Here is a 54,510-nt window from a genome sequence, read left to right as displayed (position 1 = left end):
GCCGATCGTGATGCTGACCGGTCAGGATACCGACGCCGATCAGATCCTCGGCCTGGAGTCGGGCGCCAATGACTATGTTACCAAGCCGTTCAAATTCTCGGTCCTGCTGGCCCGGGTGCGGGCGCATCTGCGCAGTCATGAACAAAGCGAAGACGCGGTCTTCCAGGTCGGACCTTATGAATTCCGACCGGCCATGAAACTCTTGCTGACCTCGGACGAGAAGAAGATCCGCCTCACCGAGAAAGAGACCAATATTCTCAAATACCTCTATCGTGCCGGCGGCAAGCCGGTACCGCGCGACGAGCTGCTGCACGAGGTCTGGGGCTATAATCCGGCGGTCACCACACACACACTCGAGACCCATATTTACCGGCTGCGCCAGAAAATCGAGCCGGACCCTGCCCATGCGCGGTTGCTGGTCACCGAAAGTGGTGGCTATCGCTTGCAGAATTGAGGCGTGAGATCAATCGCCGAGCGTAAGCACCACCGGCGCGTGGTCGCTCGGCTTCTCGCGGCTGCGTTCGTCTTCCCAGACGCGGAAAGCCTCTCGCCCGCCCGCGAGGGCGCGGTCGCGCGCCGCTGGTGACGCCCAGATGTGGTCCAGCCGCCGACCGCGATTGGCAGCACGCCAGTCCTTCGCCCGATAGCTCCACCAAGTGTAGACCTTCTCGTCCATGGGGATGAGTTCGCGGGCTATGTCGGAAAACTGACCGGCCTGGCGGATGCGTTCCAGTGCTTCGGTTTCGACGGGCGTGTGGGAGACCACTTTGAGCAATTGCTTGTGTGACCAGACATCGTGCTCATAGGGCGCGATGTTGAAATCACCGACGAGGATCATCGGCGTGTTCTCGGACGCCCGCGCCGCGAAATAGTGTTCGATCCGGTCGAGGAATTCCAGCTTGTGGGCGAAACGCGGATTGATGGCCGGGTCGGGCTCGTCGCCGCCGGCGGGAATGTAGAAATTGTGTAACTCCAGACCTTCGACGCCGACGCGTTGATGGCGTGCCTCGCTGCGCGGGCAAAGATCGGCATCGCCAAGATCTTCAAGCGGATATTTCGACGCGATCGCCACGCCGTGCATGCCCTTCTGGCCACGCACATGGAAGTGTTTGAACCCCATTTCGCGGAAGGCCTCTTCCGGGAATTGTTCGGCCAGGCATTTGATTTCCTGAAGGCAAAGCACATCCGGGTCGGCCTCGCGAACCCAGTCGGCGACAAGCGGGACGGCGCGCAGGCGCACGGAATTGATGTTCCAGCTGGCAATAGTGAGCGGCATGACGGGCTTTCGGCTGAAGGATTGGCTGTCAGAGAATATTATAGGTCGAGCCGGCCAGGCCGACCGGCCAGCGGCCGCGCGCAAACAAACGCCAGCGGGCGAGGAAAGGGTGTGGCGGATCATCGGCTTCGGCCTCGGCGAGAATCACAAGGGCGGCGCCATTGGCGGCTTGGGCGAGGGCGCCGGCGGCTGCGTTGACCAGGGCCATGTCCTCGACATCATCCATTGCAGCCGCGTCCTCGACAATGTCGCGGGCGCTATCACCGGTTTTCTGGGCGACCATGGAGAGGGCCGCATGCACGGCCTCTTCGTCGAGACGTTCCAGAACCCGCGAGACCAGGCCCGTTCGCAGCATCTCCTCGGCCTCCCAGCTCACCGGGTCACGATCAAGGGTTTCTGCGGCGCCGGCGGCTTCATCCCAATCGGCCAGTGATGCCGGTTCGGCGTCAGGAAAGCCCAAGCCGTCGAGATAGGCGCGCGCCAGGAAGAGCTCTCGCTCATCCAGCGGTTCGCCGAGCCGGACGAACCAGGAATTGGAGTTCAGGCTCTCGGCGAAGGCCTTGGCCTTGTAGAGAAGCGGAATTTCTTCGAGCAAGCGCGGAATGTCCGCGTCATCGGGATCATCTTGGAACTGCATGACGCGTATTTAACCCTCAATCCGTCGGCGCAACAGGGGTGTAGGTGCGAGACAGCGATCTTTGGCGGACAGGAGGCGGAGCCGGAATGAATTGCGCCCGGTCTCGAGGGGGAGGAGACCGGGCGCAAAGCCATGCGCTTGTCTGTTCGAGCGCAGCGCCGGGAGGGGATCAATCCGGCGCGACTGAGATGAGGATCCGCAAGCGGGGGGACGACGCCGATCCATTGCCTCTCAGTCAGCGTAACAATAACGCCACAGCGATCAGACTTTTACAAATAAAAAATGAGAAAGAAATTGCGTGTGTCCAAAAAGCCTCAACCTTTTAGCGGCCACGCCTCGAATCGCGCCGGTCATCCGGCTCCGGAATCACGAACAGGCGCGGGTTCAGGCGGATGCCTGGCTGAATATCGGTGAGGCTCACGCGCGTGACCTCGTTCAGGGCATCGGTGACAAACCATTCCCGCAATTCGTAATTCGGCTCGGCGAAGACAAACATCACCTGGCCTTCCATCTCACCGCTTGAATCCCGCACAGTGAGATAGAGAAAACCGTACTCGCGCTCGATCGACACCACATCGGCATCGGTTGAAATGTCGATTTCCGGCTTCAGCAGCCACCAGAGCGGGGTTGAACGGAGCGGGATCCGGTCGACGGTTTCCAAGGCCTGGTCCTCGACGGCGACGGTAGTTCCGTCGGCGATGATCCGCAGCGGGCTCGGGTCGTCATAGTCCAGCCGCAGCCGGCCCGGCCGTGACAGTGCCAGGTCTCCCTCCGCGAATGACCCGTCCGGGGCAATCTGGATGAAGCGCGACTGCAAGGTCTCGATCGAGTTGAGATAGGTATTGATCCCGGCCAGCACCTGGTCGCGATCGACGGTAGCGGTATCCGTCAATTCGCTCTCGACCGGTTGAGCGGCAGCGGAGTCTGTCGGTGCCGACGACGGGTCTGTCGTCTGCAGCAAGGCGAGGGAGGCAAGCAAGATGATCATGTCGCCAAGCTGGCCCGGGATTGCGGCGTGAGCAAGGCCTGGATGTTCATGCCCCGCTCACGCCGCCGCCGAATTCGCTCAGTCGTCAATTCGTCTCGTCGGGATAGGTCAGCGCGTAGGCGGACAGCTGCGAGCTGGCCCAGTGCGGCGCTAAGATGAAGCGACCGTCAGCCGTGCCGCCGATGGAGTTGAGCATGACCTCCTCGCCTGCAAACTCGTCCAGCACGGTGATCCCGCCCGCTTCGGACCAGTGCAGCAGCCGGCCCCGCAAGTCGCTGAGCACCAGGCCACCGCGGCCATCCGTGACCACCCCGTCCAGCGAGCCTTCGCCGCTCACAAGGAGCGTGTGTTCGAGCGTGTCCGGCTGAATGCGGATGAGATTGCCGACGCCGCTCGAGCAGACGACATAGATCCAGCCATCGACGAACTCGACGCCATTGGCGCCGGTAAAGGGGTCACCGGAAAAAAGCTGCCGCCAGCGGCCGTCAACCAGCTCATAAAGCGCGCCGCCGCGGGTATCGGTCACCCAGATGCGGCCGTCCGGATCAATTGCGACGTCGTTGAGAAAAATACCGTCCCGCTCCAGCGTCCAGCGATCGAGCTCCGCGCCGGTTTCCTGGTCAAGCCTGATGACGTGCTGTCCGGCGTCGACCATGTAGAGGTGGCCGTCCTGCGAGACGATGCCGAGCGGGTCATCAAATCCGTCCGCCCAGCGCGCTTGCCATTCGCCGCTCACAAGATTGAGCCGGGATATGTAACCAAGTCCCGGCGGGTCAGTCTCCTCGCCTTCACCGGACTGGTTGCCGATATAGGCCCAGTCACTGCCGAGCGGCACGTGAACCGCCTCCGGGCGGTCAACGGAGTGGCTACGCCAGAGCGCTGTGGCCTCTGGCGCGGATTGAGCCAACGCCGATTGACCCGCAAGGGCGAGACCGGCAGCCAGCCAGAGTGATTTCATGATGAGTCCCGGCACTGTGATCGCCCCCCCGGCGCCGCATTCATGCAAGCTGTGGCGCGGCAGGCCAGTCACGATGGAGTGAGCAGGCTCGTGGCCTTCGTGGCGTGGCCTATCCGCCATCCCCCTCGGGCAGATAGATCTCGCGGCGGCCGGCATGATCGGCAGGCCCGATCATGCCTTCTTCCTCCAGCCGCTCGATCAGGGTGGCGGCGCGATTATAACCGATCTGGAGGCGACGCTGGATATAGGAGGTCGAGGCCTTGCGGTCACGGGCGACAAGGGCGACAGCCTGGTCGAACAGCGCATCACCACTGCCCTCGCCGTCATCCATGCCGGGAAGTCCGCCTTCATCGTCATCGCCGCCGGCGGTGACAGCTTCCAGGTATTCCGGCGCGCCCTGTCGTTTCAGGAAGGCCGCGACGTCCTCGACTTCCTTGTCCGACACAAAGGGGCCGTGCAGGCGCCGCACGCGACCGCCCGAGGCCATGTAGAGCAGGTCGCCCATGCCCAGAAGCTGTTCAGCACCCTGCTCGCCGAGAATGGTCCGGCTGTCGATCTTCGAGGTCACGGAATAGGAAATGCGGGTCGGGAAATTGGCCTTGATCGTGCCGGTGATGACATCAACCGACGGGCGCTGGGTGGCGGTCACGAGGTGGATGCCGGCGGCGCGGGCCATTTGCGCCAGACGCTGCACCGCGCCCTCGATCTCCTTGCCGGCGACCATCATCAGATCGGCCATCTCGTCAATCACGACGACGATGTAGGGCATTTTCTCGGCGGCGATTTCCTCGGTCTCGAAGACCGGTTCGCCGCTTTCCTTGTCATAGCCGGTTTGCACCGTGCGCGAGAGTGGCTCGCCGGTCTCCAGGGATTCTGCGACCTTCTCGTTGAAGCCGGCGACATTGCGCACGCCGACTTTCGACATGCGCAGATAGCGACTTTCCATTTCCCGAACCGCCCATTTCAGTGCGACCACAGCCTTCTTGGGGTCGGTCACGACCGGGCTGAGCAAGTGGGGAATGCCGTCATAGACCGAAAGTTCGAGCATTTTCGGGTCGATCATGATCATCCGGCAGTCTTCCGGCGGCAGCCGGTAGAGCAGGGACAGGATCATGGCGTTGATGCCGACCGACTTGCCCGAGCCGGTGGTGCCCGCGATCAGCAGGTGGGGCATGCGGGCGAGGTCGGCCACAAAGGGCTCCCCGCCAATGGTCTCGCCAAGCGCGAAGGGCAGTTCGGCCTTGGCGTCCTCGAAGGCCTTCGAGTTGAACAGGGCCCGCAGGAAGACGGTCTCGCGCTTGGGATTGGGCAGTTCGATGCCGATGGCATTGCGTCCCGGTACCACGGCGACGCGGGCGGCCATTGTGCTCATCGAGCGGGCAATATCGTCGGCGAGATTGATCACGCGCGAAGACTTCACACCCGGCGCGGGTTCGAATTCATAGAGGGTGACGACCGGGCCGGGCCGCACCTGGACGATCTCGCCCTTGACCCCGAAATCAGACAGAACCCCTTGCAGCAGCTCGGCATTCTGGCGCAGCGCCATTTCATCAATGGCGTCGTTGCGGACCGCCGGCTTGGACAGAAGGTCGAGGCGGGGGAGTTTGAACCCGGCACTGCGGACGAAAGGCAGGACGCCCTGGGCCTCGCGGACATCGCGATCGGAGGCCTTGGATTTGCGCGAGGGTGCGACCTTGACCGATGGATTGTAGTTCGGCGCATCGTTACTGCCTCCAGCGGCAGGCGCCATGGCCGGGTCATTGTCGGCGGCGCGCATGGCCCGTTTCAGGACGGGTTCATTGCGGGTGATGGTGGGGTCATCGTCGGCGTCGTCCCGGTGATCATCGTCGGCATGGCCCCAATCGCCGATGCGACCACGCAGCTGATCGATCCAGACCCGCACGGTCGCCCAGGCCAGGCCGCCGGCATCGACCGCCGCGCTGAGGTCGCGGGCGCGCAGGCCGAAGGTGAAGAATATGCCGGCGATCGACAGCAGCAGCGCGAAACCGGCGGCAATCGCTGTCGGGGCGGGCAGGTCGAGGCGGGCCGGCAGTGAGGCGAGCGCGCCCAGCGCCGCGTCGCCGATCACGCCGCCAAGACCCGGTGCCAGCGGCCAGGCTTGCGGGACCGGCAGCGATGCAACCGCGGCAGCAAATCCGGTGGTGCCGAGCGCGGCAAAGATCCAGCGGAAAAAAGCAACCGACCGTCCGCGTGCCTCCGGGCTGCGCCAGACCAGGATCCCGCCCCAGATGACCAGGGCGATGGCCGGTCCGCCGGCGGCCCAACCGAGTGCTTGCAGGAGGGCGTCGCTGATTGCGGCGCCTGGGCGGCCCATCAAATTCCCGATCTCGCCGTCCGAGGCCACGTTCCAGCTCGGATCGAGCACATTGTGGGTCAACAGCGACAGCATGAGAAAGACGCCGGCAATCAGCATCACGCTGCCGAAGACAAGATCGGCCAGGCGCAGTCGCCAGCGCGGCGCCGGTTTGGGCGCGGCTTTGGGCTCACGGGCTTTGCGGGTCGAGGGTTTGCGGCTCATACTGACTTCCTAACGCTGCAAGTCTTCCCGGGCGGTAAACAAAGGTTAACGGCACTGCGACGCTCTGGCCGCTTTTCTCGCCTGTCAAAGCGCCTATTCTGCGGCCATGGACAAGACAGCATTTTTTGATGGCGATATCGTGATCACCGGCGGTGGTCTGGCGGGAATGACGTTGGCCCTGGCGATGGATCAGGCGGGCCTGCATGTCGCGCTCGTCGATGCATTGGAGATCGATGATCAGCTGGCGCCGACCTTCGACGGGCGCGCCTCGGCGCTGGCCTATACATCCTGGCGCATGTTTGAGGCGCTGGGCGTGGCCGAGCATCTCAAACCCTTCACGCAGCGCATCGAGCATATCCTGGTCTGCGACGGTCGCCCCTATGGTGGCGACAAACCCGGTGGCCCGGGGCCGCACAGCCTGCATTTCGACCGTCGCGAAATTTCTGAAGGTGATGATGGCGAGCCGCTGGGCTGGATGGCTGAGAACCGTCATGCCCGTTTTGCCCTGATCCAGGCGATCAAGGCTCGACCTGACATCACGGTGATCGCCCCGGCCCGCGCCGAGCGTTATGAGACGCGCGGCGACGGGGTGGACCTGTATCTCGACGATGGCCGCATCCTGTCTGGCCAGCTCCTTGTCGCCTGCGACGGCAAGTTTTCACGCCTGCGTCGCCAGGCTGCGGTCCGGACAGCCGGATGGCAGTACGGCCAGAAAGGCCTGGTCGCCACGGTGCGGCATGCTGAGCCACACAATGGTGTTGCCTATGAATACTTCCTGCCATCAGGGCCGTTCGCCATCCTGCCACTTCCTGACAATCGCGCCTCGCTTGTCTGGACCGAGCCGGATGCGATTGCCGATGCCCTGAAAGACGCACCGGACGCGGTCTTCCAGGAAGAGCTGGAAAATCGTTTCGGGGATTTTCTCGGCGATGTGCGGGTTGAAGGTTCGCGTTTCGCCTACCCGTTGGGGCTGCGCTATGCCGAGCGTTTCTGCGATGAGCGGATCGCTTTCGTCGGCGATGCGGCGCGCGGCATCCACCCGCTGGCGGGCCAGGGCTTCAACCTTGGCATTCGTGATGCGGCGGCGCTGGCCGAAGTGGCCGGCGAGGCCAAACGCGTCGGACTTGATATCGGCGCCTTGATCACGCTGCGTCGCTATGAAGATTGGCGCAAATTCGACAGCGCCACGCTGGCCGCCGGGACCGACCTGTTCAATCGCCTGTTCTCCAACGATATCGAGCCGGTCCGGCAATTGCGCGGTCTCGGCCTGTCACTGGTCAACAAGATCGGCCCCGCCCGCCGCTTCTTCATGCGTCAGGCCGGTGGCGAGACCGGCGATCCGCCGCGTCTCTTGCGGGGAAAACGCCTCGATGCGGCCTGAACGGGCGTCCAGTCAGAACGGGTTGAGTGTGTAGCCGTCCTGTTGCAGCAGGGCGTGTGCCGTCATCGCTGACAGGGCCATTTCAACACCGGAAAGCAGATCGTCGCGACCGACATCCTGATAGGCCGCGCTCTGGCCGCAGACGATGAGGCGGACACCGTGCGCCTGCAGGGTCGCGATGAGGTCGGCATTGGCGCCGGCAGCGTCGATTGTGACATCGTGCACGGCGCCGCCATGGATCACGACCGCCAGCCGAAGGTTCTCGGCCGCGACACCGTTGGCAACATGCATGTTGAGGAAGCGCGCGGCGCTGGTCAGCGTGCGATTGAGGCCATCGGCCTCGGACCGGGCGGCGCTGTCGAAGGTGACCTGGAAGATGGCGCCTTCGGGCAGGGGTGTCGTCATGTTCACGGTGGCGATCTGGCCATAATCCGGGATCAGCGTACCGGGACCGAAATCATCGGGACCGGCGAAGGCGGGCGCGCTGACGGCCAGGCAGACGGCCGCGATCGGGGCGTATCGGGCGAGACGAAGGAACATGATGACGGACTCCGGAGTGGCTTGATCCAAGCCTAACCGCGCCTGGCGGTCTTGTCCTGCCCGGTGGTCGCCCGTCAGCCGTTGCCGGGCACACCGCGAATGGCATCGACAGCGCGGACGGTGCGCAGGGCATTGGCGGCAAGGGACGGGTGGGCCGGGCCGCCATTGAGATGCGTGATCATCGCCTCGACGTGCGGCAATTGCACCGGATCGGGATTGTCGACCAGCTGGGAGAGGGTTTCGTCCTCCGTCTGGAGGATGACGGGCTCGTCTTCAAACACGGAAAAGCGGATCTCGCCGTGGGAGCCGAGAATCCGGACCTGGTCCTCTCGACCCGCCGCGGCGAAATTCCAGACGCCGGTGCCGGTGGCGCCATTTGCGTGCTGCCAGTTGGCGGAAAAAGCGCTGGGGGCCTTGTAGAGTTGATGTTGGTGCAGGGCTTGTCCGTGCACATTACTCAAGGGGCCGATGAGGTGATCGAACAGGTCGAGGCCGTGACAGGCGAGATCGTCGAAATAGCCGCCGGGTGCGACATCGGGATCAGTGCGCCAATTGTCTGCACCGGACAGGTCGGCGGCATTCGGAGCGCGTGTCAGCGACCAGTGAACATGGCGGACGGCGCCGATCCGGCCCGTCTCGATCCAGCCGGCAACCTGGCGGAAGCGCGGCAGGCTGCGGCGATAGAAGGCGACAAACAGCGGCAGGCCGCGGCTGGAAAACGCGTCGGCGATGGCCTCGGCCTCTTCCAGCGAGTTGGCCAGCGGTTTTTCGATGCAGCACGGCTTGCCCGCGGCGGCGACCTGTCGGGCGATGTCGGGATGTGCGGCGGGCGGGGTGGCGATGTAGACCGCATCAACCGCGTCATTGGCAAGCAGCGCGTCGAGGTCGTCATGCCAGTGATCGACACCGTGGCGGCGGGCATAGTCGGCGGCCTTGTCGGCGCGGCGAGAATACACGGCGACCAGTTCGCTGCCGGCTGCGATCCGGTAGGCCGGACCACTCTTGCGTTCGGTGACATCGCCGCAGCCGACCATGCCCCAGCGCCAGTTCTTGTGGGTCATGTCCGATCCTCCTGCCCCAAGGCGGATGCCCTAATTCATTGTCTTGTCGCATTTTCGAACCGCGACCCCGGTTCCCACGTTCGCTGAAAACGCTTTAGCGGGTCGCTTCGCCGAGCGCGTAGAGATAGTCCCAGGTGAAAATTCCGCTGTCATGACCATCATCAAAGGTGAGCCGGACAGCATAACGACCGACCGGCTCGGCCTTGGTGATACCGACATCCTGTTTGCCGGTGATCAGTTTCTTCTGGCCCGGGCCGTGCCCCTGGACCTCGGCGCTGGGGCTTTCCACGCGCAGGGTTTCATAGGGAATGGAGAAGGCGTTGCCATCGTCAAAGCGCGCATGCAGTGTCTTGTCAGTACTGGAAAAATCCAGCTTTTCGGGCCAGGGACGGGACATGCTCAATCCTCGATCTGACGGGCTTCTTCCGGCAACATGATCGGAATGCCGTCGCGCACCGGATAGGCCAGGCCGGCCCCCTTGGAGATCAGTTCGTGCGCATCGCGATCATAATGCAGGGTTTCGCGCGTGACCGGGCAAACCAGGATTTCCAGGAGTTTTGGATCGACGTCTCGGGTTTCGGTATCGCTCACGATTCAGCTCCTCAGGAAAACAGGATGGCAGAGAGGCGGCGACGCCCGTCGCGGGCCACGTCCGAAGCCGGGCCGGCGGCATCGAAGACTTTCAGCAACAAGGTGCGCGCTGCCTGGTCATTCCATTCACGATCAAGCGCGGTGATGGCGATCAGCTGGTCGACGGCCCCCTTGTGGTCGCCGGCAGCCACCAAGGCTTCGGCGAGGTCAAAACGGGCCTGAAGATTGCTGGCGTCCGCGGCGACGGCCTGTCGGAGTGCTGCGGTTTCCGCGTCGTCAACCGGTGCGCCGGTCGCCAGTTCAAGGGCGGCGCGAACGCCATCAATGGCTGGGTCATCGGCCCGGTTCTCTGGCACCTGGGCCAGGATCTGGGCGGCTTTTTCGGTGTCACCGGCTTTCAGCCAGACCCGGCACAGTCCGGCAATGGCACCGGGGTGTCCGTCATCGGCCTGCAGAACGGCGGCGAAATCCTGCGAAGCGCCGTTGAGATCACCGGCCTCGATTGCAGCAAGCCCGCGTTCCACAAGGGCGCGCAGATCGGCTTCGCTGGGACCCTTTCCGGAAATCCGCGCAATGAAGTCCTTGATCTGGCTTTCCGGCAGCGCGCCGGTGAAACCATCGACCGGCTGGCCGTTTTTGAATGCGAACACGGCCGGGATCGATTGTACCCGCAATTGCTGGGCGATGCCGGGGTTTTCGTCGATATTGATCTTGACCAGACGGACCGCGCCGCCGGCGTCGAGAACGCATTTCTCGATCATCGGACCAAGCTGGCGGCAGGGGCCGCACCAGGGCGCCCAGAAATCGACCAGGACCGGGACTTCGCGTGACGGCTCGATCACATCCTGCATGAAGGTCTGGTCGGAGCTTTCGCGAACCAGATCGTCTGTCGGAGTGTCCTGTCCGTTGGCGCCGCTGATCAGGGTCATGCCAGTTTCCTTGTCGTTTCCGGATATGTCATTTGTGAGTGTCTAAGTGGCCCCTGGCGCGGTTCGATGCAAGCGGTCACTGCGCCGCATCGGCTGCTGCAGCAAGCGCGCCGAGGTCAAGAATGAGCGGCTCGTGGCCCGTGTCGCAGGCAAAACGCACAAGGTCATCGGCGGAAACGGCGGTGGTAGCGTTATTGTCCAGCGGGTGAAAATTGACGATCTCGTGCGCCAGGAGCGCTGTATCGAGGACAAAGCGGACCTTGCCGCGGGTATCATTCATCAAGGCAAAGGCGGTCACCGAACCGGGTCGCACGCCCAGGGCTTCATGCAGCAAATCCGGACTGCCGAAGGACAGCCGACCGCAGCCGATTGCGCTGTGCAGGCGATTGATCCGGATCCGGGTATTCGCCTGCGCTGAGACCAGCACCAGTTGGCCCTTCTTGTCTGTCAGGAAGAGATTCTTGCTGTGACCGCCGGGCATGTCGTCTTTCATGCCCTCGCCCTCAGCGACGGTGAAGATCGGCGCGTGGTCATGGGTCGTGTGGGCGATGCCCAGCGCATCGAGGCGCGCAAACAGATCGGTCCGGCTGGCTGTCATGCCCCTGTTGAAGCCCGGCTGCAGCGCATGTGCAAGAGGACGGAAACAGACGCTTGCAATCTTCCAAGCTTTGCGCGATATACCCCGCTCCCCGGCGCGGCCTAGCCTCGCCAATCGTGAGCGGGCGTAGCTCAGGGGTAGAGCGTCACCTTGCCAAGGTGAATGTCGTGAGTTCGAATCTCATCGCCCGCTCCATTCTCTCCCCGTAATCAATCCGGCAGGCGTCGATACAGGTATCGTCATGTCGCGCGCGTTGCGACTTGTCGATCAGGACAGGCGGAGTTCGCGCAGGCGGACATACATTGCGTGCCGGGCATCTGTGGCCGGCAGCGGTTTGCCGCGGTTGAACAGGAGATGGGGCAGGCCGATCCGCAGCGCGGCCGGGGCCTGGATCAACGGGCGGGTTGGTTTTTGCGGGCGGATCGTCATGTCGGCCTCCTCGTCGCTGAGGGACCATGGTCGCGCCTGAGCAGGGCAAACACAGGGCATCGACAAGGCCATTTTCCGGCCATTGCGTTCATCGCACGATCAGGAAGCGCGGGCCTGGCGGTATCGGCAGGCGGGGCGGATCAGCGCCCGGCGCGGAAGGCCGGGCGCTGGACCATCAGTCTGCGAGAGAGCGCAGCAGGTCGATCACGCGGCGACGGACTGTCTGGTCCTTGATGCCGGCGAAAGCCGAGGCCAAGGCCAGGCCGTCCGGGCTGGCGATGAAATCATAAAGCGTGTCGGGGTCGCCGCCCTTGAGTTCGGATGAACCGTCTTCTTCGAGGCCTTCAAAGAAGTAAGCCACGGGAACTTCCATGACTTTGGCGACATGAAACAGTCGGCTGGCGCCGATCCGGTTGGTGCCGCGCTCATACTTCTGGACCTGTTGGAAAGTCACACCGAGCTTTTCGCCCAGCTCCGATTGGCTCATTTCCAGAAGGCTGCGCCGCAGGCGCAGCCTGGCCCCGACATGTTGATCAATACTGGTTGGGCCTCGTGCACTCATTGCGTCCTCACGTCTGTGGTTTGATGACTTCCACGTCGCTAAACTCGCTCGGATGACAGAACTCTTCGCGGAACCAAGGATGGAGTCTACGGTTGAACAGTTCGGCAATCCAGTCAGCAACGCACTTTATTCTGGTTATTCCAAGGCTGCCGGGCGAATTCTTGAGCCAGAACCGGACGTCTTGATGGAAGTCGTAGTCAAGAACAACCAGTTCGTCCGGGTACAAGGACGCCAGGTAGGTCGGTGCCATCGCGATACCACCGCCATGACGTATGGTTTCAAATAGCACCGAACTAATGTCCGCAGTGAAGGAATATCTTACAACCTCATCAGTTGCCGTGGCTTTTCGCTGCCACAGGTGGAGCGAAGGGTCATATTGTTCGAGCCGCAAAAAGCGCAGTGTCAGGACATCTTCCAGCGAGCGCGGCGCGCCATAGGTTGCGATAAACTCGCGCGAGGCCATCGGCATATAGTGCACACTGCCAAGGGCGCGCGCTTCGGTATCCATCGATTTGTCCGGTGTGAAGGTCAGGCTGAGTGCGGCCGCCGTGTCGCTGGCCGGGGCCGAGCGGTCATTGATCAGCTTGAGGACAATTTCTGGGTTAACCCGTTGGAATTCCGGGATGTGTCGCGCCAGCCAATAGGTCGCGAGCCCGTCCGGCACGCGCAATGACACCTGGCCGGCCAGGCTGCGGTCCATGCCGGCAAGTTCGGTTTCCAGGCGTTGGGCCGAGCGCTGCATGGTGACGGCATAGTCGAGCGCAGCCGAGCCGGCCCGGGTCAGGACAACGCCGTCGGCGCGTCGTTCGATCAGCTGTGCAGACAGGCGACTTTCCAACTGACGCATGCGTTTGGAAACGGTGGATTGCTGGCAGCCGAGCACGGTCGCGGCCGCGCTCATCGAGCCAGTCGTGGCAACGGCGTGGAAGATCTGCAGGTCGTCCCAGTCGAAGACATTACGGCGAAGGTCGTTGTCCAAGTCCCGACTACCCCCCATTCCAACTTTGCTGAAGAAGAGCTAGCCCGGCGGTGTTAACGAAGAATTAACGACTTGGCGGAGTGTGCGTAATGGTGGGTGATGAGCTGCAGTTCAGCTCGACAGAGACAGGCTTCGAGTTTCCACTCGACCGCCTCGACCAGGCCTTTGGTTCCTTGGACTTCAAGCCGGTGCAGCTGTCAGAAATCGATGAATTTCACGCCCTCGCCGACGAGTTGATCGATGGTGAGATTGCGAGTGCGGAAGATATTGGACGGGTGCAGGAATGGACCCGGAGATCCTTGCACATGCGCCGTTGGAATGGGCGACCTGACGGTTTCGTTGCGTCAATCCCGCTTAGCGATTCCGGCGTTGCGGCGCTCCTGAGGGGCGAATTTGGTTTTGCCAATGCCCGTCGCGAGTGGGTCTGCGACACCACCGAGAAGGCCTCCGCCCTCCTGTCTTGGGGGCTGGCAGGCCGAACCCCGCACGCGCAAGCCGCCGCGCTGCGCGCGCTCTTGGTTGGTTGGCGTGGCTTCTACGCTGATGTCCGGGTCTATGCGCGGGCCCGCACCACGGAAGGTAAGGCTTTGATGCGACGCCTCAATTTTGAAATCTGTGCCTATCCGGATGGCGCAAGCCCGCTCTATGGCAGCACCGGCTTTCCGCAAAAGCTGGGCGACATGTTGTTGAAGCGCACCGTCCTTGGCGAATGGGAGTCCCGCTCGTGAAAAATGCGATACCCGATAGTCTCAAAGTGACCATCGCACGCACGCTCGACCAGGTCGTGATGGCGATGACGCTGCGCGGCGTTATCTATCTGGGCGAACAATTTGCTCCCTATGCCGAGGAATATGACGGAAACGACTTCGTGGGCGCCTCCCACCTGATCGCCTGGCGTGGCGCTGAACCCGTCGGCGTGCTGCGACTGCGCTTCTTCGCCGACTTCGCCAAGGTCGAGCGGGCGGCCGTGCTGCGTCAGTACCGTCGTTTCGGTGTCATGCGGGTCCTGATGCAGGAGGCGCAACGCTATTCGGCCCGGCGTGGCTACCGGAAAATGCTGGGACACGCCCAGCTCAACCGCGTCAAATACTGGCGCACGCATGGTTTTCGGGTCCGGGCAGATCGGCCGGAATTCGGTTTCTCCGACTATAAATATGTCGAGATCGAACGTGACCTGGTGCCGCCTGCCAATGCGATCACGATGAATGCCGATCCGATGGTGGTGATCCGGCCGGATGGCGAATGGGATCGGCCCGGCCCGTTTGACCTTTCGCTGGCGCGCATGCAAGAGGATGAGGGTGTCCGCAAGCCTGAGGAGGCCGCATGAGCTTCTCTGATCCCTGCCTGATCCTGCTGGATTGCCAGCGCGACCAGGTGACCGGCGCCAACGGCAAGATTGATCCGGACAACCGCCTGGTGCTGGACCGCATCCGCGACCTTCTGCGCCATGCCCGCCAGTCAGGATGGCGCGTTTGCCACTGCCAATTCCAGGGTGACGGGCCGGCTTCCGGCCGGGCGCCGGTTGATGGACTTCGCCCGACGGCCCAGGAAGCGGTGTTTCAGCGCCGTGGTCTGTCGGCGTTTTCGGATCCCTATTTCCACCAGGTCCTGGCGCGCAGTGCCGGATCGACGGCCTTGCTGGTCGGTTTCTCGGCGCCCTTCTCGATCCTGGCGACCGTGTTCGACGACGCCAACCGCGACAAGGCGATCACGGTGGTGCCGGATGCAGTCGGCGCCCTGGCGGTCGAGCCGCGGGATGTCGCGGAAACCCGGGCCATGGCGTTTGACCTCGTCGGGCGCATGGCGCCACTGATGGATTGGGGCAGCCTGACCCGTGACTGGCCGGTCGAGGCGCCGACGGTCTGATCCCGCGATGACGCCCAGCCGGTCGATCACAACTGGGTGATAATGCCGCACTCTGTGCGAATTCACGTGAAATCCACCCGCTCCGGGCTTTAAATCCGGGGCGGGCTTTCTACATGGAAGTCGTAGCGGCAATCCGGTCGGCGCGGTGTCCCCCCATAACCGCCCGTCCGGCTCCGCTTCGTGAAGATCAGACCTCAATGTGCGTCCCCCCAGCCTGCCTATGAGGTCTGCCAGGCGCCGCCGGGTTCCCCTGTCCCTACCCGGCGGCGCCGTTATCGCTACCTTTTCCAGCCCTGAGAAAAAGAATGGCACGTTTGCGTTTTCAACGGCGTAGGCGGGTTGCGCGCATCTCAAACAGGACTAGGGTCGGTGCATAAACATAACAGTCCAGGGAGCGCCACCATGGGGGCGGTCGTCGGAGTCGCGCACGCTTACAGCCGCGCAGATTTCATGGAGGCGGCGCGACAGCGTTGGCTCGAGGTTTTCGGCACCGAATGCGGTGAACCGGGAAACTCATTCTTCTCACAAATCTATGATGACGCGCTCGCCGAAGACCTCGAACGGGTCGGTCCGTGTGACCTGGCGGCGCTCAGCGTTGATTTCTGGCAGCACGGGCACACCCGGCCGGGCGAGGATATTCTCGTGCGGATGCGGACTGTGACCCGAGCTGATGGCGCTGATCTGCCGCGTGACGTGCTCGAGATCATCGGTCGGGACCGACCCTTCATTGTTGATTCGGTGATGGGCGAGATCGGGGCGCAAGGCCACGACATCATTGCCATGTTCCACCCGATCGTGCAGGTCCGTCGCGACAATGACGGGTCACGGGTTGAGGAAGGCGGGCGGTGTCTCGCCGAGTCGATGATCCAGGTCCACCTCCCGCCGCTCGACGAATTGTCGCGCCGGACTCTCATCGAAGGTGTCACCGCGACACTGGACGATGTCCGCGTCGCGGTCGAAGACTGGACCGATATGCGGGCCCAGATGGATGAGGCGATCGCGCATTTGTCGGCCGCCCGCACCCACGCCGCGCCGGACGAGCTGGTTGAGGCGATGGAATTCCTGCGCTGGCTGCGCGATGACCATTTCGCCTTCCTGGGCTGCCGTGTCTATGACTTCGAAGTCGATGATGGCGGCTCGATGGCCCAGCGCCATCCGCGCGTCCGCCCGGAGACTGGTCGCGGCGTGTTGCGCGATCCCGATCGTCATGTCCTTCGCAAAGGGTCCGAGCCAGCAGTCCTGACACCGGCGATCGAGACTTTCCTACGTGAACCGAGCCCGATCATTGTCGCCAAGGCCAATATGAAGTCGCGCGTGCATCGCCGCGTCTACATGGATTATATCGGCGTCAAACGGTATCGCGAGGACGGTGCGGTGATTGGCGAGGCGCGCTTTGTCGGGCTGTTCACGGCAGAAGCCTATGACCAGTCGGCCAGTGCCGTACCCCTGATCCGGCGCAAGGTGCGTCGTGTTCTCGAGCGGGCCGGCAAGACGCCGGGCACTCATTCGGCCAAGAAGCTGCGCAATACGGTCGAAAACTTCCCGCGCGACGAACTCTTCCAGATGGATGAGAATGACCTGCTGGAAATTTCCCTCGGCATTCTGCACCTGCACGACCGGCCCCGGACCAAGCTTTTTATCCGACGCGACCAGTTCGACCGCTTCGTTTCGGCCCTGCTTTTCGTGCCGCGTGACCGCTATAACTCGAAAGTCCGTGAACAGGCCGGTGAGCTGATCCGCGAGGCCTTTGGAGGTCGGCTGTCAGCTTTCTATCCGCAATTCGGTGACAGCTCGCTGGCGCGCGTCCACTACATCATCGGTCTCAATCCGTTCGATCACCCCGAACCCGAGACCGGCGAGCTGGAACGCAAGGTGGCCCGCCTGGCGCGGACCTGGGAAGACGATCTGGAAACCCACGTCCGGCGCTATGCCCCGGAGCCGATCCGCTTGCGCATGGGCGCCTATCACGATGCCTTCAAGGCCGGATATCGCGAGCTTTACGACCCCGAGGAGGCGCTCGCGGATGTCATGAAGCTGGAATCACTGGCGGGCTCGGACCGGGTTGCCGTGCGCGTCTATCGCGAGGCGGATGACAGCGACACCGACCTGCGTTTGAAGATTTACCGCATCGGCAGGCCGGTCTCCCTGTCGCGGGTCATGCCCGTGCTGGAAAATCTCGGCCTGTATGTCGTCCAGGAGACCGGATTCCCGGTCGATCGCCGCGGCGCCAATGGCGAACCCTTCGACCGCGCCCATATCCATGATTTCGAGATGAAGTCGGAGGCGCTCAAGGGGCGTGATCTCAAGGATCTGGCCCCAAGCCTTGAAGATGCCCTGCTCGCGATCGCTGATGGTACGGCCGAGGATGACGGGTTCAACCGTCTCATTGTCGAGATCGGCGTGACCTGGCGCGAAGCGGCCTTCCTGCGCACCTGCGCCCGATACCGTCAACAGACCGGGCTCGATCCGTCGCAGGCAATCCAGGAGGAGGCGCTGGCGGCCTATCCGGACATTGCCCGCGGTCTGCTGGAGCTGGCCCGGGTCAAATTTGATCCCGACTTCACGCAGGACCAGAAAACCCGGTCGGATGCTGTCTGGGAAGTGTCGGACAAGCTGCGCAAACAGCTCGATGATGTCGCCAGTCTCGACCATGACCGCGCCCTGCGCCGGATCTTCCATCTCGTGGAAGCGACGCTGCGGACGAATTTCTACCAGACCGACGCTGATGGCCGGCCCAAGCCGCGTATCGCCATCAAGATTGCCAGCGAGTTGCTGGAAGAATTGCCGCTGCCGAAACCTTATCGCGAGATCTTTGTCTGGTCGCCGGCGGTTGAAGGCGTGCATCTCCGCTTCGGACCGGTCGCTCGCGGCGGGCTGCGCTGGTCGGATCGACGCGATGATTTCCGGACTGAAGTTCTGGGCCTGGTGAAGGCGCAACAGGTCAAGAATGCGGTCATCGTGCCGGTCGGCTCGAAGGGCGGTTTCTATCCCAAGGCCCTGCCACGCAACGGGTCCCGCGAAGAGGTCTTCGAGGCCGGGCGGGAAGCCTACAAAACCTTCATCCGTGGTCTCCTCGACCTCACCGATAACATTGTCGATGACGCTGTTGTCCATCCGGCGGCGACCGAGTGCTGGGATGATGATGATCCCTATCTCGTCGTGGCGGCCGACAAGGGCACGGCGACCTTCTCCGACACGGCCAACGGGCTGGCCACCGACGAGTTCGATTTCTGGCTCGGCGACGCTTTCGCTTCGGGCGGCTCGGCCGGTTATGACCACAAGAAAATGGGCATTACCGCACGCGGTGCCTGGGAATCGGTCAAGCGCCATTTCCGGGAAATGGGCAAGGATATCCAGACCGAACCCTTCACCGTGATCGGCGTCGGCGACATGTCCGGCGACGTGTTCGGCAATGGCATGCTGTTGTCGAAACAGATCCGGCTCATTGCCGCTTTCGACCATCGCGACATTTTCATTGATCCGGATCCGGGCGACCCGGAGGCGATGTGGAATGAGCGCAAACGCCTGTTCGACCTGCCGCGAACCTCCTGGCAGGACTACGACAAGTCCCTGATTTCAAAAGGGGGTGGCATTTTCGCCCGGTCAGCGAAATCGATCCCGTTGAGTGCCGAGATCAAGGCGCTCACCGGCCTGGCCAAGGACAGTGCAAGCCCGGTTGAGCTGATCAATGCCTTGCTGAAAGCTGACGTTGAACTGCTCTGGTTCGGCGGCATTGGCACCTATGCCAAGGCAACCTCGGAACAACATTGGGAAGTCGGTGACAAGACCAATGACGGATTGCGGGTCAATGCCGATGAAGTTCGCGCCAAGGTGATCGGTGAGGGGGCCAATCTTGGCTTCACCCAGGCGGCGCGGATTGAATATGGCCGGCATGGCGGACGGGCCAATGCCGACTTCATCGACAATTCGGCCGGCGTCGACAGCTCTGACCATGAGGTCAATATCAAGATCCTGTTGCGGCCGATGGTGCGCAATGGCGACATGACCCGTGAGGCGCGCGACAGCCTGCTCGGTTCGATGACGGATGATGTCGCCAAACACGTGCTGCGTCACAATTACGACCAGTCGCTGGCTCTGTCCCTGGCCGAGCATACGGCCGCCGCCGATCTTGATGCGCACGAGCGCTTCATGGCCCGGCTCGAGGAGTTGGGCCAGCTGGATCGTGATGTCGAGGGCCTGCCCTCGGTCGAACAGATGCGCAGCCTCAAGGCGCGCGACCAGGGCCTGACCCGGCCGGAACTCGCGGTCCTGAACTCCTACGCCAAGATCACCCTGTTTGATCAGCTGGTGGCGTCGGATGTGCCGGACGACCCGCATTTCACCTCGATGCTGGTCAATTACTTCCCGAAAGGCCTGCATGAATTCGGCGATGCCATGGACGGGCACCGGCTGAAGCGGGAAATCATTTCCACGGTGCTTGCCAACGAGATGATCAATCTGGGTGGGCCGACCTTCATTCACCGGGCCATCGACTCGACGACGGCGGCGGTTCCCGCGATTGCCCGCGCCTTCGAGGCGGGTCGCCAGATCTTCGGCTTTGCGGAAATTACTGCGGCTATCAATGCGCTCGACAACAAGGCACCGGCAAGCGTCCAGGTCCAGCTGCATGAGGAAATCATCCGCCTGCTGCGACGTCAGACCTACTGGCTTGTGCGGCGTGGCCGGAACCAGAAATCGTCCAAGCCGGATATGATTACCGACGTTATCGAGGCCTATCAGCCCGGCGTGCAGAAACTGCGCTCGGTCGTGCACGAGATCATCTCGACCCATGAGCGTCGTGGCGTGAAGGCGCGTCAGAAGCGCTTCATCGAGGGCGGCGCACCGGAAGATATCGCGCTGGCGGTTGCGGAACTGCGTCCTCTGACCTCATCGACCGATGTTATCGACATGGCGATGGAATCAGATTGGCCATTAGCATCAACGGCTTACATCTATCACGCGGTCGGCGCCCGTTTCAAGTTCGACCGTTTGCGCGGGCTTGGCCAGGACGTCTCGTCGGAACTGCATTGGGATCGACTGGCCGTGCGTCGCCTGATGGAAGATTTCTACGCCAGCCAGCAGGCCTTCACCGGTTCGGCCATGCGTTTCGCGGCCCAGGCCGGTGGCTCGCTGGCGGCCGGCGTCGAGGATCCTTCGCGAGATTGGGCCGATGCGCTGGTGGAAGCCTGGAACACGATCAACGAGGAAGAGGCTGGCCGCGTCGACTCGGTGCAGCGTCAACTCGACGAGTCCGGAGCCTGGACCCTGTCGAAACTGGCCATTGCCTCGACCCAGCTGGGCGAGATGGCGTCTGTCGTTCAGCCCTGATCGGCGAACGCCTCATCCAGCCAGGAAACAAGTTGGGCGCGCGCTCTTTGAGCCGCGCCCGCATTGTATTCGATCCGCGGGTCGGGGGGTGGATTGGGTTCGTCGAAGGCGTGTGTCAACCCGTCCCAAACCTCGAAATCGACCGCAATCCCGGCCGCGTCTGACCGGTCGAACAGGCGCTCACAATCGCGATGTGGCGCGATCATGTCGCGTTCCGCCAGGATGGCGCGCAGCGGAATATGGTCCGGGAAGGCACGGCCATCCGCGCGAACAGGAAAGCCGCAATAGGGATACATCGTCACGGCAAGTCGGACCCCGTCCAGGGGCGCGTCGGGTTGCGGTGCAATGGCTGGCGACGCCCGCCCTTCGGCGGCAAAATCGAGCGCCTCCAGTACCGTCCAGCCACCATGGCTCCATCCGACCAGTGCCAGCCGGTCCGCGTCAATGGCGGGATTGTCGTGCGCCATGGCGATCACCGCCGGGATGTCGGCGGCACGTTCCTGGCCCCACAGGCGCAGGGCGGTACAGACCTGGCTCATGGCGCCGAAACGGTCGATCCCGCGCGGTGATAGCGAGTCGACGATGATGACGCCATAACCCGCCGCCAGAACGTCCTCTGCATAAGCTAGCTGGACCTGACGCAATCCGCCGCAGCCATGCAGCATGATCACGGTTGGCACCGGACCTGTTGTCGCCAGCGGAAGCCGTGTCTCTACATGATCGTGCAGCAACTCGACCTGTGCGTCGAGCGAGCGGGTTGGCGTGGTCACGCCACTCGCATTGCCGGTCGCCGAAGCGGCAAGGGCAGTCAGGGTCAGAGCGGCGATTGCAGCGCCGCCCCGAAGCAGGAGTTTCATCGTCATGTCGGGACGATGCAGCACGGCGACCAGGTTCGGCAATGTTTCGTTGATTCACATGCCGACGACGCGCTGGCCCACCTAGTGGCGGAAGTGGCGCATGCCCGTGAACACCATCGCCACGCCGGCCTCGTCGGCGGCGGCGATGACCTCGTCGTCGCGGATCGACCCGCCCGGCTGGATGATTGCTGTCGCGCCAGCTTCCACGGCGGCGTGCAGCCCGTCAGCAAAGGGGAAGAAGGCGTCAGACGCACACACGGAATCTTTGGTCCGGGGTTCGTCCCAACCATTCTCCGCCGCCGTTGCCTCAGCCTTGCGGACTGCAAGGCGGGCTGCTTCCAGACGGCTGGTCTGGCCCATGCCGATACCGGCTGTCGAGCCGTTGCGGGCATAGACGATGGCGTTCGATTTGACGTGTTTGACGACTTTCCAGCCGAACAGGAGGTCGGCGAGCTCGGCGTCGGTCGGCGCGCGTTTTGTGACGAGTTTGAGATCGCTGGCTGCGATCATGCCGGTATCGCGCTCCTGAACCAGCAGCCCCCCGGCCACGGTCTTGGTCAGCCAGCCGCCTTGTTTGGGGTCGGGCATGCCGCCGGTCAGCAGGACGCGAAGGTTGGACTTGGCGGACAGGACTGCAAGGGCGTCCTCGTCGGCGTTCGGCGCGATCACGACTTCGGTGAAAATCTTGACCAGCTCGTTGGCCGTCTCCGCATTCAGCGTCCGGTTCATGGCAACAATCCCGCCAAAGGCGGAAATGGGGTCGGCGGCGAAGGCCTTTTCATAGGCCACGGCCAGGTCATCATGCAGCGCCACGCCGCACGGATTGGCGTGTTTGACGATGACCACGGCGGCCTTGTCGCCAGCGTCAAACTCACCAGCGAGTTCGAAGGCGGCGTCGGCGTCGGCGAGATTGTTGTAGCTCAGCGCCTTGCCCTGGACCTGGCGACCGGTCGCGATGCCGGGGCGGGTCTCCGCGCTGGCGTAGAAGGCGGCGTTCTGGTGCGGGTTCTCGCCGTAGCGCAGGGCCTGGGCGAGGGCGCCGCCAAAGGCGCGATAGTCGGGCGCCGGCTCTTCCAGCGTGTCCGCAAACCAACCCGAAATGGCGGCGTCATAGGCGGCGGTGCGGGCATAGGCCTTGGCGGCCAGAGTCTTCCGCAAGACCAGACCGGTATGGCCGTCATGCTGTTCCATGTCGGCGAGGACGCGATCAACATCGGCGCCGTCGACGCAGACATTGACCCAGGCGTGGTTTTTCGCCGCCGCTCGGATCATGGCCGGGCCGCCAATGTCGATATTCTCGACACAATCGGCATAGGCGCCGCCCTTGGCGACGGTTTCCTCGAACGGGTAGAGATTCACATAGAGCAGGTCGATATGCGGGATGCCATGCTCGCCCATGGCGGCGCGGTCATCGCCATTGTCGCGCCGGGCCAGTAGTCCGCCATGAACGCGCGGGTGCAGCGTCTTGAGGCGACCATCCATCATTTCCGGAAACTCGGTGACGTCGGACACGTCCCGGGCCGGAATGCCGGCATCCTTCAGGGTGCGCAGAGTACCGCCGGTCGACAGGATCTCAACGCCGGCGTCGGCGAGTTTGCGTCCGCGTTCGATCAGGCCGGTCTTGTCGGAAACGGAAATCAGGGCGCGCCGGACGGGGGCGAGGTCATGGTTTGACATGGAACGGTCTCCGTTGCTTCATTCCGCTGATCCGCGGCGAGGTATCACGGCGGGACGGCAAGTCAATCTTCCAGCGTTGACGGGCGCAGCTTGCACAGGGCTTCCAGCGCTGCCGATGCGCCGTCGCCATCGCCGCCGCTGGCGGCGCTGACGATGGCATCCAGTCCGGCGCTGACGGCCTTGGAATCAAGATCCGGACCGGTCACTGCCCAGACCCCGTCGATCGAAGTCTCGATCGTGCTTTCAAACTCGTAGACGAGGCTTTCATGCCGCTTCTCGCCGGGCCTCAGGCCGATTACCCGGATTGCGCCGGGGGCATCGGGATCGCGGCCACGCAGGCGCAACAGCTGCCGCGCCAGACGCATGATCGACACCGGGCGCCCCATGTCGAGCACATAGAGCGCGCCATTGAGGGCCGGGTCGGCCGCGGTCTGGGCGGCGGCGTCGAGGACGAGACCGGAGGCTTCCTCGACCGTCATGAAATATCGTGTCGCTTCCGGGTCGGTCACGGTCACCGGCTCACCCGCTTCGATCTGGCGCTCGAACAACGGCACCACTGATCCGGTCGACCCCAGGACATTGCCGAAACGTACGACACAGACCCGAGTGTTTGGCGACCGCGATGCGGCGGCGCGGGCGTAAAGTTCGGCGGCGCGTTTGGTCGCGCCCATGACATTGCCCGGGTTGACCGCCTTGTCGGTCGAGATCAGCGCCACGACGCGGGCGCCGTGTTCTTGCGCCATTTCGATCGTGTTGACGGTGCCGATGATATTGGTGCGTGCGGCTTCGCCCGGATTGCGCTCGCTCATGGGCACGTGCTTCAGCGCGGCCGCGTGGAGCACGACGTCGGGCGATTCCTCTCGGAAGACCTGGTGCAGCCGGTCACGATCGCGCACATCCCCCAACACCGCCCGCCAGGCCACGCCCGAAAAGCGTTTTGCGAACTCCAGGTCGATTTCGTAGAGATTGGCTTCCGAGGCATCGAACAGGATCAGCTTTTTCGGACCCAGGGTCGCTGCAAGGCGGGCGAGCTGGGAGCCGATTGTGCCGCCAGCGCCGGTGATCAGAACGGTGCGTCCCTCGATCAACGGCCGGGCCGGCGACAGGTTGGGCGGTCGCGGTGGCCGGTTGAGCAGGTCAGCGGCTTCCACCGGGGAGAAGGCCTCGCGCCCGTCCGAAGGTCGGGCCCGGGACAGTTTCGCGCCGGTGCGCGAGGCAATCCGGATCAACTGGTTGACCAGGTCGGCTTCCGGATGCGCGCCGGCCAGAACCAGCCGCGGTGCGTCCTTTTCAACCTCCGACAGGCGTTTGAGAGCGGCGGGCAGGGCTTCCAGTCCGCCCAGAACCGGGATGCCGCGAATGGCGTGTCCGGTCAGGCTGGCGCCGGGCTCGATCAGCCCTTTGGTCCGGAAGGGCGCCGAGCCGTTGCGGCGACCGAGATCGCGCAAGGCGTCATCGAGTTCGAGATCGCTGCCCACAAGGATGGCGGTTGGCTTCGACCGGTCCTCGATCTGCAGGGCGCCACGCAGCCCTTGGGTCCGCAACGCTGCCACCGACAGGCGCGCCGCTAGAAGGATGAACAGCAGGATCGGCATTTCCAGCAGGATCGAGGTGCGGGGAAAGCCGTCGAGCCGGTTGATGAGGAACAGGATCGGCAGGAAGACCAGATTGGCCAGCACGATGGCCCGCACAATCCGCGCGGCATCGTTCAGCGCGGTATAGCGCCACAGGCCGCGGTGCAGCCCTTCGATCGGGAAGATGATCGCGCATGCCAGCGCAAACACGACAACCGATTGCAGGGCGATATCGTCGGGTGCGGATGTGGGCTCAAACCGGTAGCGCAGCAGGACGGCGGCCCACATCGACGCGGCCCCGGCCGCGAGGTCGAACAGGGCAACTGCCACCATGGACATCTGGCTGCGGATCGACGTCGTCCCCCGCGCCCTGGATGGCGGCTTGCTCATCCGGCTTCCCCCTGTGTGCCACCAACCTGGCCAAGTCGCTGGAAGGCCCAGCGAACCCGGTTCGGCGGCCGATCCCCGGCGCCGAACGGCTCAGCTTCCCCTTGTACTACAATCTGTGTCGCTCGTTGTGGAGGTGCACCGGCAGCAAGATAGACTGACCGCTCCAGCCGGATTGGCCCGCCATCGGTGCGGAACCGCCAGCCATCGCCGTCGGGCTGGACCAGCAGGGCGCTCATATTGTCGCGCGACAGCGAGGCGCGGACATCGGGGTGGAGGTGAAAGCGGATGGCAAAACGGTAACGCACATCGATATCGTCGGGTGGCCCGTCCGAGACCGGACGGAACAGGGCATCTTCGCCGCGCAGGTCGCCGCCATCGGCAGCCAGGAAGACCCGACGCCGGTGCGACAGTCCGTACTCGTTGCGATAGCCCTCATGGATGCCTTCCAGCCAGACACCCATTTCCTCTTCATTGCGCCGGGCCGTGACCGGTCCCGGCGCTGCAGCCAGCCGCGGACCCAGCAAATCACGCTGCCAGCCAGGTGCAAACAGGCGCGACGAGGAGGTTTCCTCAAGCGTCAGGGTCGAGTGGGCGGCGGTGGCGCGCACCGCTTCGCGCCAACTTGACGGCTGGTCGTCATGCCAGCCGCAATTGACCACAAGCCGCCCGCCGGCGGTGCACAGTTCAAAGGCCAGGGCGCTGGCATGGGCGCCGGTGCTCAAGGCGCCGGGCGGTGCCTTGCCAACATCAAGGATGATTGTCGCACCACCTGCCTCGGCCCGGTGATAGCCGGAATGAGGGGCGAAGCCGAAGGGTTTGGCGCCGGTCTCATCGCGCGAAAGGGCCAGTTTCAGTGCGCCATGATCACATTCACCGCCACCATGGAAGCTGGCGAGGCCGCCATCACTCATGCGGAAAAAGCGCGCCATGGGGGCCAGCCGGTCGATGGCCCGAATAATCTCCCGCGGCACTTCGACGCCGGCCTTTTCGGCGACATCGCGCAGCACGATCAAGTCAATCAGGGCCTCGGTGCCGGCGCGCGGTGAGCGCGAGACATGGCCGCCATCTGGAAGGATCTGCCGCTTGACCTCTTTTTCCAGCGCCGCCAATCCGGCCTTCTGGAGCGCCGCTTGGCGCGGGATGCACAGTCCGGCAAAGCTCAACGCGATTGCACAGCGCAGCCGCACCGCCCCGTCATGGGCCAGCGGGATGGTGCGCTGCAGATAGCGGGCTTGGCGCAACAGGCTGCGTAGCCGGGCATTGCGCGCCTTGCGATCGGACTCGTCCGTTTCGAACAGGGTTTCGCCAACCCGCAGCCAGTTGATGATGCGGGCCGACAGGACACCATGACTCCAGGCGAAGCTGTTCCAGCGACCGAAGGCCTTGACCCAGGCATCAACCAGCTGCCGGGCGGCCGCGGCGCCGTTCGTCGCCATTTCGTCGGCGTCGTCTTCATCATCCTGTTGCGGCGACGGGGCTGCGATCACGTCGCGCAGCCACCCGAAACCGTGCAGTCTGCGGGCGAAAGCCCGGGTCGGCGCCGGCTTCAGCCAGACATTGTCATGCTCCGGATCGATCGACAGCAAGTCGCCCGCCAATTGGAAGCGGCCGGCCAGGATCTCGCCGCCACGCTCTGGCTGGCTGGCATAAAAATCCTCCGGCAGCGGCCCGACCTCGCTCGAAAGCGCGCCGAGATCATGCAGGCTGGAGAACAGGCCCATCGAATGCAGGGTCGAGGAGGCCTCGCGCCGCACCGTCGCCACCATCGCGCCGGCATAGTCGGACAGACGCACCGTGCGGGTCATGGGATCAGGAACGCAATGCTGAGATATTGTCGCGATAGGCGGCGGGACCGCCCTTGAACACCGCGGACCCGGCGACCAGGGCCGTGGCGCCGGCGGCGATGCAATCGCGCGCGGTTTGCGGATTGACCCCGCCATCGACCTCGATACGGGTGGCAAGGCCACGCTGATCGATCCGCGTCCGGATGGCTTCGATCTTTTCGAGCTGATTGGTGATGAAGCTCTGGCCACCGAAACCCGGATTGACGCTCATCACCAGCACCAGGTCGAGCTCGTCGAGCACATAATCAATCACCTCGACCGGGGTCGACGGATTCAGTGCAGCGCCTGCCTTGGCGCCGGTCGCCTTGATCGCCTGGACGGTGCGGTGGAAATGCGGACCGGCTTCCGGATGGGCGGTGATGATGTCGGCGCCGGCATCGGCGAAGTCGCGGATATAGGGGTCCACCGGGGTGATCATCAGATGGACGTCGAACGGCTTTTTGGTGTGCGGACGGAGCGCCTTGATCACGCCCGGACCGATGGTCAGATTGGGCACGAAATGCCCGTCCATGACATCGATGTGAATCCAGTCGGCACCGGCTTCGTCGATGGCACGAACTTCTTCACCCAGCTTGGCAAAATCCGCCGAGAGGATTGACGGGGAAATGATCACGGGAGCGCCCATATTGATCCGATAACAGTGGGGCCTGAGCCGCGCAAGTCGCACGCGGCCGGTCAGGCCGGTTTTACGGTTATCCGGTGCGTTTCACGAACCGGGCGATGAAAAATCCGTCCATGCCGCCCTTGTCGGACCACAGGGCCGGCGTCAAGCGGACCCAGCCGGCCGGCGTGATCGCACTCTCCAACCCGGGCAATTCACCCGGCCTGACCGGCGATTCCTTGAGCTGTTTGTGGCGCCCGGTGATGCGCCCGGCAAGGGTTTCGCCTTCTTCGGGCTGCAGCGAGCAGGTACACAGCACGAATTGGCCACCCGGTTTGAGCATGCCGATGGCGGCCTTGATCATCTCGTCCTGCAGGCGGGCCATGCGCTGCGTGTCGTCCTCACGCTTGATCCAGCCCGCTTCCGGATGGCGCCGCAGCGTGCCGGTTGCCGTGCAGGGCGCATCCAGCAGCACCGCATCAACGGGTTGGCGCGGTTTGAAGGTTCGCGCATCGCCGGCGACCAGGGCGGCCTTCAATCCGGTCCGGCCGAGATTTTCCCGCACACGGTCCAGACGCTTGTCCGACAGGTCCAATGCGGTGACGTCCGCACCGGTCGCGGCGAGCTGCATCGTCTTGCCACCAGGCGCGGCGCACAGGTCGATCACGCTCGCACCGGGTTTGAGGTCCAGCAATGTGGCCGGAATTGCGGCCGCGGCGTCCTGCGCCCACCAGGCCCCGTCGCGATAGCCAGGCAAGGCCCGCACATCGCCGACGCTGGACAGGCGCAGGCTGCCATTTGGCAGGATTTGCGCGTCGAGGCGCTCGGCCCACATCGCCCGCTCCTCGGGATTGCGGACGGACAGGTCGAGGGGCGGTGGGACCGTAATGGCATTGGCAATGCGGCTCAGCGTGCCCGGCCCGTAGGCCGCGCGCCAGCTTTCACGGAGCCATTCAGGCAGATTGTCGCGCGGCAAGGTCTGTTTGAGGTGCTCGCGGCCTTCGCGGTCAACCTTGCGCAGGACGGCGTTGACCAGGCCTTTCAGCTTGCGGGCATCGTTTCTTTCCTGGGCCAGTTCCACCGTCGACGAGACGACCGCATGCGGTGCGCCATCCATCCACAACAACTGGGTGGCGCCGGTGACCAGCAAAGCTTGGGCGCCTTCTGACGTCTCGTGAAGAGGTCGTGACAACAGCGCGTTGAGCACGGTCCGGGTCTGACCCAGGCGGCGGAATGTGGTCGCGGCGATGGCGCGGGCGAAGGCGCGGTCGCGATCGCTCATCGCGTTGAAGTCGGGCGTGTGCTCCAGCGCCGCCTCAAGCGTGCGGCGTTCCTTCATCACGGCCAGATAGGCAAGGGCCGCAGCGCGGCGCGGGGCAAGTCCGTCACTCATGGCGCGGAGCTAGCACGCAGGTCGTGATCCGTCGATGCCCGGCAGCCGCTGGCTCACCCCCAGGGACCACGCTGCGACCAGGGTCCGGGCTGAACGCTGGCGCTGGCGCCAGCCATCTGCCGCAATCGGTTGATCCGGTTGGCGGTGTCCGGGTGGGTGGAAAAGAGATTGTCCATGCGCTGGCCATTGAGCGGGTTGATGATGAACATGTGGGCGGTCGCCGGATTGCGTTCGGCACCGGCATTCATCGTGCGCCGCGCCGAGCGTTCGATTTTTTCCAGCGCGCTGGCCAGGGCCATCGGGTCGCCACTGATCTCCGCGCCGACGCGATCCGCTTCATACTCGCGAGCGCGGCTGATCGCGCTCTGCACCAGGATGGCGGCCATCGGTGCGAAGATCATCATGGCCAGCGAACCGATGAGGCCGACACGGTTGTTGCCGCCGAAGAAGAGCGCGAAATTGGCCAGCATGCCGATGGCGCCGGCAAGGGTCGCGGTCACGGTCATGGTCAGCGTGTCGCGGTTTTTCACATGAGCGAGTTCGTGCGCCATCACGCCCTGGATCTCGGTCCGGCCCAGCCGTTCCAGCAGACCGGTGGTGGCGGCGACGGCCGCGTGCTGCGGGTCGCGCCCGGTGGCGAAGGCATTGGGCTGGTCGCTCTGGATCACGAAGACGCGTGGAACCGGCATGCCGGCGCGGCGGGCCAGGAATTCGACATCACCGGCATATTGCCGCAACGCGGGGTGGCGCTCATCGGGTCCGATCTCGCGGGCGCCGTGCATGCGCAACACCATGTCGGCAGAATTCCACCAGGCAAACAGGTTCATCGCGGCGGCAACAATAAGTGCCAGCAGCGCGCCGGCCGGACCGCCAAGCAGATAGCCGATGCCCATGAAGAGCGCCGTCATGCCTGCGAGGAGGAGGAAGGTGCGAAGTGTGTTGGCTGTCATTGCAGGGACCTGTGTGTCTTGGCGAGCTGGGCCTCGCGGATTATCTAGATGGGATGACCCAGGATGATCAGCAAGACGGGATCGGCACCGATGCCATTCCCTCCCCGGACCCGGCGGCCAAGATACTCAGCCCGGCGGCCGAACGTGCCTTGGCCGAGGCGGCGGAGCGTCGGGCAGTGGCTGAGCGGCAGGCCGCCCAAGCCGAGGCAGATCCCACCGAGCTGGGTGGTCGCAAGGGTCCGGAGCCGACCCGGTATGGCGATTGGGAGAAGAAGGGCATCATCTGCGACTTCTGATCTTGCTGGGATCCTACCCCCTGCCGCGTGACTTGGGCGGCGCCGCTTCGCCTCAGCGGTGCAGACGCTTCGAACCTGGGAAATCGGCTGCTAGTGTGCCGGAATGACACATCGAGCCGCCCTGATCCCCGTTTTCGCCGCCAGCCTGCTGGCGGTGATGGTGGCAGCGCCCGCTTCGGCCCAGGGCGCGCCGACGCGCGAATGTTCGGCGGAAGATATCCGACAGGCCCTCGCCGGCGACTATGCCGGTCCGCCCTGCCGTTTCACGCAAATGCCGGATGATGTAGCCCCGGCGGTCGAGAGTCGGCCGGCGCCGCAACTCGCTGGCGCGTCGCCTCGACCTGCGCAGCGTGCGCCTGCAACGGCGCTGACACCGTCCCGGGCGCCGCGGTCGGGACGGAGTGCGCCCATGGTGCCAGCGGCGCAATCGGCGCGACCGGCAGGACCGGCACGGTCTGCTCCCGCCGGAGAGCCGGTACGGCTCGACGATACATTCTTCCAGGGCGGTCTTGTCGGGGGTGTCGGTCGGGCGCCCGCGATCCAGTATGGCTATCGCGGCATCATCGTCATCGATGCCGCGGGCCGGGCTGGTGTGTTGTCTGTCGGACAGGTCACGAGCGCGCCGGTCATGCGCATGCAAGCGCGCGGTGCCATGCGCCGGCAGCTGGTCGGGCAGTAGTCGGCCTCAGGTCAATCAGGTCTTGGCACTTGTGGTGCGTCAGACCGACGCGATCTCGTCAATAATTGCTTGGGCTGCCGCCTTGGGGTCTGGCGCGGCATTGACCGGGCGGCCGACGACGAGATGGCTGGCCCCGTCGGCCAGGGCGCTGGCGGGTGTCGCGACCCGTTTCTGGTCGCCGATATCGGCTCCGGCGGGCCGGATGCCCGGCGTAACAATCAACAGGTCCTTGCCGAAGCGATCGCGAATCTCACGGGCTTCGTGGGCGCTGGCGACAACGCCGTCGACGCCGGCTTCCAGCGATTGTTCCACCCGCCGCAGGACAAGGTCGCGGGCGCCGTAGGCATAGCCCATCTCGGCCAGCATCGCGTCGTCATAACAGGTCATCACCGTCACCCCGAGGAGTTTCAGATCGCTGCCTTCCCGGCCGGCAACCGCAGCCCGCATGACGGCGGGTTCGGCATGAATGGTCAAAAGGTCGGCGCCGCCGGTGGTGATCGACCGGGTCGCTTTTTCGACCGTGGCCGGAATGTCGTGCAGTTTGAAGTCGAGGAAAACCTGGTTGCCGGTCGCCTTGATCTTGCGGCACAGGTCCATCCCGCCCATCGGGAAAAGCTGGAGGCCGATCTTGTAGAAGTTGACGGTATCGCCGACGGACTCGACAAGAGACCAAGCGGCATCGGTCGTCGGCAGGTCGAGCGCGACGATAAGGCGGGAATCGGCGTGTGACATGGGGCGTTTTTAAGCCGTGTCGATAACCGGAATCAAGCGCGGCCGGTCATGGCGCGGTCACGCCGGCGAAAATGTGGAAGGGGAAGGCCTCGACCAGGCGCCGGGAAACTTCGATGCCGCGCACCGGATTGCCCTGGCGGTCCAGCGGCGGACTCCACAGGCCAAAACCGCCAACACCAGGCACCACGATCATCAACCCGCCGGAAACGCCCGATTTGGCTGGCAGACCCACCGTGAAGGCGTATTCACCGGAATAGTCATACATGCCGCATGTGAGCATGAGCGAAAGCGTGTTGCGCACGATGCGACCGTCGATGACGCGATGGCCGGTCGTCGGACAGACGCCGCCATTGGCCAGTGTCGCGGCGGTCACGGCCAGCTGTCGGCAATCCAGTCGAATGGCGCAGGCGCGCAGATAAAGGTCAAACGCCGCGGCCGGGTCGGCGCCTTCCGGGAAAGCGTCGTGTTCGTCCATCAGTTTGACGAGGGACAGGTTTCGCCGTGCCGTGGCCCGTTCGCTGTCATAGACGGCCTGGTCAATGTCGACATCGACACCGCCGGCCGCGGAGCCGACAAAGCGCTCGAGCAAACGGGCGCGGGCCTCGACGGTCAGGTTCGGGCGTATCATCGCACTGCACATGATGGCGCCGGAATTGATCATCGGATTGTGCGGCCGGCTGTCGGGATCGAGGGCGAGTTCGTTGAAGCGCCGGCCGGACGGTTCGCGGCCGACATGACGATGAACCTGGCTCTCACCGTTCAGCCCCATGGCCAAGGCATAGATCATCGGTTTGATCACCGATTGCTGGCAAAACGGTGTGTCGGCCTGACCCAGCGCCAGCTGCTGCCCGTCAATGGTGCAGGCGGCCATGCCGAAAGCGTCCGGGTCCTGTTTCGCCAGTTCGGGAATATAGTCCGCCAAGGCGCCGCCGCGGGTATCGCGGGCATAAGCAAAGATATTGGCCAACCGGCTGGAAAAATGGTCGAACCGCGAAATTGCCAGCGTGCCGTCGAGGGCGTGGTTGATCAGCGTCAGCGCGTCGGCCCGGATAACGGCAGCCAGTCGGGCGGGCTCGAGCGGGCCGGCGTCGAGCGTTTTGAGAGCGGCCAAACGCGGCAGCGTGTCCGCTGTCAGACCGGACTGGCTCAGCCAGTTGAGCAGACCGTCCATGTCGGCAATGCCATGCTCGCCTGCCCGCTCGCAGACGCGCGTCGCCAGGGCTTTGTGTGACTCCGGTGTGCCCGCATCGCGCTCATAGCGCGCGGGCCGGGCGACGAAGCGGGCGAAGGGTTCATTTCCGGGTGCAGTCATGGCGCCAGAATGGGCAGGTTTGCGGCGCTGTCCAGCTGCAGCTGCGCCATGATCATGCCCAAACTGATGCGAAACACTTGCCTGCAAGCAAGAGCGGCGCTACGCGCATGGGAATATCGAGAAGGAATTTGCCCATGCCCGCGAAAAAGCCCGTCAAAAAGGTCGTTCTTGCCTATTCCGGCGGCCTCGACACCTCGGTCATCCTGAAATGGCTGCAGGACGCCTACGACGCCGAAGTTGTGACTTTCACCGCCGATCTTGGCCAGGGCGAGGAACTCGACCCGGCGCGCAAGAAGGCCGAGGCGGCAGGTGTGTCCGAGATCTTCATCGAGGACCTGCGCGAGGAATTCGTCCGCGATTTCGTGTTTCCGATGGTGCGCGCCAATGCGGTCTATGAGGGCCTCTACCTTCTGGGCACGTCGATCGCGCGGCCGTTGATCTCGAAGCGTCTGGTTGAAATCGCCCATGCGACCGGCGCTGATGCCGTCGCGCACGGGGCCACCGGCAAAGGCAATGACCAGGTCCGCTTCGAACTGGGCGTCTATGCCCTCGATCCGGATCTGCGGGTGATCGCGCCGTGGCGTGAGTGGGATCTCAATTCTCGTACCAAGCTGATCAGCTATGCCGAAGAGCACGGTATCGAGGTCGCCAAGGACAAGCGCGGCGAGGCACCCTTCTCGGTCGACGCCAATCTCTGGCACACCTCCTCCGAGGGCAAGCTGCTGGAAGATCCGGCCGAGGAAGCCGATGACATCGTCTACCAGCGCACGGACGCACCGGAAGCGGCGCCGGACAAGCCGGAATATGTCACCGTGTCCTTCAAGGCGGGTGATGCGGTGGCGATCAATGGCGAGGCCCTGAGCCCGGCGACCCTGCTGACTCGGCTCAACGCGCTGGGCCGCACGCATGGAATCGGCCGGCTTGATCTGGTTGAGAACCGCTTTGTCGGCATGAAATCACGCGGCATCTACGAGACGCCGGGCGGCACCATCCTGATGGCGGCCCATCGCGGTATCGAACAGATCACGCTGGATCGGGGTGCGGCGCATCTCAAGGATGAGCTGATGCCGCGCTACGCCAAGCTGCTCTATGAAGGTTTCTGGTTCTCGCCCGAGCGCGAAATGCTGCAGGCGGCCATCGATCATTCACAGACCCATGTCACCGGCGATGTCCGGCTTAAGCTCTACAAGGGTTCGGTCAATGTTGTCGGGCGTGCATCGGAACATTCACTGTACTCGCTGGAGCACGTTACCTTCGAGGAAGACGTTGTCTACGACCAGAAGGATGCCGAAGGCTTCATCCGCCTCAATGCGCTGCGCCTGCAATTGCTGGCGCGTCGCAAACGTCGCCTCGGCAAGAACGACTGACGAGGTTGGACCGAACCGGCCGTCGCCCCGATGAATGAAAAATTCATTTGCCGGGGCGGCGCTTTACAGAGCCCCGATGAGCGCTGACGCTATCGGCCGCCGAACAATTCGGGGTTAATTTTGCGTTTAGGGCTTGTCCCTAGCATGACGGATCAGGTCGGTCCGAGCGGAAGATGAGGGCATATGCACTCCATCCTGCTGACAGTGCTGCTGGATATCGTCTTCGCCGCCGCGCCGCTGGCGGCGATCGTCTACATGTATCGGTACCGCCAGACATTGATCGATGCCGAGGCCATCCGGCCGGTGCAGGTGCTGAGCACGGGTCTCGGCATTTGGGTCTTCTATCACTCGCTCGATGCCATTGTACTGCTGTTCGGGCCGTTCTTTGTCAGCGATGCCGGCGTGCCGGCGCTGACCGGTTTCATCCAGAACCGGTTGCGATGGTTCACGGACCTTCTGGCGACCGCGTTTCTTGCTATCGGGTTCATCTGGCTGTTCCGCCGGATGATCGAGATTCTCAGCGGGCTGCAGAATTCGCAACAGGCGCTGGAGCATGAGCTGGACAGCCGCAGCGTGGTCGAAGCCGAGCTGAAGGCGCGAGCGAGTTCCGAGCGGGCGAACAGCCGCTCACGATCTGAATTCATGCTGGGCCTCAGTCATGAATTGCGCACGCCGATCAATGGTATTCTCGGCCTGTCCGGCTTGCTGGCCAATACCGGGCTGGATCCGTCGCAACGCAAACTTCTGACCACGATTGAGCGGTCGGCCCAGGCGATGTTGGCGCGGGTCACGGATGTGCTCGATCTGGCCCGTCTGGAGAATGATCGCATCGAGTTGCGCAGCGTCGCATTCCGGCCTGATGAAATGGCCCGGACGGTGATGGGCCTGTTCGAGCCGCTTGCCGGCGAGAAGGGTATCGAACTCAAGCTCGAGACGGGTGATGGGGCGGACCTCCCGGTCGTCGGCGATCCGGTGCGGGTGCGTCAGATTCTCAACAACCTCATGTCCAATGCGCTGAAATTCACACCGGCAGGATCGGTCTCGCTGTCGGTGCGCCACCACCCTGCCGGGGGCGGCAAGTGTCGGGTCGAATACATTGTCGCCGATACGGGAGTAGGCATGGACGAGGCGCTGTTGGCGCGGCTGAGCGGACGGTCCGGTACCGAAGCCGGCGGCGATTTTGGTCTGGGCCTGTCAATCTGCCGCCGACTGGCGGGTCTTATGGATGGTGACATGTCGATCGAGAGCCGCCCCGGTGCCGGGACGCGTGTGACAGTTCGCATCCGGGTCCAGGACGAGCCGGCCGACGTCGATTAGCGGCTTACCGGTCCGTCACTTCGCGTCTCCGTCTTGTCGCGCTAGGGTGGCGCCGGGAGGACGTTTCATGAAATCGATTCTGACATTGGCCAGCGCTGCGCTTTGCCTGGCCGCCTGCAGCCAGCCAACGCCGTCATTTGCGCATCCGGACCTGCTTGCGCTGGCGCCCGAGGCGGTGCGCGCGGACCTAATCGCCGCCGACCGGCATGTCCTGGTGGTCCGGCACGCGATGAAGATCGCGCCGGACTGCAATGGCATGGAGTGCCCGCTCAGCCCGGGCGGTGAAGCGATGGTGGAGCGCCTGGCAAGGTTGATCGGGGCGACGCCCGTGGACAGGGCCTATGCCAGTGCTGCCTGCCGCACCCGCCTCACCGCGGCTGCCGGCGGCATTCCGGTGATCGCGCATCAGGCTGTCGACGGGTATGCCGTCGATTGCACTGAGGGCGAGACCGTGTCGCGCCAGCGTAGCGATGCCTATGCCGACGTCGATGCGGCCATGACCGGCTGGACCCTCGTCGGCGAGCATTCCAACACGTCCTGCCTGTGGATGGCGGCCTATGCCGGAGCGGAAGCAGCACAAGCGGCGGGCTGTGACGGTGAGGGGCGTTTGCCGGAAGATGCCTATGGCGATGTGTTCTGGCTGTATGGGCGCGGGGATGAGTGGTCCCTTACCGTCCTGCCGGGCGCGTTCTCCCTGGGCGATTGAGCGCATGCGGATACTTTTCGTCTGCACCGGCAATATCTGTCGCTCGCCGACCGCCGATGCGGTGGCTCGCCAGCGCATCGCCGCGGCCGGTCTTGACTGGCATGTCGACAGTGCCGGGACTGGCGGCTGGCATGTCGGCGAGGCGCCTGACGATCGCGCTGTCGCTGCCGGCGCTGCGCGTGGCTATGACCTGTCGGAACTGCAGGCTCGGGAAGTCGATCCAGCTGACTTCATCCGCTTTGACCATGTCATCGCCATGGATCGCAGCCATCAGCGTTTCCTGCGCCGGATGCCCGGTGCCGATCGCGGGGCCCGGGTCAGCCTGATGATGGCTTGGGCGGGTGAGCCTGACGGCGACGTGCCGGATCCCTACTATGGCGGAGAGGACGGGTTTGACGCGGTGCTCGACATGATCGAGCGCGCCGTTGACGGCCTGATCGCCCGGCTCGGCACGGCTCAGAGCAGCGGGTAGTCAACTTCCGGCTCGTAGATGTTGGCATCACCGCGTGAGGTCCAGCTGGAATACATTGTGAAATGCGTGACCCGCCAGGGCTCGGTCGCAAATCCGCCGGTCCGCTCGGCAAAGCGGGTCAGCCTGTCGATCGGCGTGCCCTGGAGATAGGCCAGCGTCATGTGCGGATGGAATTTGCGGTGTTCCGGCTCCAACCCGGCCTTGCGGGCGGCGCGCTCGCACTTGGCATTGAGCTCGACCAGCGCCTCGCTGGGGCGAACGCCCAGCCAGAGCGCGCGCGGGTCCAGCTTGCCGAACCAGCCCGATCCGAGCAGGGCCAGTTCGAAGGGCGGCATGGTGATCTGGGCCAGCTCGACATCAAGATCTTCGGCGCGGCGCTCGTCGAGTTCGCCGAAATAGCGCAGCGTGATGTGGAAATTCTCCCGCGGCCGCCAGCGTGCACCGGGAACGCCTTTCTGCAGCCGCCGGATTTCGGCATGCAGAGTGTCGGGAACCGGAATGGCGGCAAACAGGCGGATGGTCATGGGGCACCGTGCAGCATCGGCCCCAACTAGGGCGATTTCACCGGCCATGGCAATGCGAACCAAGGTGCGGGATTCGCACCCGTCCAGTCCCCCCTTGCCTCTTCGGTGGAAACTTGCCTTCCCCCGGTAGGGACATGATATACTCCCGGCAAAGCGCCTTCGTTTGGCGCGTGTAGACAAGAGAGACGTCCACAATGAACGATTTTTCCCGCACTTATTCCGGCGCCGGCTCGCTGGACATGTCGGTGGATGCCGGCCTGCGCAGCTTCATGCTCGGTGTCTACAACAAGATGGGGCTTGGCCTGCTGCTGTCGGCCGCCATTGCCTATGCCGTCGGGACTTTCCCGCCGCTGACCAATCTGGTTTTTGGCACGCCGCTGCTCTTCGTCGTCCAATGGGGTCCGATCGCCCTGCTGATCGGGTCCATGTTCTTCATGCGCAACCCGTCACCGACCGGATCGGCCATCCTTTACTGGGCCATTGTCGTGCTGATCGGTGCAAGTTTGAGCTTCTGGGTCGTGATCGCGTCCTCCGGGCAGGCCGTTCAGCGAATCGGCGGCGGCAGCCTGTCGGTCGATTTCGGCACGATTGCGCAAGCCTTCGTGATCACGGCTGGCTCCTTCCTGGCCTTGTCCGTCTTTGGCTACACCACCAAGCGCAATCTGATGCCGATGCAAAATTTCCTGTTCATGGCGGTATTTGGCGCTCTGGCGCTTGGCCTGTTGAACGCCTTCTTCTTCCATTCCGGCATGCTTGAGTTGCTGCTGCAATTCGCCGTCCTGCTGTTGATGGCGGGCGTTGTGGCTTGGCAGACCCAAGCGCTGAAGGTGACCTACTACCAGATCGCTGGCGACCAGCGTTCGATGGCCGTCATGACCAATATGGGCGCGCTGAATCTCTACATCGCCTTCGTGAACATGTTCCAGATCATCCTGTCCCTGCTCGGAAGTCGCGAATAGCGCGCCTGTTTCAGACAGACTTAAGAAACCCCGGAGCGTCGGCTCCGGGGTTTTTCTTTGCCCGCCCGCGGCAGATCGGGACTTAGTCGATGACCTGGAATTTCTTCTTGTCGAACACGGACATCACCTGGGTGAGGTCGTGCCCGCGTTTGAGGATTTGTCCTGCCATGGCGACGACTTTGAACTGACCCTGGCGATTGGCGTCGGCCGGGGTCTTGATCACCGAATACATTGGCATTTCGCTGTGGCGCCGGAAGATCGAGAAGACCGCCTCGGTCCTCAAACCGTCGATGGCATAGTCCTTCCATTCGCCCTGGGCGACGAAACGGCCATAGACCCGCAGGATCGCGTCGAGCTCGCGCCGGGTCCACATGACCGGTTCCGGCTTGCGTTTCGCGGAGGGCGACAGGGATTGCACAGACTTTTCTCCCACCGGTTGAATCGGTTCATTCAGCTTACAAACATTTCACGCGCTGCCGCAAAGTCGCCACATTCTGGGCGCGTTGCCGCCATACGGTCCCACCACCGTCTCACCTGTCGGCCGGTCGCAACAATGCCTCCCAGCCTGGTTTTAGACAGCCCCCCCAGCCCCCCGGGTCAAGAGGCTGCGGTCCGGTCGACACCCAAATTCCCCTCATGAAATGGACAACTTGCCTTGCCTCTGGCCAAGCGCGGCGCGTCGCGCTAACGCTAGTCCCGTCAGATCATGAGCTCTGCGAACCATGCTGGTTGCCGATCAACTCATCAAGGATTTCGGGTCCTTTCGTGCCGTCGATGGTGTGAGCTTCACCCTCGAGCGCGGCGAAGTGCTCGGCTTTCTCGGCCCCAATGGCGCCGGGAAGACGACCACCATGCGCATGCTCGCCGGTGGTCTGGAACCCGATGGCGGCCAAGCCGCGATTGCCGGTTTCGACTGTTCAACCGCGCGCCTCGAGGCCCAGGCCCGGCTGGGTTATCTGCCTGAAGGCGCACCGTCCTACCCGGCGATGACACCGCGAGGCTTCGTGATGTTCGGCCTGCGGGCGCGCGGCTTCACCGGCGGTGCGCTCTGCCGCGCCACGGATCTGGCGCTGGAACGGGCCAATCTCGGCGAGATGGCCAGTCAGCCGATCGGCACCCTGTCCAAGGGTTACAAGCGCCGCGCCGCCCTGGCCGCTGCGATTGCCCATGACCCGGCCGTCCTGATCCTCGACGAGCCGACCGACGGTCTTGATCCGAACCAGAAGGACGGTGTGCGCCAGCTGATCCGGGACATGGCTCCGGAAAAAGCGATCATCATCTCCACCCATATCCTCGAGGAAGTTCCGGCGGTGTGCTCGCGTGCCATCGTGATTGACCGCGGCCGGATCCTGTTCGACGGCACGCCGAACGCCTTGGCAGCATCAGGGCCGGACGATACGGTTGAGGGTGCCTTCCGGGCCCTCACCGCGGCGTCGACGGGCAAGGGGGTGGCGGCGTGATCCATACCCTGCATGCCGTCTATCGGCGCGAACTCACGGCCTATTTCCAGACTCCGCTGGCCTATGTTTTCCTGGCGGTCTTTGCCTTCTGTGCACCGGCCTTTGCCTTTCACATCGGCCGCTTCTTCGACACCAACCGGGCCGATCTGGCGCCGATGTTTGATTATCTGCCCTGGCTGTTTGTCGTGCTGATGCCAGCATTGGCGATGCGCGCCTGGGCCGAGGAACGTGATCGCGGCACCTTGGAATTCCTGATGGCGCTGCCGATTCCGCTCTGGGCTTCGACCGGCGGCAAGTTTCTCGCGGCCTGGACGATGGCGGCCATCGCGCTCGGCCTCACCTTCCCGATGTGGATCGCCGTCAACTATCTGGGCGCGCCCGACAATGCCGCCATCGCGACGGGCTATCTGGGTGCCTGGCTGATGGCCGGCGCCTATCTGGCGGTTGGTCAGGCGCTGTCGGCGACCACCTCAAACCAGGTTGTCGCCTTTGTCCTGGGCACCGGTGCCGCCTTCCTCTTGACCATGGCCGGACTGCCCTTCGTCCTGTCGGCGCTGGGCGAGAACGCGCCAGCGCTGCTGTCCGAATTCGTCGCCGGCCTGAGCGCGCTGGAGCATTACAGCGCTTTCCGTCATGGCGTGATCGGCCTGCCCAACCTCGTCTATTTCGCCGGTCTGATTGTCACGGCCCTGACGGTGGCCGGCGTGCTGATCGCGGAACGGCGCGGAGGTGGACGATGAAACGGCCGCTTTTCCTGCCCCTGATGCTGGTCAGCCTGGTTCTGATCTTCCTGGCCGGAAATGACCTGGCGGGACGCGGGTTCAGTGGCGCCCGGCTCGACCTGACCCAGGACGGCCTCTATCGCCTGTCGGAGGGTTCGCTGGCGGTGATGGACCGTCTTGATGAGCCGGTTGAGTGGCACTTCTATTATTCCCGGGCCGAAGCGGCGCAGTATCCGGCCATTCGGGCTTATGCGACCCGGGTTCGCGAATTCCTGGCCAGCTATGCCGACCGGTCCGGTGGCCGGATACGGCTCAATGAAATCGACCCGGAACCCTTTTCGCCGGACGAAGATGCGGCGCTCGAGGCCGGGTTGACGCCGATGCCGACCGATGGTGGTGACCGCTTGTTCTTCGGCCTGGTGGCCCGCAACTCGGTCGATGATCAGGCCATTATTCCGCTCTTCCGTGAAGAAGCCGAAGCCCGCCTTGAATACGATCTGACCCGTCTGATCGCCGATATCGAACGCCCGGCACGGCCACGCCTGGCGGTGCTCACAAGCTTGCCGCTCAGCCCCGATGACGGCGCCCCCAACACCTTCATCACCGAGCTGAATGCCGCCTACGAATTGGTCTGGCTGGGTCGCGATTTCGAAACCATCCCCGACGCCAGCGCCTTGCTGATCCTGCATCCGGGCACGTTGAGCGAAGGCCAGACTTATCTCATCGACCAGTTCGCCCTGTCACGCGGCCGGGTGGTCGCCTTCATTGACCCGCTCGCCCACATGGCCCTGCGCCCGGGCGCCGACGGTCTGCCGCCGCTCAATGCCAGGCGGGCGTCCGATCTCGGCCCGTTATTGACACGCTGGGGCCTTGGCTATGATCGCGAGAGTGTCGCCATGGATCGCCAACTCGGCCTGCCGGTCGAGATTGTTGAAAGCGATGGCCGTGCCCGCCGCCGTGCCTATCCGCTCTGGTTTGCCCTCGGCCAAAGTGAGATCAGTCAGACCGATCTGGCAACGGCAACGCTCGATCTGGGTCTGAATTTCGGCTCCCCCGGCTGGCTGGAAATCGGTCGCCTTGCCGACGGACAAATCACGCCGCTGCTTGCGACCTCGCCGGAAGGCGCTGTGCTTGATGCCGACATCGCCGCCGGTGCACCGGGGCCGGACGCCTTGTTGCGCGACTATGTGCTCGCCCCCAGCCCGCCCGTTCTCGCCGTGCGCGTGACCGGCATGATTGAATCGGCCTTTCCGGCCGGTCCTCCGGCCGGCGAGATCGCCTTCGATCCGGCCGATCATCGCGAACTGTCCGACGGGCCGGTCGACATCGCCATCGTCGCCGACGCCGATTGGCTGGATGACAGTTTCTACGTCCGCACCGACCCTGGAACGGGGACAAGTTTTGTCGCCGACAATCTGACCTTGGCGCTCAATCTGATCGACATGGCGGCCGGTGATCCGGCGCTAGTCAGCCTGCGGTCGCGGACGCCGTCTTTGCGCCCGATGACCCGCGTCGAACGCCTTCGCGCCGATGCCGAGGCGCGCTATGTCGCGGCCCAAGACGCGCTTGAAACCCAGATCGCGGACGCGGAAGAACGGCTCGACCGTCTGTTGGGCAGCGGGCAGGCGTCTGCCTTGTTGGCATCGTCGCGGGCCAGTGATCGTGAGGAAGCCATGCGGCTTCGCGCCGAAATCCTGCAGACCCGCGCCGAATTGCGGGCGATCGAACGCGATTTCCGTCGGGATATCGACGCGCTCAACGCAGACCTCCAGTTCTGGACGATCGGTGTGCCGCCGGCCCTGGTCATCCTGTTTGGCATTGTCGGCTCGATCGTTCGCCGCCGCCGGAGGCGCACATGAGCGTTCGAACCGACCAGCGCCGCCGCACCCAGCTTGTCATCGCCGCCAGCGCTGCTGTGGTCGTGACGGGCCTTGCCATTGCCGCGGCTGTAATGGATGCCCGGGAAACCTGGCGGCCTGATGTCAGCGGACCGGTCCTGCCAAGCTGGTCGAGCGCCGTGGCGTCGGCGCGGGAGATCGAGATCCATGGCAGCGAGCGCTTCAGCGTTGAACAGGTCGAGGGGGTCTGGCGCATGCCAAGCCGTGATGGCTATCCGGTTCGCCCGGAGCGTTTGGCTGAACTTGACGCCTATCTGGCAGCCCTGACCTATGAGGGCGCGCGCACGGCCAATCCCGCCCGCCTGGCGCGGATCGGCCTCGCTGAACCCGGCCAGGAAAACGGCGGTACCCAGATCAGCGTCCGCGGTGCGGATGGCGCGATGCTGGCTGAAATCCTCCTCGGCGAGACCCGGGGAGAGCGGGTTTATGTACGCCAGCCCGGTCGCAACCGCGCCTATGCGGCGCGGCTCGGCGATGGTGCCGTGGTGCGGCCGGACATGTTGCCGGCCGACGCGTGGCTTGATCTCGACTTTCTGGAGCTGGGCCTCAACGAGATTGCCCGGGCCGATGTCCAACCGGAAGCCGGTCCGGCCTACCGGCTTGAGCGCGCCGCGGCCTCGGCGCGAAATTTCTCACTGCGACAGCCCGGCGGCTGGCAGATGATCACGGCGGCCGCCGGCAATGGTCCGGCTGCGGCACTGGGACGGGTCCGCTTTCGTGACGTGCGCCGTGCAGACCGGTTGGGCGGTGAATTCGTCGCCGTCCACACCGCCGAGACCTTTTCCGGGCTTCGGGTCCGGATTGATGTAAAGGCGCTTGGCGCGACGCGCTGGGCACTGATCACGGCTTCGGCCATTACCGATGACGCCGAGACCGAGGCGGCGGCAATCAATGCCCGTGTCGAGGGCTGGGCCTATCTTTTGTCCGACCTCACGGTTGACCGTTTGATCCGGCCGCTTGACCGCATCGCCGACCCGCGCGCGGAGACCGAAGATGCGCCTTAACCAGATCACCATCCCGGTGCGCGAGATCGCCCGGTCAAAAGCATTTTATGAGCGGCTCGGTTTTCGGCTGCTGGTTGATAGCCCGCATTATTGCCGTTTCCTGGCGCCGGAGGGCGAGACGACTTTTTCGCTTCATGTCGAAGCGCCGGTCCAACCCGGTGCGGTCATCTATCTGGAATCAGATGATGTCGATGCAACCGTCGCGCGGCTGCAAGCTGCGGGCTTTGTCTTCGAGACCGAGCCGCGCGATGAAAGCTGGCTGTGGCGCGAGGCCATCCTGCTCGATCCGGACGGCCACAAGATCAAGCTCTATCATGCCGGTGAGAACCGCATCGACCCGCCCTGGCGCGTCAAGCCGCATGATACCGGGACGCGCTGACCGGATTTGATCGGCCTTTGTCATGTTCTCGCTGCGGGCCGGGTTCTAGTGTTTGCAGGCTGGAACCGGAGACAGACATGACCACATTGCGCCATATCGGATTTTTGTTGTTCGATGACCTCACCCAACTCGACTTCACCGGCCCGCTTCAAGTCCTGACCCGGATACCCGGCGCGAAGGTCCATCTGGTCGCCCGGGCGGCCGGCCCGGTTCGGACCGATTGTGGCCCCTTCATCCTCGCCGATACTTCATTCCAGGACTGCCCGCAGCTCGACCTGATTTGTGTGCCGGGCGGGTGGGGTGTCGATGCGGCGATGGAAGATGCCGCGACGCTGGCCTTCCTGCGCCGCCAGGCCGAAGGCGCGCAATTCATCACCTCGGTGTGCACCGGTGCCTTCGTGCTGGGCGCCGCCGGTCTGCTGGCAGGTCGCAAGGCGACGACGCATTGGCGCTATCATTCCGCCCTGTCGCGCTTTGGCGCCGAACCGGTCCGGGAGCGCGTTGTCCGGGACGGTAATCTGTTCACCGGCGGCGGTGTCACCGCCGGCATTGATTTCGCCCTGACCATCGTCAAGGAGCTCTATGGCGACGGGGTCGCCCAGGCGGTTCAGCTGGGACTGGAATACGACCCGCACCCGCCGGTTGACAGCGGGACGCCGGAAAAAGCATCTGCGCTCGTTCTGGACGCCGTCGAGAGCCGTTTCGCACCGCGCTGGGAGGCTTTCCTGCAAGTCGTCGACCGGGTTGCCGACACGGCTGATGCCTAAGCCGATGCAGGGCTGGTGTCGGTACCGGGTTCTCCGACCCGCATCAAACGGTCGGCGGCGGCGCGGGCGAAGCGCAGCGTCAACGCCTTGCGGCGGGCCGGCGCCAGTGTGAGCACCGGGCTTTCCCGGATGATCGCGCCGCCAAACCCGTCAGCAATGATCAGCCCGGCATCGTCAGGGATGACGTCGCGCGGAAAACGTTCCGACACGGCGAAGTACAGCCGGTCGCAATAGCCGGCATAGTTCGTCCATTTGCTGTCGGCGCGAAAGTCGGCAATGCCGGACTTGATCTCGACAATGATGATCTCGCCCTTGCGCCCGAGCGCCGCCAGATCGGCCCGACGCCCGTCCGGCAGGATGAATTCGGGAATGGCGCTGAACCCCATATGCCAGAGCAGACGCGCCGCTCCGCGCATCAGCGCTTGGGCGTCGTCAATCCGGGGATTGGCGGCGGAGGCGGTATCATCAAGGCTCATGACGTCAGTTTGTTCCATATATGTTCCGGCCGCAAGTCCAGGACTGAATGTCCGGTTTCCAGTGCTCCCGCGCTCCGCCACACTGTGCCGTCAAGACAGGCTGGAGAGCTCATGCCCAAGCACCAAACGGCACCGTCGATCGAGGATTTTGAAGCGCTCGCTGCGAGCGCATTCGAGACACTGCCTGCGGAGATGCGTCACTTGTGCGCAGGACTGGAGATCTTTGTCGCCGACTTCGCTGACGCAGAAACCCTCGCGGCGGTCGGTCTGGATGACCCATTCGAGCTCACCGGCGTCTATATCGGTGTCGATCTGTCGCAAAAATCGGTGGCCAATCCGTCGCCCGAACCGGATCGCGTCATCCTGTACCGGCGGCCGATCCTCGACGAATGGGCCGATCACGGCGAGATTCCGCTCGGTGAGCTGGTGACCCATGTTCTGGTGCATGAAATCGGCCATCATTTCGGGCTGTCGGACGATGACATGCACCGGATTGAGGACGAGGCGTAGCATCAGGCCGGACGGGTCCTGCCACGCGAACACACAAAAAACCCCGCCAGCCAAGCTGACGGGGTTTTCGTGTCGCAATCGCGAAAGGAGAGAGGGACTAGCCCTTCTTCTTCGGCTCGCGCTTTTCGATGCCACGACCGGAGACGCGTTCGGCGATACGGGCCGACTTGCCGCGACGATCGCGCAGGTAATACAGCTTCGCGCGGCGGACCTTGCCCTTACGCTTGATCTCGATCTGCTCGACATTCGGCGAGTAGAGCGGGAAGACCCGTTCGACGCCTTCACCGAAGGAGATCTTGCGAACGGTGTAGCTCTCGTTCAGGCCACCGCCATTGCGGGCGATGCAGACGCCTTCATAGACCTGGATCCGCTCACGTTCGCCTTCCTTGATGCGAACATGGACGCGCAGCGTATCGCCGGCGCTGAAATCCGGAATTTCCTTGTCACCCAGGACGCGGGCGGCTTCTTCTTGTTCAAGCTGCTCGATCATGTTCATCGTGCATTCTCCTTGCGGGCCTTGTACCTCGTCCAGAGGTCGGGGCGACGCGCCTTCGTAATTTTCTCTGCCTGTTCCCGGCGCCACGCCGCGATGCGGCCATGATGCCCCGACAACAGGACCTCCGGGATCTCCCGATCCTCAAACACGCGCGGTCGCGTGTAGTGAGGATATTCGAGGAGATCACCCTCGAAACTCTCATCCTCGGCCGACATCGGGTCGCCCAGCACGCCGGGGAGAAGTCTCACACAGGCCTCGATGAGAACCTGCGCGGGCGCTTCGCCCCCGGCCAGCACGGCATCGCCAACACTGACCTCTTCCATTTCACGGCTTTCGATCACCCTCTGGTCGAGGCCTTCGAAGCGTCCGCAAAACACGACAACGCCCGGACCCGTCGCCCATTCCCGAACCCGGGACTGGGTCAGCGGTTTTCCGCGCGGCGTCAAATAGATCAACGGTCGTTTCCCGCCTTGCCAGCGAGACTGCACCGCATCAATCGCCTCCGTCGCGACATCCGGCCTGAGCACCATACCGGCGCCTCCGCCAGCAGGGGTGTCGTCCACGGAGCGGTGCTTATGACGGGAAAAATCCCGGATGTCCACAGTTTCAAGCGCCCACAACCCATGATTCGCAGCTGTTGCAATCAGCGAAACACCCAGCGGTCCCGGAAAGGCATCCGGGAACAGGGTGAGCGCGGTCGCGGTCCAAGGCAGGGAAGGGCTGGTGGCGTCAGTCATGGCGCGCGGGTGTAGCAGGGATGGGGGCGAGGTGCCAGCGCATCGGCGCCTCCGCTGGGGATCTGGCGCAGCGTTGGCAGCACACTAGACAAAGGGCAGAGCCTCGCTGTCAGCAAATGGTCCAGTGGAGTGAGGTGACCCGCTCCCAATGTCCATTCCGAAAGGCGAAAATCGAAACAACGTCGCGGGCGCGCCGTGTGCTTTCGATGAAGATGGCCTTCTGTCCGAACTCGTCAAACACAGGCCGAGACATTTCGATCAACCTATTGACGGGCAATCCCGGTGCGGAAATCCCACAGGCACCGTAGTGGACATCTGGAATATAGTCAGGGTGTCCCGGACTGAGCAGGCCTCTGCGAGCGATGTCCCGGATGGCAACTGCTTCCTGCTGGCGAAATTCAGACGCGTTCCCCCAATGCGCTTCGAAGCGCTGCGCGCAGTCCGCCAAGCCGCCTTCATTCCAAGAATCCCAAAGTTCCTGGAGCATATGCGGTGGAAATGCCCGCAACGCATCGCCCCATTCATCATTGCGCCATTCATCAGCGCCATCTTGATTCAGGTGAGCCTGAAACTCATCATAACTCGCCCAGTAAAAGCCGTTATTCCGAGCGTACTCCCGGGCGTAGACCGTTTGGCCGTCTGCTTCATTGGACATCCGACCAAGGTCTGAGAGCAATTGACAGGCCCACACTCGACCCGGTCCGTCTTGTGCGACGGCGCTGGGAAAAAGTGAGAGGACAGCCAAAAGACCGACAAAGGCGAATGAAACGCTGAAACGCTGAATCTTGCGGGTCATATGCCCGATAAAGCCACTGCAATGAGACGGATTCAAGACCTGCCGGGCTTGCTGCGCGCCTACTCTCCCGCCTCTTCCTCAGCCTTCGAGCCGATATCTTCCGGCGGATCGATCGTCACCACACCGTCGGCAATCGAGACATGCGGGACGAAGTCGCGCGTGAAGGGGAGCATCCAGCTGCCGTTTCGGTCGGGCGTGCCGGTGATTTCCAGCAGGTCGCCGGAGCCGAAATCATGAACTGCCTTCAGCGTGCCCATCGGGCTGCCGTCGAGCGACTGGACTTTCAGGCCGAGCAGGTCGGCATGGTAGAATTCATCATCCTCGAGCGCTGGCAGGGCCGCGCGTGGGATATAGAGGCGCGTGCCCTTGAGCGCCTGGGCCTGGTCTCGACCGAGCGGTTCGGCGAAGCGGACGATGAAGCCGTCCTTCACCGGACGCGCTGATTTCGGAGTCAGGAAAGGCTTGCCGTCGGCGTCGAGGAATTGGCCATAGGTGAAGGCGTCGGCCGGGTTGCCGGCAAAGCTCTTGGCCTTGCATTCGCCCTTCACGCCATGAGCGCCGGCAAGGGCGGCAATGAAGACGAGATCGTCGGCGGGCGTTGTCATGGCAGCCTAGCTTTCAAAGGGAGGTGGATTCCCCCTCTCCCTCGATCCCTCCCCCCGGGGGGAGGGAAGTCGGGTGTGACATCACAGGTATTGTTCTCCCTCTCCCTGGGGAGAGGGTCAGGGAGCGGGGGAAATCCCGGTGCCGCGAATTCGGGCACCCATTCCCCCGCTCATCCAGGCAGAAAAAACCGTCCTATTCGGACTTGGCTTCTTCGGCAGCAGCGTCTTCAGCCGGCGCTTCAGCAGCGGCGTCTTCGGCCGGGGCTTCTTCAGCAGCAGGCGCTTCGGCAGCGGCCTTGGCTTCCTCGGCGGCAGCCTTGCGTTCGGCTTCCTTCTCGGCCTTCTCGGCAGCGAGTTCCTTGGCTTTCTGGCCCGGCTCGGCCTTTTGCGGGTTGTTGCCGGCTTCCCACTTCCAGGCGTCAGCCTCGATCTGGTGGATGAAACGGCCCACGCGGTCGGTCGGCTTGGCGCCCTTGGCCAGCCAGGCCTTCACTTTTTCCATGTCCAGCTCGACGCGCTGACCATCTTTCGGCAGCATCGGATTGTAGGAACCGATCTTTTCGATGAAGCGGCCATCGCGCGGCGAACGGCTGTCGGCAACGACGATACGGTAATAGGGACGCTTCTTGGCGCCACCACGGGCGAGACGGATTTTCAGAGACATAGTTCTAGTCCTTCAGGTCAAGATTTATTCGTCGATAATCAAACGCCCGCACGGGAGTAGATTGGGCTCTTCAGCCCATGCGGGTGTGTTGGATGGGTTCGGGAAGCGCAGTGTCACGTGGAAGCACTCGTCCTGATCGTCTTCGAGGCGGTGTCGCCAGCGAGCGATCGACAAACGAGCCGCGCCCTCTGCCTCGTTTATCAGCAATTCTCCCGCCTGCTCCCGCAAGTCGGGGCGCACACGGTCCATTTCAAAGTCAGACTCGCAAGTGACGTGAATGTATCGGGGCAGCAGGGTGTCGCCACGTTCATTCGGGCGAAGCTGGTAGCTCGCCCGGCATTCGTGATGCCCATTCAGCAGCGCCGTAACCGGCAGGTCGTGTTGCGGCATCACAGTAACCAGCGGAGCGAGCGCCGATGTAATAACGGAGATCATGGCTTCTTCGTTCCCGGCAAACCAGGCAGGCCACCGCCCGAAGTGGGCCCACCCAGACCGGGCAGTTGCGTGCCGGACGGGGCCTTGCCGCCGAGCAGGTCCTGGGTGGCGCGGCCCATATCGGCGGGGTTCATGCCGCCCATCTGGCCGCCCATGCCCGGAGGCATGCCGCCGCCCATACCGCCCATCATGCCGGCGAGACCGCCGCGGCCACCCTTGGAGGCCTTTTTCATCATGTCAGCCATCTGACGGTGCATCTTGATCAGCTTGTTGACGTCGGCGACCTGGACGCCCGAGCCGGCGGCGATCCGCTTCTTGCGGCTGGCCTTGAGGATTTCCGGCTTGGCGCGTTCCTGGCGCGTCATCGACTGGATGATGGCTTCCTGGCGGGTCAGCATCTTGTCGTCCATGCCGGCGGCCGCCGCCTGGGCCTGCATTTTCTTGTTCATGCCCGGCAGCATGCCCATGATCCCGCCAAGACCGCCCATGGTCTTGAGCTGGCCGAACTGCTCGCGCAAATCGTCGAGATCAAACTTGCCCTTGGCCATCTTCCTGGCCATGCGGGCGGCTTTTTCCTCATCGACATTCTGCGCGGCTTTTTCGACCAGCGAGATGATGTCGCCGCGGCCGAGGATGCGCCCGGCGACGCGCTTGGCGTCGAAGGCATCCAGCCCATCGGGCTTTTCCGACACACCGAGAAATTTGATAGGCAGGCCGGTGACGTGGCGCATCGACAGCGCAGCGCCGCCCCGGCCGTCACCGTCCATCCGGGTCAGGACCAGGCCGGTCAGTGGCAGGCGGTCATGGAAGCGGCGGGCGGTCTCGACGGCGTCCTGACCGGTCAGGGCATCGGCCACCAGCAGGGTCTCGCGCGGATTGGTGACGCGGGCGATGTCATGCGCCTCGGCCATCATGTCTTCATCGATCGAGGTGCGACCGGCGGTATCAAGGATGACGACGTCGAAGCCCTGCAGCTTGCCAGCGTTCATGGCGCGTTTTGCGATGTCGACGGCGCGCTGGTTTGCGACGATCGGCAGGAAGGCGACGTCGATCTGGCTGGCCAGCTGCTGCAGCTGTTCCATCGCCGCCGGGCGGCGGGTGTCGAGCGAGGCCAGCAGGACCTTTTTCTTCCGGGTTTCCTGGATGCGTTTGGCCAGCTTGGCCGAGGTCGTGGTTTTACCGGAACCCTGCAGGCCGGCCATCAGGATCGCGATCGGCGGTTCGCCGTCCAGCGACAGGCCGACCGGCTCGCCTTCGCCGCCGAGCAGGTCGACGAGAGCGTCGTGGACGATCTTGATGACCTGCTGGCCCGGCGAGACGGCGCGGATCACGTCTTCGCCGATAGCGCGTTCGCGGATCTGCTTGGTCGCAGCCTTCACAACGTCCAGGGCGACATCGGCCTCGAGCAGGGCAACGCGGATTTCGCGCAGCGCCGCATCGACATCCTTCTCCGACAGCACACCGCGCCCGGTAAGCTTGTCGAAGACGCCGCCAAGTCGTTCTGTGAGTGTGTCGAACATCAAAACCTCAATCCATCGCCATCAATGCAAAGCAAAGCGACCCCGCTGAGCGAAACCTTCGCCGAGCAGGGTTCTCGCCGACCTCCCCCGACCAGTTGGTGCGGATGTGCCGGTAAGACAAGCGTGATGCTTGCATGATGAAGCGGGGCTAGTACGTGCCGTGTGGAAAAGAGTCAAGCCGGTGCGCGTTGGCGCCCGTCGTCTCAGCGCGTTTCGGACACGGTGTCGGCATCGCTGGCGATGATGACGCTATCGCTTTGGCTGAAGCTCAGCCCTGGACGGTCGGGACGGGCCGACAGCATGGCGCCGAACAGGGACGCAAAGATCAGCGCTGCCGTCAGCCACAGAAGGGCTGTCTTGGCGAGCGTGCTGATTGCGAATTGTGCCTTGGCCATGTTGTCCTCTGGGCGGAATGCCCGGTTTTATACGCACGTTGATTTCAGGGCCGAGTCCCTTAACGGACCCCTACTGGTGGGCGTTTGAAGCGCGTTTAGCGTTAAGACATGCAAAATACGCCTCAAACTGTCTTTCTGGCGTATCGGATGAATGTGGCCTGAATATGGGAGCATGTTTGTCCCGTTCAAGAGGGGTGATGACTGGCCGGGCGCCGGGCCGGTCCTGGGCGCCGGCCTGCCCGCCGGGTATATGAGGCGGACAGGGCCGACGCGGGTTGAGCGGGCACGTTTTTTGGAGGGACAACCCGTGCGCCGCTCGGGGGCATGAGCAACTACGCGGCCTGAGCGGAAGTGGATCACTCGGGTGGGTGTTGATTTGTGTCCCGATCAGTCCGGCTGCGCAGCGCATCCCGGACACGACCAGCTCGCAGGCACAGCCATAGGCCCGCCCAGACATTGCCGATAAGTGGAAGGGGCAGAATCCAGAATAATCTCCAGCGCCAGTCCCGCTCGATGCCAGCGATGAAGAAGGCCGCGATCAAAAAGCCGAAATAAAGGTCACCGAGCGTGACCAGGCCCCAGGGGTGGCTTGTCAGCCAGGCGCCGGCGGCGCCGAAATCACCAGTTTGGACGGCCCATGCAATCAGCGCGGTCAGGCCGAGCGCCCCGACAAGCGCGACAAGACGAGTTATGTTCGGTCCGATACGGGATTCTGACGGGATCATGCCTCTGCTACGCGGTGCTGCGGGCGGTGGATCAGTCCTCGATGGCCGGATCGATACACTGCCGAACCGGTTCACGGCTGTGCTCCGGGAATCGGGCCCGCCAGCAATCCTCGAAGACCGAGCAATAGCAGACTTCATAGCTCATCGCGTGCCGTACTTCGTCGAGCGCGTCCCAGATCGCCCGGCCGCGTGGCTGGGTTTCGGCATCCGGTCGGTCGAAGGCGATGTAGCCAATTTCCTCCTGGGGGGCGAGGAAGCGCCGCTGGACATTGTCGAAGACGAGATTCAGCTGACCGTCCCGGAAGGCATTATACATGTAGGGCATGCGCGCGTCGGTCGGGATTTCGTCAGGAAGACAGCAACGGGCCATGAAGGCCGATGTGTCGCGGATGATCTCGCCGTCCCAATACATGTTGAAATAGCGAATCTCGGCCGGGCCGAGACCGGTATTCTTGACGTTGATCGTCATCACCCAGGTTTCGCGATCATCATCGATATTGCCGCTATCAACCTGGATGACCGGCATCACCGAGGCCTTCATCGTCCGGTCCATGACGATGCCCTGGAAAACGGCCACAAAGAGGGAGGCAAGCGAGATGACGACGACGCTCACGGCCACGATCAGCTCGAGCATGCGATGTTGCGATTTCATGATGACCCCCCGATCCGTGCGGACTGCCAGCCTAGCCTGATTTCGGCATGTTTCCAGCGCTCGCCAATCCGGCCCATCGCTTCGCATCGCGCTCGATCAGATCGGCCGCGTGGGCGACGCCGTTCTCGCTGCGGAGTTGCTCACCCACGGCGGCGCAGCGACGGGTGATGACCTCGTCTTTTGCCAGCCGTCTGAGGGCGCGGGCGAAGCGCCCGGCTGTCAGGTGATCAGGGCGCAAGGCCTTTTGACCGAGCCCGGCCTCACGCAGTCGCTCTGCCCACCAGGGCTGGTCGACCATGAAGGGGGTGACCAGGCTGGCCTTGCCGGCCGTCAGAGCTGCCGCGGTCGTGCCAGCACCGCCGTGATGGACAATCAGGCGACAGCGCGGAAAAAGAAGGTCGTGCGGGGCGCCGTCGATCACCAGCATGTCCGCTTGGGTCGTCGCCGGGAGTTCGGCCCAGCCGCGGGCAATGATGCCGCGCAGGCCTGCCTTGCGAAGTCCGCTGATCGCTGCGGTGACAAGCCGGGTCGCGTCGCCGGTGACCATGGATCCGAAGCCGACATAGACGGGCGGGTCGCCACCCTGGAGAAAGGTCTCGATCTCAGGTGCCAGTGTTCGGGACGTTTCCGGCAGGACCCAGTTACCGGTCAGCACGCTGTAATCATCCCAATCATCCGGGCGCCGCAGGATGTGGGCGGAGTTGGCGGTCAGACGCAGGCAGGGTTCGCCGCGATGCCGGCCATAGTCGAGGCTATTGCCGACCGGGGCGAGGCCAAGCGATTTGCGAAGGGCGTTGAACTTTCTGCGGAAGGGCATCATGCCCAGTCGCAGTGGCGCCCAGCTCAGCGCATTGAGCCAGCGGGCCCGGTTGCGGGCCATCACGCCGGGCATCGGAAAGCAGCGGGTCGGGCTGATAATGGGCAGCGGTGCGCCGAGGATGAAGCCGGCGCCAACCGCTTCCGCACCGCTGGCCGAAAAAAGCGCTTTCGGGTGAGCGATGACCATGTCGGCATCTCGCGTACCCTCGACCGCCTCTTTCAGGCACGCATCGATCATCGGGTCGATCATCTCGGCGCGATGGGTGTAGGCTTTGAGCGGATTGCGGGTCACTCCCAGCGCCTCGGCCCGGCGAAGGAAATCGCCCATGTTGAAGTCGAAAGCCCGGGCCGGCAGTCCGAAGCTTTCAATCCACGCCGTGAAATCGCGTGGCGCCGAGAGCGTCACGGCATGTCCGCGGGCCTGCAATTCCAGCCCGAGGGCCAGATAGGGTTGGACGTCGCCGCGTGTGCCGAAGGTGTGAATAGGGATTTTCAAAACAAATCGGCCCTCCATATCGCCCGTATCAGGGAAGGTGGAGGGCCGGTTCGTTTGGGTTCAATGTGAATGGCAGCGGGCTTAGATAACGGCCGGGTCGCGGAAGCGGTCTTCGTCGAGCTCGCCTTCCCATTTGGCGACCGCGGTGGCGACGGCGGCGTCGCCGGTCACGTTCACGGCGGTGCGCGCCATGTCCATGATCCGGTCAACCGGCAGGATGAAGCCGACGATGATCGCGGTGTGTTCGGGCGTGACGCCGAAGGTCTCAAGGACGATGGCGAGCAGGAAGAGAGAGGCGGAGGGAATGCCCGCTGCGCCGATGGACACGATGGCCGCCGTGAAGGCGATCATCACATAGTTCATGAAGGTGAGATCATAACCGAAGGCTTGCGCCGTGAAGAGCGCGAGAATCCCCAGATAGAGTGCCGTGCCATCCATGTTGATGGTCGCGCCGAGCGGCAGGACCGACCCGGCCACGGACTTCTTCACGCCGAGATTGTCGGACGCGGCCGCAATGGTCACCGGCAGGGTGGCCGATGACGAGGCGGTCGAATAGGCCACGGCGATCGGGTCGGTCATGCCGCGGAAGAAACGCATCAGCGGCAGGTTGAGGATCACGCGGACGAGAATGCCGTAGGTGAT

At 63.7% G+C, this 54,510-nt stretch carries 58 protein-coding genes and 1 tRNA gene (2 of these 59 running past the window's edge); 21 read left to right on the top strand and 38 right to left on the bottom strand.

Features of this window, described 5'->3' with window-relative positions; translation table 11 throughout:
* A protein-coding gene (locus C7435_RS10180; RefSeq protein WP_075190168.1) for a response regulator transcription factor crosses the window boundary here: on the top strand, positions 1–454 show its 3' portion. It extends 233 nt beyond the left edge of the window; 454 of the gene's 687 nt are visible here — the last part of the coding sequence; its start codon lies beyond the left edge, outside the window; its stop codon occupies positions 452–454.
* A 9-nt stretch (positions 455–463) separates the two neighbouring features.
* Here C7435_RS10180 and xth read toward each other — a convergent pair whose 3' ends face one another.
* The 5 genes from xth to C7435_RS10155 all read right to left on the bottom strand — a co-directional run bounded on the left by xth (position 464) and on the right by C7435_RS10155 (position 6,398).
* Positions 464–1,276: an exodeoxyribonuclease III gene (gene xth / locus C7435_RS10175; protein ID WP_121211278.1), complete on the bottom strand. Its 813-nt coding sequence runs from the start codon at positions 1,274–1,276 to the stop codon at positions 464–466.
* Positions 1,277–1,304: 28 nt separating this feature from the next.
* Entirely contained in the window at positions 1,305–1,913 is a 609-nt protein-coding gene (locus C7435_RS10170; protein ID WP_121211276.1) for a hypothetical protein, read from the bottom strand.
* A 322-nt stretch (positions 1,914–2,235) separates the two neighbouring features.
* Positions 2,236–2,901, bottom strand: coding sequence for a LolA family protein (locus C7435_RS10165; RefSeq protein WP_121211275.1), 666 nt, complete (start codon positions 2,899–2,901; stop codon positions 2,236–2,238).
* Positions 2,902–2,986: 85 nt separating this feature from the next.
* Entirely contained in the window at positions 2,987–3,859 is an 873-nt protein-coding gene (locus C7435_RS10160; protein WP_121211273.1) for an SMP-30/gluconolactonase/LRE family protein, read from the bottom strand.
* A 109-nt stretch (positions 3,860–3,968) separates the two neighbouring features.
* Complete coding sequence (locus tag C7435_RS10155) at positions 3,969–6,398, bottom strand: DNA translocase FtsK (protein ID WP_121211272.1); 2,430 nt, start codon at positions 6,396–6,398, stop codon at positions 3,969–3,971.
* A 106-nt stretch (positions 6,399–6,504) separates the two neighbouring features.
* Here C7435_RS10155 and C7435_RS10150 point away from each other — a divergent pair, with 106 nt between their 5' ends.
* Positions 6,505–7,779 (top strand): UbiH/UbiF/VisC/COQ6 family ubiquinone biosynthesis hydroxylase, encoded by a 1,275-nt coding sequence (locus tag C7435_RS10150; RefSeq protein ID WP_121211270.1) that lies wholly within the window; start codon positions 6,505–6,507, stop codon positions 7,777–7,779.
* 12 nt (positions 7,780–7,791) lie between these two features.
* Here C7435_RS10150 and C7435_RS10145 read toward each other — a convergent pair whose 3' ends face one another.
* The 6 genes from C7435_RS10145 to C7435_RS10120 all read right to left on the bottom strand — a co-directional run bounded on the left by C7435_RS10145 (position 7,792) and on the right by C7435_RS10120 (position 11,498).
* Positions 7,792–8,319 carry a DsrE family protein gene (locus tag C7435_RS10145; RefSeq protein WP_075190161.1) on the bottom strand — a complete coding sequence of 176 codons (528 nt, stop codon included), beginning with the start codon at positions 8,317–8,319 and terminating at the stop codon, positions 7,792–7,794.
* Positions 8,320–8,393: 74 nt separating this feature from the next.
* The gene (locus C7435_RS10140) at positions 8,394–9,380 is read right to left on the bottom strand and encodes a Gfo/Idh/MocA family protein (protein WP_121211268.1); all 987 of its coding nucleotides are present in this window, start codon (positions 9,378–9,380) and stop codon (positions 8,394–8,396) included.
* Positions 9,381–9,474: 94 nt separating this feature from the next.
* Entirely contained in the window at positions 9,475–9,777 is a 303-nt protein-coding gene (locus C7435_RS10135) for a gamma-butyrobetaine hydroxylase family protein (protein ID WP_121211266.1), read from the bottom strand.
* A 2-nt stretch (positions 9,778–9,779) separates the two neighbouring features.
* Positions 9,780–9,971, bottom strand: a complete 192-nt coding sequence (locus C7435_RS10130; RefSeq protein WP_075190158.1) for a Trm112 family protein — start codon at positions 9,969–9,971, stop codon at positions 9,780–9,782.
* 11 nt (positions 9,972–9,982) lie between these two features.
* Positions 9,983–10,900 carry a thioredoxin gene (gene trxA, locus C7435_RS10125; RefSeq protein WP_121211265.1) on the bottom strand — a complete coding sequence of 306 codons (918 nt, stop codon included), beginning with the start codon at positions 10,898–10,900 and terminating at the stop codon, positions 9,983–9,985.
* 76 nt (positions 10,901–10,976) lie between these two features.
* The gene (locus C7435_RS10120) at positions 10,977–11,498 is read right to left on the bottom strand and encodes a prolyl-tRNA synthetase associated domain-containing protein (RefSeq protein ID WP_121211263.1); all 522 of its coding nucleotides are present in this window, start codon (positions 11,496–11,498) and stop codon (positions 10,977–10,979) included.
* A gap of 120 nt (positions 11,499–11,618) precedes the next feature.
* On the opposite strand from C7435_RS10120, the gene C7435_RS10115 reads away from it, so the two are divergent.
* Positions 11,619–11,693 (top strand) — tRNA-Gly (locus tag C7435_RS10115).
* Between the two features lie 72 nt (positions 11,694–11,765).
* On the opposite strand, the gene C7435_RS17155 is transcribed toward C7435_RS10115, so the two are convergent.
* From C7435_RS17155 to C7435_RS10105, 3 genes are all read right to left on the bottom strand, one after another.
* Positions 11,766–11,927 carry a hypothetical protein gene (locus C7435_RS17155; protein ID WP_170150427.1) on the bottom strand — a complete coding sequence of 54 codons (162 nt, stop codon included), beginning with the start codon at positions 11,925–11,927 and terminating at the stop codon, positions 11,766–11,768.
* A 175-nt stretch (positions 11,928–12,102) separates the two neighbouring features.
* A complete protein-coding gene (locus tag C7435_RS10110) occupies positions 12,103–12,489 on the bottom strand; it encodes a helix-turn-helix domain-containing protein (RefSeq protein ID WP_075190156.1) in 387 nt (128 codons plus the stop codon).
* 7 nt (positions 12,490–12,496) lie between these two features.
* Complete coding sequence (locus C7435_RS10105; RefSeq protein WP_170150426.1) at positions 12,497–13,468, bottom strand: LysR family transcriptional regulator; 972 nt, start codon at positions 13,466–13,468, stop codon at positions 12,497–12,499.
* Positions 13,469–13,557: 89 nt separating this feature from the next.
* Here C7435_RS10105 and C7435_RS10100 point away from each other — a divergent pair, with 89 nt between their 5' ends.
* From C7435_RS10100 to C7435_RS10085, 4 genes are all read left to right on the top strand, one after another.
* Positions 13,558–14,196: a hypothetical protein gene (locus tag C7435_RS10100; protein ID WP_075190154.1), complete on the top strand. Its 639-nt coding sequence runs from the start codon at positions 13,558–13,560 to the stop codon at positions 14,194–14,196.
* Entirely contained in the window at positions 14,193–14,795 is a 603-nt protein-coding gene (locus tag C7435_RS10095; protein ID WP_158025598.1) for a GNAT family N-acetyltransferase, read from the top strand. The genes C7435_RS10100 and C7435_RS10095 overlap by 4 nt, the downstream gene beginning before the upstream one ends.
* Positions 14,792–15,334, top strand: coding sequence for a cysteine hydrolase family protein (locus tag C7435_RS10090; protein WP_121211260.1), 543 nt, complete (start codon positions 14,792–14,794; stop codon positions 15,332–15,334). The genes C7435_RS10095 and C7435_RS10090 overlap by 4 nt, the downstream gene beginning before the upstream one ends.
* Before the next feature lie 402 nt (positions 15,335–15,736).
* The gene (locus tag C7435_RS10085) at positions 15,737–20,662 is read left to right on the top strand and encodes an NAD-glutamate dehydrogenase (RefSeq protein WP_121211258.1); all 4,926 of its coding nucleotides are present in this window, start codon (positions 15,737–15,739) and stop codon (positions 20,660–20,662) included.
* Here the strand turns inward: C7435_RS10085 and C7435_RS10080 are convergent.
* The 7 genes from C7435_RS10080 to htpX all read right to left on the bottom strand — a co-directional run bounded on the left by C7435_RS10080 (position 20,653) and on the right by htpX (position 29,948).
* The gene (locus C7435_RS10080) at positions 20,653–21,561 is read right to left on the bottom strand and encodes a dienelactone hydrolase family protein (protein WP_121211256.1); all 909 of its coding nucleotides are present in this window, start codon (positions 21,559–21,561) and stop codon (positions 20,653–20,655) included. The genes C7435_RS10085 and C7435_RS10080 overlap by 10 nt on opposite strands.
* A 39-nt stretch (positions 21,562–21,600) precedes the next feature.
* A complete protein-coding gene (purH, locus tag C7435_RS10075) occupies positions 21,601–23,196 on the bottom strand; it encodes a bifunctional phosphoribosylaminoimidazolecarboxamide formyltransferase/IMP cyclohydrolase (RefSeq protein ID WP_121211254.1) in 1,596 nt (531 codons plus the stop codon).
* A gap of 62 nt (positions 23,197–23,258) precedes the next feature.
* A complete protein-coding gene (locus C7435_RS10070) occupies positions 23,259–25,160 on the bottom strand; it encodes an SDR family NAD(P)-dependent oxidoreductase (RefSeq protein ID WP_083635101.1) in 1,902 nt (633 codons plus the stop codon).
* Positions 25,157–26,965: a heparinase II/III family protein gene (locus tag C7435_RS10065; RefSeq protein WP_075190147.1), complete on the bottom strand. Its 1,809-nt coding sequence runs from the start codon at positions 26,963–26,965 to the stop codon at positions 25,157–25,159. Before C7435_RS10065 ends, C7435_RS10070 begins: the two co-directional genes overlap by 4 nt.
* A gap of 4 nt (positions 26,966–26,969) precedes the next feature.
* Positions 26,970–27,629 carry a ribulose-phosphate 3-epimerase gene (gene rpe / locus C7435_RS10060; RefSeq protein ID WP_075190146.1) on the bottom strand — a complete coding sequence of 220 codons (660 nt, stop codon included), beginning with the start codon at positions 27,627–27,629 and terminating at the stop codon, positions 26,970–26,972.
* Positions 27,630–27,696: 67 nt separating this feature from the next.
* A complete protein-coding gene (locus C7435_RS10055; RefSeq protein ID WP_121211252.1) occupies positions 27,697–28,998 on the bottom strand; it encodes an RsmB/NOP family class I SAM-dependent RNA methyltransferase in 1,302 nt (433 codons plus the stop codon).
* A gap of 53 nt (positions 28,999–29,051) precedes the next feature.
* Positions 29,052–29,948 (bottom strand): zinc metalloprotease HtpX, encoded by an 897-nt coding sequence (gene htpX, locus C7435_RS10050; protein WP_121211250.1) that lies wholly within the window; start codon positions 29,946–29,948, stop codon positions 29,052–29,054.
* 53 nt (positions 29,949–30,001) lie between these two features.
* Between htpX and C7435_RS10045 the strand changes: the two genes are divergently transcribed.
* Positions 30,002–30,244 carry a DUF1674 domain-containing protein gene (locus C7435_RS10045; protein WP_121211249.1) on the top strand — a complete coding sequence of 81 codons (243 nt, stop codon included), beginning with the start codon at positions 30,002–30,004 and terminating at the stop codon, positions 30,242–30,244.
* Positions 30,245–30,347: 103 nt separating this feature from the next.
* Positions 30,348–30,923, top strand: coding sequence for a hypothetical protein (locus C7435_RS10040; protein ID WP_121211247.1), 576 nt, complete (start codon positions 30,348–30,350; stop codon positions 30,921–30,923).
* A gap of 39 nt (positions 30,924–30,962) precedes the next feature.
* Here C7435_RS10040 and pyrF read toward each other — a convergent pair whose 3' ends face one another.
* Both pyrF and glsA read right to left on the bottom strand, forming a co-directional pair.
* On the bottom strand, positions 30,963–31,655 hold the full coding sequence (pyrF, locus tag C7435_RS10035) for an orotidine-5'-phosphate decarboxylase (protein ID WP_121211245.1): 693 nt from the start codon (positions 31,653–31,655) through the stop codon (positions 30,963–30,965).
* 46 nt (positions 31,656–31,701) lie between these two features.
* A complete protein-coding gene (gene glsA / locus C7435_RS10030; RefSeq protein ID WP_075190140.1) occupies positions 31,702–32,967 on the bottom strand; it encodes a glutaminase A in 1,266 nt (421 codons plus the stop codon).
* Between the two features lie 134 nt (positions 32,968–33,101).
* Here glsA and C7435_RS10025 point away from each other — a divergent pair, with 134 nt between their 5' ends.
* From C7435_RS10025 to C7435_RS10010, 4 genes are all read left to right on the top strand, one after another.
* On the top strand, positions 33,102–34,334 hold the full coding sequence (locus C7435_RS10025; RefSeq protein WP_075190139.1) for an argininosuccinate synthase: 1,233 nt from the start codon (positions 33,102–33,104) through the stop codon (positions 34,332–34,334).
* 183 nt (positions 34,335–34,517) lie between these two features.
* Positions 34,518–35,651 carry a sensor histidine kinase gene (locus C7435_RS10020; protein WP_121211244.1) on the top strand — a complete coding sequence of 378 codons (1,134 nt, stop codon included), beginning with the start codon at positions 34,518–34,520 and terminating at the stop codon, positions 35,649–35,651.
* A gap of 67 nt (positions 35,652–35,718) precedes the next feature.
* Entirely contained in the window at positions 35,719–36,357 is a 639-nt protein-coding gene (locus tag C7435_RS10015; RefSeq protein ID WP_121211242.1) for a histidine phosphatase family protein, read from the top strand.
* 4 nt (positions 36,358–36,361) lie between these two features.
* Positions 36,362–36,829 (top strand): low molecular weight protein-tyrosine-phosphatase, encoded by a 468-nt coding sequence (locus tag C7435_RS10010; protein ID WP_121211240.1) that lies wholly within the window; start codon positions 36,362–36,364, stop codon positions 36,827–36,829.
* Here C7435_RS10010 and thpR read toward each other — a convergent pair.
* Positions 36,814–37,353, bottom strand: a complete 540-nt coding sequence (gene thpR, locus C7435_RS10005; protein WP_170150424.1) for an RNA 2',3'-cyclic phosphodiesterase — start codon at positions 37,351–37,353, stop codon at positions 36,814–36,816. The two genes, C7435_RS10010 and thpR, sit on opposite strands and share 16 nt — an antisense overlap.
* Positions 37,354–37,547: 194 nt before the next feature.
* On the opposite strand from thpR, the gene C7435_RS10000 reads away from it, so the two are divergent.
* Positions 37,548–38,312, top strand: coding sequence for a Bax inhibitor-1/YccA family protein (locus tag C7435_RS10000; RefSeq protein WP_121211237.1), 765 nt, complete (start codon positions 37,548–37,550; stop codon positions 38,310–38,312).
* Positions 38,313–38,394: 82 nt separating this feature from the next.
* Here the strand turns inward: C7435_RS10000 and C7435_RS09995 are convergent, their stop codons facing one another.
* Positions 38,395–38,730 carry a DUF2794 domain-containing protein gene (locus tag C7435_RS09995; protein ID WP_121211430.1) on the bottom strand — a complete coding sequence of 112 codons (336 nt, stop codon included), beginning with the start codon at positions 38,728–38,730 and terminating at the stop codon, positions 38,395–38,397.
* 304 nt (positions 38,731–39,034) lie between these two features.
* Here C7435_RS09995 and C7435_RS09990 point away from each other — a divergent pair, with 304 nt between their 5' ends.
* From C7435_RS09990 to C7435_RS09965, 6 genes are all read left to right on the top strand, one after another.
* Positions 39,035–39,772 carry an ABC transporter ATP-binding protein gene (locus tag C7435_RS09990; protein WP_121211235.1) on the top strand — a complete coding sequence of 246 codons (738 nt, stop codon included), beginning with the start codon at positions 39,035–39,037 and terminating at the stop codon, positions 39,770–39,772.
* On the top strand, positions 39,772–40,512 hold the full coding sequence (locus C7435_RS09985) for an ABC transporter permease (protein ID WP_407658356.1): 741 nt from the start codon (positions 39,772–39,774) through the stop codon (positions 40,510–40,512). The genes C7435_RS09990 and C7435_RS09985 overlap by 1 nt, the downstream gene beginning before the upstream one ends.
* Positions 40,509–42,353: a GldG family protein gene (locus C7435_RS09980; protein WP_121211232.1), complete on the top strand. Its 1,845-nt coding sequence runs from the start codon at positions 40,509–40,511 to the stop codon at positions 42,351–42,353. Before C7435_RS09985 ends, C7435_RS09980 begins: the two co-directional genes overlap by 4 nt.
* The gene (locus C7435_RS09975; protein ID WP_121211231.1) at positions 42,350–43,396 is read left to right on the top strand and encodes a DUF4340 domain-containing protein; all 1,047 of its coding nucleotides are present in this window, start codon (positions 42,350–42,352) and stop codon (positions 43,394–43,396) included. Before C7435_RS09980 ends, C7435_RS09975 begins: the two co-directional genes overlap by 4 nt.
* Positions 43,386–43,775 carry a VOC family protein gene (locus tag C7435_RS09970; RefSeq protein ID WP_075190130.1) on the top strand — a complete coding sequence of 130 codons (390 nt, stop codon included), beginning with the start codon at positions 43,386–43,388 and terminating at the stop codon, positions 43,773–43,775. The genes C7435_RS09975 and C7435_RS09970 overlap by 11 nt, the downstream gene beginning before the upstream one ends.
* 77 nt (positions 43,776–43,852) lie before the next feature.
* On the top strand, positions 43,853–44,542 hold the full coding sequence (locus tag C7435_RS09965; RefSeq protein WP_121211229.1) for a DJ-1/PfpI family protein: 690 nt from the start codon (positions 43,853–43,855) through the stop codon (positions 44,540–44,542).
* Here C7435_RS09965 and C7435_RS09960 read toward each other — a convergent pair.
* On the bottom strand, positions 44,539–45,036 hold the full coding sequence (locus tag C7435_RS09960; protein ID WP_083635098.1) for an MmcB family DNA repair protein: 498 nt from the start codon (positions 45,034–45,036) through the stop codon (positions 44,539–44,541). The genes C7435_RS09965 and C7435_RS09960 overlap by 4 nt on opposite strands.
* Positions 45,037–45,129: 93 nt before the next feature.
* Between C7435_RS09960 and C7435_RS09955 the strand changes: the two genes are divergently transcribed.
* Positions 45,130–45,528 carry a metallopeptidase family protein gene (locus C7435_RS09955; RefSeq protein WP_075190128.1) on the top strand — a complete coding sequence of 133 codons (399 nt, stop codon included), beginning with the start codon at positions 45,130–45,132 and terminating at the stop codon, positions 45,526–45,528.
* Positions 45,529–45,625: 97 nt separating this feature from the next.
* On the opposite strand, the gene rplS is transcribed toward C7435_RS09955, so the two are convergent.
* The 12 genes from rplS to C7435_RS09895 all read right to left on the bottom strand — a co-directional run.
* A complete protein-coding gene (gene rplS / locus C7435_RS09950) occupies positions 45,626–46,024 on the bottom strand; it encodes a 50S ribosomal protein L19 (protein ID WP_075190127.1) in 399 nt (132 codons plus the stop codon).
* The gene (trmD, locus tag C7435_RS09945) at positions 46,021–46,761 is read right to left on the bottom strand and encodes a tRNA (guanosine(37)-N1)-methyltransferase TrmD (protein WP_075190126.1); all 741 of its coding nucleotides are present in this window, start codon (positions 46,759–46,761) and stop codon (positions 46,021–46,023) included. The genes rplS and trmD overlap by 4 nt, the downstream gene beginning before the upstream one ends.
* 109 nt (positions 46,762–46,870) lie before the next feature.
* Positions 46,871–47,557: a hypothetical protein gene (locus C7435_RS09940; protein WP_075190125.1), complete on the bottom strand. Its 687-nt coding sequence runs from the start codon at positions 47,555–47,557 to the stop codon at positions 46,871–46,873.
* A gap of 59 nt (positions 47,558–47,616) precedes the next feature.
* Positions 47,617–48,162, bottom strand: coding sequence for a ribosome maturation factor RimM (gene rimM, locus C7435_RS09935; RefSeq protein ID WP_075190124.1), 546 nt, complete (start codon positions 48,160–48,162; stop codon positions 47,617–47,619).
* Between the two features lie 193 nt (positions 48,163–48,355).
* Positions 48,356–48,826, bottom strand: a complete 471-nt coding sequence (rpsP, locus tag C7435_RS17320) for a 30S ribosomal protein S16 (RefSeq protein WP_121211227.1) — start codon at positions 48,824–48,826, stop codon at positions 48,356–48,358.
* A gap of 24 nt (positions 48,827–48,850) precedes the next feature.
* Positions 48,851–49,261, bottom strand: a complete 411-nt coding sequence (locus tag C7435_RS09925; RefSeq protein WP_075190122.1) for a hypothetical protein — start codon at positions 49,259–49,261, stop codon at positions 48,851–48,853.
* Positions 49,258–50,781 carry a signal recognition particle protein gene (gene ffh / locus C7435_RS09920; RefSeq protein ID WP_121211225.1) on the bottom strand — a complete coding sequence of 508 codons (1,524 nt, stop codon included), beginning with the start codon at positions 50,779–50,781 and terminating at the stop codon, positions 49,258–49,260. Before ffh ends, C7435_RS09925 begins: the two co-directional genes overlap by 4 nt.
* Before the next feature lie 203 nt (positions 50,782–50,984).
* Positions 50,985–51,176: a hypothetical protein gene (locus C7435_RS09915; protein WP_075190120.1), complete on the bottom strand. Its 192-nt coding sequence runs from the start codon at positions 51,174–51,176 to the stop codon at positions 50,985–50,987.
* Positions 51,177–51,532: 356 nt separating this feature from the next.
* Complete coding sequence (locus tag C7435_RS09910; RefSeq protein WP_121211223.1) at positions 51,533–51,901, bottom strand: hypothetical protein; 369 nt, start codon at positions 51,899–51,901, stop codon at positions 51,533–51,535.
* 31 nt (positions 51,902–51,932) lie between these two features.
* A complete protein-coding gene (locus C7435_RS09905; RefSeq protein WP_143742992.1) occupies positions 51,933–52,553 on the bottom strand; it encodes a hypothetical protein in 621 nt (206 codons plus the stop codon).
* Between the two features lie 31 nt (positions 52,554–52,584).
* Positions 52,585–53,868 (bottom strand): glycosyltransferase, encoded by a 1,284-nt coding sequence (locus C7435_RS09900; RefSeq protein WP_158025597.1) that lies wholly within the window; start codon positions 53,866–53,868, stop codon positions 52,585–52,587.
* An 81-nt stretch (positions 53,869–53,949) separates the two neighbouring features.
* Positions 53,950–54,510: the end of a dicarboxylate/amino acid:cation symporter gene (locus C7435_RS09895; RefSeq protein ID WP_075190116.1), read on the bottom strand. It continues 714 nt past the right edge of the window; only the last 561 of its 1,275 coding nucleotides appear in the window; the start codon falls outside the window, past its right edge; it ends in the stop codon at positions 53,950–53,952.

It is taken from the genome of Maricaulis maris, from assembly GCF_003634045.1.
Lineage (GTDB): Bacteria > Pseudomonadota > Alphaproteobacteria > Caulobacterales > Maricaulaceae > Maricaulis > Maricaulis maris.
The sequence above is the reverse complement of the archived record's forward strand: the minus strand, read 5'-3'. Positions and strand labels throughout refer to the sequence as shown.

What these genes read in the sequence shown, in the direction of transcription:
- xth (WP_121211278.1), bottom strand. Translation starts at nt 1,276, where the DNA reads ATGCCGCTCACTATTGCCAGCTGGAACATCAATTCCGTGCGCCTGCGC.
- C7435_RS10170 (WP_121211276.1), bottom strand. Translation starts at nt 1,913, where the DNA reads ATGCAGTTCCAAGATGATCCCGATGACGCGGACATTCCGCGCTTGCTC.
- C7435_RS10165 (WP_121211275.1), bottom strand. Translation starts at nt 2,901, where the DNA reads ATGATCATCTTGCTTGCCTCCCTCGCCTTGCTGCAGACGACAGACCCG.
- C7435_RS10160 (WP_121211273.1), bottom strand. Translation starts at nt 3,859, where the DNA reads ATGAAATCACTCTGGCTGGCTGCCGGTCTCGCCCTTGCGGGTCAATCG.
- C7435_RS10155 (WP_121211272.1), bottom strand. Translation starts at nt 6,398, where the DNA reads ATGAGCCGCAAACCCTCGACCCGCAAAGCCCGTGAGCCCAAAGCCGCG.
- C7435_RS10150 (WP_121211270.1), top strand. Translation starts at nt 6,505, where the DNA reads ATGGACAAGACAGCATTTTTTGATGGCGATATCGTGATCACCGGCGGT.
- C7435_RS10145 (WP_075190161.1), bottom strand. Translation starts at nt 8,319, where the DNA reads ATGTTCCTTCGTCTCGCCCGATACGCCCCGATCGCGGCCGTCTGCCTG.
- C7435_RS10140 (WP_121211268.1), bottom strand. Translation starts at nt 9,380, where the DNA reads ATGACCCACAAGAACTGGCGCTGGGGCATGGTCGGCTGCGGCGATGTC.
- C7435_RS10135 (WP_121211266.1), bottom strand. Translation starts at nt 9,777, where the DNA reads ATGTCCCGTCCCTGGCCCGAAAAGCTGGATTTTTCCAGTACTGACAAG.
- trxA (WP_121211265.1), bottom strand. Translation starts at nt 10,900, where the DNA reads ATGACCCTGATCAGCGGCGCCAACGGACAGGACACTCCGACAGACGAT.
- C7435_RS10120 (WP_121211263.1), bottom strand. Translation starts at nt 11,498, where the DNA reads ATGACAGCCAGCCGGACCGATCTGTTTGCGCGCCTCGATGCGCTGGGC.
- C7435_RS17155 (WP_170150427.1), bottom strand. Translation starts at nt 11,927, where the DNA reads ATGACGATCCGCCCGCAAAAACCAACCCGCCCGTTGATCCAGGCCCCG.
- C7435_RS10110 (WP_075190156.1), bottom strand. Translation starts at nt 12,489, where the DNA reads ATGAGTGCACGAGGCCCAACCAGTATTGATCAACATGTCGGGGCCAGG.
- C7435_RS10100 (WP_075190154.1), top strand. Translation starts at nt 13,558, where the DNA reads ATGGTGGGTGATGAGCTGCAGTTCAGCTCGACAGAGACAGGCTTCGAG.
- C7435_RS10090 (WP_121211260.1), top strand. Translation starts at nt 14,792, where the DNA reads ATGAGCTTCTCTGATCCCTGCCTGATCCTGCTGGATTGCCAGCGCGAC.
- C7435_RS10085 (WP_121211258.1), top strand. Translation starts at nt 15,737, where the DNA reads ATGGGGGCGGTCGTCGGAGTCGCGCACGCTTACAGCCGCGCAGATTTC.
- purH (WP_121211254.1), bottom strand. Translation starts at nt 23,196, where the DNA reads ATGTCAAACCATGACCTCGCCCCCGTCCGGCGCGCCCTGATTTCCGTT.
- C7435_RS10070 (WP_083635101.1), bottom strand. Translation starts at nt 25,160, where the DNA reads ATGAGCAAGCCGCCATCCAGGGCGCGGGGGACGACGTCGATCCGCAGC.
- C7435_RS10065 (WP_075190147.1), bottom strand. Translation starts at nt 26,965, where the DNA reads ATGACCCGCACGGTGCGTCTGTCCGACTATGCCGGCGCGATGGTGGCG.
- rpe (WP_075190146.1), bottom strand. Translation starts at nt 27,629, where the DNA reads ATGGGCGCTCCCGTGATCATTTCCCCGTCAATCCTCTCGGCGGATTTT.
- C7435_RS10055 (WP_121211252.1), bottom strand. Translation starts at nt 28,998, where the DNA reads ATGAGTGACGGACTTGCCCCGCGCCGCGCTGCGGCCCTTGCCTATCTG.
- htpX (WP_121211250.1), bottom strand. Translation starts at nt 29,948, where the DNA reads ATGACAGCCAACACACTTCGCACCTTCCTCCTCCTCGCAGGCATGACG.
- C7435_RS10045 (WP_121211249.1), top strand. Translation starts at nt 30,002, where the DNA reads ATGACCCAGGATGATCAGCAAGACGGGATCGGCACCGATGCCATTCCC.
- C7435_RS10040 (WP_121211247.1), top strand. Translation starts at nt 30,348, where the DNA reads ATGACACATCGAGCCGCCCTGATCCCCGTTTTCGCCGCCAGCCTGCTG.
- pyrF (WP_121211245.1), bottom strand. Translation starts at nt 31,655, where the DNA reads ATGTCACACGCCGATTCCCGCCTTATCGTCGCGCTCGACCTGCCGACG.
- glsA (WP_075190140.1), bottom strand. Translation starts at nt 32,967, where the DNA reads ATGACTGCACCCGGAAATGAACCCTTCGCCCGCTTCGTCGCCCGGCCC.
- C7435_RS10025 (WP_075190139.1), top strand. Translation starts at nt 33,102, where the DNA reads ATGCCCGCGAAAAAGCCCGTCAAAAAGGTCGTTCTTGCCTATTCCGGC.
- C7435_RS10020 (WP_121211244.1), top strand. Translation starts at nt 34,518, where the DNA reads ATGCACTCCATCCTGCTGACAGTGCTGCTGGATATCGTCTTCGCCGCC.
- C7435_RS10015 (WP_121211242.1), top strand. Translation starts at nt 35,719, where the DNA reads ATGAAATCGATTCTGACATTGGCCAGCGCTGCGCTTTGCCTGGCCGCC.
- C7435_RS10010 (WP_121211240.1), top strand. Translation starts at nt 36,362, where the DNA reads ATGCGGATACTTTTCGTCTGCACCGGCAATATCTGTCGCTCGCCGACC.
- thpR (WP_170150424.1), bottom strand. Translation starts at nt 37,353, where the DNA reads ATGACCATCCGCCTGTTTGCCGCCATTCCGGTTCCCGACACTCTGCAT.
- C7435_RS10000 (WP_121211237.1), top strand. Translation starts at nt 37,548, where the DNA reads ATGAACGATTTTTCCCGCACTTATTCCGGCGCCGGCTCGCTGGACATG.
- C7435_RS09990 (WP_121211235.1), top strand. Translation starts at nt 39,035, where the DNA reads ATGCTGGTTGCCGATCAACTCATCAAGGATTTCGGGTCCTTTCGTGCC.
- C7435_RS09980 (WP_121211232.1), top strand. Translation starts at nt 40,509, where the DNA reads ATGAAACGGCCGCTTTTCCTGCCCCTGATGCTGGTCAGCCTGGTTCTG.
- C7435_RS09975 (WP_121211231.1), top strand. Translation starts at nt 42,350, where the DNA reads ATGAGCGTTCGAACCGACCAGCGCCGCCGCACCCAGCTTGTCATCGCC.
- C7435_RS09970 (WP_075190130.1), top strand. Translation starts at nt 43,386, where the DNA reads ATGCGCCTTAACCAGATCACCATCCCGGTGCGCGAGATCGCCCGGTCA.
- C7435_RS09965 (WP_121211229.1), top strand. Translation starts at nt 43,853, where the DNA reads ATGACCACATTGCGCCATATCGGATTTTTGTTGTTCGATGACCTCACC.
- C7435_RS09960 (WP_083635098.1), bottom strand. Translation starts at nt 45,036, where the DNA reads ATGGAACAAACTGACGTCATGAGCCTTGATGATACCGCCTCCGCCGCC.
- C7435_RS09955 (WP_075190128.1), top strand. Translation starts at nt 45,130, where the DNA reads ATGCCCAAGCACCAAACGGCACCGTCGATCGAGGATTTTGAAGCGCTC.
- rplS (WP_075190127.1), bottom strand. Translation starts at nt 46,024, where the DNA reads ATGAACATGATCGAGCAGCTTGAACAAGAAGAAGCCGCCCGCGTCCTG.
- trmD (WP_075190126.1), bottom strand. Translation starts at nt 46,761, where the DNA reads ATGACTGACGCCACCAGCCCTTCCCTGCCTTGGACCGCGACCGCGCTC.
- C7435_RS09940 (WP_075190125.1), bottom strand. Translation starts at nt 47,557, where the DNA reads ATGACCCGCAAGATTCAGCGTTTCAGCGTTTCATTCGCCTTTGTCGGT.
- rimM (WP_075190124.1), bottom strand. Translation starts at nt 48,162, where the DNA reads ATGACAACGCCCGCCGACGATCTCGTCTTCATTGCCGCCCTTGCCGGC.
- rpsP (WP_121211227.1), bottom strand. Translation starts at nt 48,826, where the DNA reads ATGTCTCTGAAAATCCGTCTCGCCCGTGGTGGCGCCAAGAAGCGTCCC.
- C7435_RS09925 (WP_075190122.1), bottom strand. Translation starts at nt 49,261, where the DNA reads ATGATCTCCGTTATTACATCGGCGCTCGCTCCGCTGGTTACTGTGATG.
- ffh (WP_121211225.1), bottom strand. Translation starts at nt 50,781, where the DNA reads ATGTTCGACACACTCACAGAACGACTTGGCGGCGTCTTCGACAAGCTT.
- C7435_RS09915 (WP_075190120.1), bottom strand. Translation starts at nt 51,176, where the DNA reads ATGGCCAAGGCACAATTCGCAATCAGCACGCTCGCCAAGACAGCCCTT.
- C7435_RS09910 (WP_121211223.1), bottom strand. Translation starts at nt 51,901, where the DNA reads ATGATCCCGTCAGAATCCCGTATCGGACCGAACATAACTCGTCTTGTC.
- C7435_RS09905 (WP_143742992.1), bottom strand. Translation starts at nt 52,553, where the DNA reads ATGAAATCGCAACATCGCATGCTCGAGCTGATCGTGGCCGTGAGCGTC.